Raw genomic sequence first — 56,581 nt, forward strand, 5'->3', positions numbered from 1 at the left:
ATCTTCATCGATTAAGCCGCGATAACGGTAATCTTAATGCCGGTTCTAATCGCGAACGGAAAGGACGAACCGGAGACAATTTTGCATCGGGGTTGTGCCGCCGCATTCGGCGTGCTTCCGTCACTGGTGAAGGCAACATAGATGTCTGCCAGTGCGTTCACGATGAGATACTTTCGTGAGGCTTTGACAAACTCGTATGTCTCACCGGTATTCAATTCGACTGAGTCAAAATCGCTGGTCAAGACGTCGGACTCGGAATCGATATTTCCGTAAAGCAGTTGGGCAATTGCCATTCTTAAGTAGCTCCTAAAATTCATCGGCTTTTAGGGTATTTATCAGCCGATGAAGCTTGGAAGCGGGGAAGCAGGATTTGGCGAATGCTAAATAGAAGCGTCAACACTCTTCTAATAGTCGTGCCTTGGCATGACAAAGCCGCCACGGGTTTTCCTGTTTCCCGTGGCGGCTTCTTTTTGTTTGGCGATATGCCGACTATTTCAGATGCTTTCTGTGTACCTTCACAATGATCCAGTCGTTAAAGCAGTCGTTCCGTCTCAGCACGTCATGTGCGAATTGCTCGTGAGCTTCCATAAACGAGGCTTCGCCCTTCGACTTACAAAGATGAAGGATTTCGCGGTTGAAGCGGTCCGGACCATGCTGCTCGACAAGCGCCTTCAATGCGTCATTGCTACCGTGGTATGTCTGCCAATCACTTTCTTTAACGACAGTTCTCTTCCGCTTCTGCCCTTTCAATGGCGGCAGCTTGCGAGTGCTGAAGAAAATCTTCTTACCGACGTAGAAGCGTCCGGTCTCTGTATCCGTGATCTTATAGACGAAGCTATGATTTTCGCCGATATCGTCGGACGTAAACGGCTTACCGCGATGGAACCACGTCATTTCGCAGCGAGGATAGCCGCATAGAACTGCTTAGCTTCGCCCGCGATTTTATCAGACTTATCCGTGCCGTTGATGATGCGACGGGCACCTTTCCAATCGGTGACGACAGGACCGAAATAATCCGACAGCTTCTTACCGGTAAATCTACCGGACGTCATACCGTCGAATAGCATTCCAACGGCAATATCAGGCTGAAGCGCTTTATCAGGATCATTCTCAATACCGTAGGTCCGGTAGTTGTCGCGACCTGTCACCTGAACAAGGCCCCTGCCTCTGAACGTCCAACCATCACCGGACGACTCCGGACCGTTGCCCATGCGATTGGCATAGGCGCGGTTTGCGATGGCTTGCGGCTTGCGCTGGTACTTCAGGGCATCATCAGCCGTAAAGTATTTGGGAAACGTGACGCGCAAGCCCTTAGCGCTGTAATTCAGGTTCTCGGATACCGGAACCATTTTGCCGCCCGTCTCGTGATAGGCGGTGGCGAGTGCGTAAGCCAACCAACGTGGATCAAGCTTTTCCATCTTGTTGAGGATGGAATCGATTCCCCGGACTTGTTCTTGCGTGAGCGATCCGGAGAAAAGAGCGGGTTTGATAGTGTCGAAAAAAATTTTGCGGTTCATCCCGATATTTAGGGGAAATGAACCGCTTTAACCTCTGGTGACGGGAGTAAGTGAAAACCCCAAATCAACCCATTTCATGCCGATTGCGGACGCGTCATGGTGGGTTTGAAGGTAACGCGATTTCGCGTAAGCAAGCTTGGTGATAATTTTGTCGGGGTTCCGGCAAATTCTCGATATAGAGCCTTTCGATAGAAGCCCTTCACAAGCAGATTCAGCCTGAAGAGAAGATGAATAAACACCGAATGGCGTGTGATAATATCCAATAAACCGACTGCTTAACTCTCCCTTACCGGCTTCAGAGATTTTCAATCTCGTCTCAGCGGAAAAGTACCTGCCTCTAAGGGCTTCCGAAATCCTCCTTTTCGTCTCAGCGGAAACAGCCTTACCGGTGTTTGCTGCCGACAGGCGAACCCGCGCCTCTATACTCAATGGGGATGCACGACCTTCAACCTTCATCGAAATGTTAAATCCGAACTCTTGCCTGTCCAGATATCGTTGTTCGACAACTTTTAGTTGTTCAGGTTCACAATATTCCAGTACGGAAAATTGGAATGCGCTGTTTCCGCTGCTGGCGTTGTAAGCAGTTTGTAATCTGTAGTTCCTATGACGGTTTTTAGACATTTCCCATAGGTGCTGGTACTTGCGTTTTTTTACGTTGGCGCTGCTTCCGACGTACGCCGTGTTAGATGCAATGTGGCGCAATTCGTATACGCCACTGCATGCCATTATTTCGATTTCCATTATTTCTACTGCCGATCAATTTGCTTACGATTGGCTTCGATAAGCTCTTTGATTTTGTCAGCGGCGTCCTTGATCCGATTAAGCTCGACGTGAATATCCGCGTTAAACTGTTCAATGATGATCATGCGTTCAGCCAAAGAAAGGTCTTCGAATTCGGCACTGTTCGGGAAATTGATGACGTTATTCATTTGCTTGTTCTCCTTGGTTCACTGATTGTTGGGTTGAAAAGAAAAACCGATGTCTCTCCATGTCATCTTCCCGACAATAGAGCGGTCGTAATGACTTTGAAGATAGATCGAGTGACCATAAGCGTTGCCACTGATCACTTTTTCTGCCTTGGTACAGCTTGTCCAAACGCTGGCTTGTGACATCATTCCTTCGCTTTGTTCGGCTGCTTGATAGGATGAAGGATAGCTTCCCCAAGGGGTAACAAACGTACCCAAATGTGCGTGATGACCTTCGCCAACACCACATCCCGCCACGGCATCGTTTGAACGGTTGTATCCGTATTCGCCACTACTGATGAACGCTTGTTCGCGCTCAATAAGCTGGTCGGGTTCGACGTATTCGAGAACCGCAAACAGGAACGCGCTGTTGCCTTCACGACTGGCATCGTAATCCCGTTGCATCGGCTTATTAGAGTGACGTCCGTACGCAAGCGCGCTGAAGTGCTGGCACCTACGCTTTTTGAGATTGACGGTTCGTCCGCAATAGGCGGTATTGCTCGCCAAGTGCCGGATTTCATAGATGCCGCTTGCGGCTTCAATTTTCAGTTCCATTTGTTGTTTCCTCTAAAATTTCTAATCAAAACAAAAAGTCCCCCAAATGCCCGCTCGGATGCGCACTTGGAGGACTAAGAAAACTCTTCGTTTTTGATCTTAGAGGAAGTGGACCGAACCGCTATTGAATGACTTGTGAGCAAGCCATTCCGAGCGGCTGATCACAGAACTATTTAGTTCCCCGATACGTGAAATTGGTCCATTTTCACGCGCAAATCTTGCGTTTTTCGGCGACTTTGCGCGATTTTCTTGCGTTCTGCTTCCGGTGTTCAAAACTTTGATTTTGGCTAAATACCCCTGTGAAAAAGCAGGAGAAATCACACATGATCAAAGTCATTACGCTTGGGCTTCAGTCGCCCAATTCCACCATGCAAATCATTCAGAGAGGCGGGAAGAGGTTCGTCCTTGCGCTCGCTATCAGTCTCGAAACCAACGCTGACAATCTCGCTGATGCGATGCCGAACACGCCGGTAACGTTCTCGACTGAGGAAGTGCCGTTCGCAGTCGTGAAGAAGGCATTCGCGGACACCGATCCGGATTCCGATATCGGCGCAATCATCGCTATGGAAGACGGGAAGGCCCTATCCGATGAAGCCTTAGAGGCAGTTCGGGGTTACGTGCGCCGAAGTGTGATGGCGCTGCCGGTGCGCGATTTCAAGCGAAACCTGTTGGGCGGGTAATTTAGTACCAGTTGCCGCTTTTTCGCGATTTCAGGGGCTTCGTGACCCATGAGCCGCCAATAAAGACTTTGACGGTAGATGGATGCCAAGCGCCCCCGATCCAGACCTTTGTGGTAGACGATCCGCTTGGCGGTGCGGCAGGTTCCTTGACTTCAAGAGCGAAGGCGATGGCATCCGCATTGTTCGACGTCCATGTGATGCTGGTAGGTGCCGTCAAATAGTCATCAAAAGCCAACAGGCAGCGGACGTTAGTGGCAATTGAGAAGTCGCGGGTTTCCGTCAATCCGGTCGGTGCGGGTTGGGCGGTTCCGGAGTTGATGACTTGGAAAGCCAACACCATGGACCCCGACGAAGCGGCATCAATGGTGACTGATCGGCTTGTGCCGAGCGAGGACACCGACTGGAAATTGGTGAAGCTGTTTCCCGCCCCGGTAAGACCTTGAATCGCCACTGCCGTCTGTGTCGCCCCGGTGGAAGTAACCGTAACGGTCATCGCGGAAGGTGTAGCGCCGATCTGGCGCGCGAATAGTCGGGCGGTGATGAAGCCCTGATCAATACCCGTGCCGATGGGTTCCCATGTGCCGCCTTGGCTGTCGGAAATCGTCGGTATAACCGCGCTGCCGCCACGTGCCATACAGAAGGCGATAAGCAGGATGTTTGCTTCAGGGGTGAAACTTGCCGAAGTGACCGTAGCCGCCGACGCACCCGCATCGACAACCGTGGTAGGGATGCCTACTGCCATTAGTTCGTATCAATCCAAATGTCGCCTTCAGCCGGGGAAGCTGGTGCTGTCGTCCCGACATGAATGTTTTTGAAAGCAGCCGTTCCCGGAGTTGACCAATCCGCATCACCAACGGTGTCAGATGTCTTAGTCAACACTTGCCCGACAGTTCCACCGGTCGGAAGCAGTAAAGGCTTCACGGCATCACGGATTTCATTCCCGATGCGCGTTGCCAAAGCGGATATTGAGGATGCGACGGACATTCAAATATTAGACCAAGGCTGCTTCGAAAACGGTCACGAAGTTGGTTGTCGTGTCGCCGACGTCGGCGGTAGCAACGGCACCGATGTTCTGGCGTGCCTGAAGCTGTTGAGCGGAATCGAGCGTCTGTGCGGCATCAAACCGGACGCGATTGGAAAGTGCCGTGGTGATCGTCGCAATATCGCTGTCGTTTGCGGACAGAGCGTCACCGAAGGCGGACTTCGTAAGGGCCTAAGAGAGTTTCAGTCTGTGCTTCGGAGAAGGCGACCTTGATCTTGCCTTCGTCGGGCACCGTGGTCACCGTGCCGGTAACGACGGTTGCGCCGTTTCTGACAATGATCGCGGTGAACGTGTATCCGGTCACATCGATTACCGGACCGGGAGTCTTCTTCGTGCCGGATTGCCAGACGAGATTTAGAATCAGGTCATCGCCGACATAGACGGTTTTTTTGGGTGCTGTAACGGTCATGCGTGTTCCCGAATACGATTAAGAGGTTGATCGTATTTAGGAGCGAATGCCTTTTGGGATTGTCCGCCCGACTGCTACATAACTGCTACATTCCGCCCTTGACAAAAGCCCTAGAAAGTAGCAATTTCAGTGTGTTGGCGACCCGGATCAGGTTCAAGGGTCCGGCTCAACGCCATCTCAGCACCGTCTGGTGCTCCCCTCGGAATGCGCTATCTATGCGGCTGCGGCAAAGCGATGTCAACGCGCCCGCGCAAAGGCTTGTAAGACCTGGCTTTTAGGCCGGCCGGCAAAAATATACCCGCAGCCCGGCCACCTATGATGCAGTCATTCCTTCTGCCGCCGTCAATCGCTCGTTTCCTCCTCGAAAACGGCGGCGATTGCGTTATTCTTAGCGTCGTACAGGAGGGAACACGCCATGAGTTTGCGCATCAACGATACCGCCCCTGATTTCACCGCCGAGACAACGCAGGGCACGATCAATTTCCATGAATGGATCGGCGACGGCTGGGCTGTCCTTTTCTCCCATCCGAAGAACTTTACTCCCGTCTGCACCACGGAACTCGGCGCCATGGCCGGCATCGAGCCGGAGTTCCGCAAGCGCGGCGTCAAGATCATCGGCATTTCGGTCGACCCGGTCGAAAGTCACACCAAGTGGAAGAACGACATCAAGGTCGCGACCGGCTTCGAGGTCGACTACCCGCTGATCGGCGACCGCGATCTGAAGGTGGCAAAGCTTTACGACATGCTGCCGGCCGGCGCCGGAGAGACGTCCGAGGGCCGGACGCCTGCGGATAACGCCACCGTGCGTTCGGTCTACGTCATCGGCCCCGACAAGAAGATCAAGCTGATCCTCACCTATCCGATGACCACCGGCCGCAACTTCAACGAGATCCTGCGCGCCATCGACTCGATCCAGCTCACCGCCAAGCATCAGGTGGCAACACCCGCGAACTGGCAGCAGGGCGAGGACGTCATCATCACGGCCGCCGTCTCCAACGAGGACGCCGTGCAGCGTTTCGGGTCGTTCGACACCGTGCTTCCCTATCTCCGGAAGACGAAGCAGCCAACGGCCTAAGCAAACCCGCTGCGAAGAGTCAGTCGATCGGGCGCGTCAATTCATCAAGGTCGACGCGCCCTTGGCGCTTTTTGCTAACATGGTTGTTTAACGCGCACAGAGCAGAACCATCTGCCTCAATCCGCTTTGGCGATGGAGATGATCTCCGCCAGAACCCCGTGCAGAGCGTCGCGATAGCCGTTGCGTGCCGAGGGGCCGCTTTCATCCGACGTCATGACCACGGTCAGGTCAAGGGACGGCACTATGTAGAGCATCTGGCCGCCATAGCCCCAAGCGTAATACACATCCTCGTCGCCGATCCGGCGCGTGAACCAGCCATATCCGTAGCCGTCGCCGGTAAAACGGGAGGCCGTGCGCGGCTGCCAGGAAAGCTCCACCCAATCGGCCGGGACGACCTGCCGTCCGTCTGCGGTGCGGCCGCGGTTGCGATAGAGCTCACCGAAGGCAAGCAGCGATCGCGCGCTCATCGCCATCTGGTTGCCCCCGAGATAGATGCCCTGGGGATCCCGCTCCCAGGCGCCGATCCGGAAACCCTCGACAGGACCGAGCCATTCGCGCGCAAGCGCCAGTGTCGACTTGCCGCCGATCTTGGTCAGTATTGCCGAGAGCAGATGGGTCGAGGCGGTCGAATAAAGCATCCGACCTCCGGGCTCGTCGTCGAAGGGCTGTGCCAGTGCGAAACGAACCCAGTTGCGGCTCGACACCCAGCGGCCGTAATTCGGTCCGGACATGCGCCCCAGTCCCGCTTGCATCGAAAGCAGGTTGCCGATGGTGATGTCGTTGATCCGGGGGTCGGCCTGCGACGGGAGGTCTTCCTTCAGGAGCGGCGCGATCTTCTGCTCCGGGCCGTCGAGCAGACCCTTGCCGATCGCGATGCCCACAAGTGCGGATACGATCGATTTCGACGCCGACTTGATGTTGGTCGACTCCGAGGGCGTGTGGCCGCGATAACCCTTCTCGGCAATCGTCTCCCCGTCCCTGGCAACGACCACGGTCTTCAGCGGGTTCAACTCTTCTCTGGTCGCCAGGGCCGTCAGCAAGGTGGTGACGGACTGATCCTGCGCGGCTGCCGCCGAGTGGAAACCGAAGAGCGCAAGGAACGTAACAACGAGCATGGTCATGCGTTCGACCTAGGGCGAATGGCACGACAAGTCATCAAGTGCAGTCCAAGCTCACGACGATGTGACCTTGCCTGAAGGTCGGCTACATCGATGCTCCGGGGTTCATTCCCTCCAGATCGCAACATCGACGGGTTTCAGCGTGCGGCCCCCCAGGTAGAACTCGGCCGAGGGCCCTGCGGGCACCTCCGCGGGGGTCCGGCCGAAATTGAAGGCGAAACGGAGATTGCCGCGGCGCGTCACGCGAAGATCGCCGAGGTCGGGCAGGCTTTCCAGTCCAGCCCAGCCGAGCGCGTCGCCGATCACCTTGTCGAGCAATGCGCCGTTGGCCGCAACGGCCAGATAGCGTGCCTTGTCGTTGCCCACGAGCGCCGGAGCGCCGTTACGATACTCCCCGTCGAAGCTTGCGAGAACGGTCTCGTTCGTCCTGACCGTCTCGCGCCAGCCGGCCGCCTGATAAGCCTCGTTGCCGTAGAGAACGGTCTCGCTATGAAACTCCGGCAACGATTCGACCCGCGAGACGCTGACATCGATGAGCTTCGCCAGCGGTCCAGGCGGCAGTCCCTCGGGGATGTGCATGTCCTTCGTCTTGCTGCCGCTGCGCGCGCCGAAGACCACCTTGGCGTCCGCTCGCGCGAGCCGCTCGACGAAAGCCTCCTCGGCAATGACGAGGTCCGGCGCAAGGATCAGCTTGTATCCGTCGAGGTCCGAGTGCTGGCCTATGAAATCCACATCGACCCCCAGACGCGCCGCCGTCGAATACCAATCGAGCGCAACCGCCGAAGCGGAATAGCTCCGCCCCTGCGGCAGGACGCGTGTCGCCCAGCGCGATTCGTAGTCGAGAAGGATCGCGACTTGCGCCTTGCCACGCACCTCTCCCTCGGGCAGGCGCTTCATTTCCGCGACGACTTCGGCGACTTCAAGATAGCCCTGATCCGCCTCGCTGTTTGGAAGAAGGAGGCCTGCGTGAAACTGTTCCTGCGCGAAAGGCGCCTGGCGCCAGCGGAAATAGGAGACCATGTCGACCCCATGGGCATAGGCGAGCCAGGTCCAGAGCCGAACCATGCCGTCGGCCGGCGACTGGTTGTGCGCCGCCCAATTCACGGGCCCCGGCTGCTGCTCCATGACCCAGACGCGGCCGCGGCCGACGGCGCGGTAGAGGTCGTGGTTGAAGGCCGGCTGGTCGGGATCCCCCACCCGGAGATAATGCTCCTTGTCCTTCGCTGCGAGCCGCCCGTTGAGCAGGCCGCCCATCGGGTAGACGTCCCAGGAGGCAATGTCGATGTCCTCGCCGACGGAGTAATGGTCGAAATCGGTATTCTGCGACATGAAGTTGTGCGTCACCGGACGGCCGGGGGAATGCGCCCGGATAATGTCGACCTGGGCCTTGTTGAAGCTCTTCACCTGATCGGAAGAGAAGCGGATGAAATCAACACCGTGGGTCGGGCTCGGCTCCTCCACCAGGCTGTTCGGCAGATCGATTTCCACAAAGCTGTTGTAGTTCATCGACCAGAACGAGGTGCCCCAGGCGCGGTTCAGTTCCTCGATCGAGCCGTAGCGTTCGGCCAGCCACAGGCGGAACGCCCTGACCGCTTCGGCGGAATAGCTGTAGATCGTGTCGTGGTCGCCATATTCATTGTCCGTCTGCCAGGCATGGACATAGATGTGTTCGCCATAGCGGCGCGCCATCGCCTCGGTGATGCGCGCCGCCTCGGAGCGGTAGCGCCGGCTCGAGAAGCAATAGTGGCGTCGCGCGCCGAATTTGCGGACCGCCCCCGTCGCGTCCACCGGCAGAATGTCGGGATAGCGGTCCACGAGCCATTTCGGCGGGGCCGCCGTCGGCGTGCCGAGGATGACCTTGAGGCCGGCCTTGCCCAGAACGTCGATCGCTTCGTCCAGCCATTCCCAATGAAATTCGCCCGACCGCGGCTCTATCTTCGCCCAGGCGAATTCGCCGATGCGAACCCAGGAGAGGCCGAGCTCGATCATCCGCCCGGCGTCTTCCGCCCATCGTTCGCGCGGCCATTGTTCGGGATAGTAGCACACGCCGAGTTCGAGCCTGTCAGGCGTCCGAAAGTCGGAGTTGAAGCGATTGGGGTTCGTCAGCGGCATGTGCAAGGTAAAGTCCTTTGTCGTTTTTCTGGATTGGCGGCGGACGCACGTGGCGAGCAGGCGCGACGGGGCCGGATCGAACTTAAACGTTTATATTAACCGGCGACCTCGATGGAGGATTGGTCGCTCATAGCTTCGGCCTCAGTCGGTCGTCCGAGCGCTCGATGAGATCCGGCATCAGGAGCGTCTGCAGGGCCTCGGGCGGCTCGCCCTCCATCCGCCGCAGGATGAATTTGCCGAGCAGCGCGCTCGGCTCGCCGATCGGCAGGTAGTAGCTCGTGATCGGCGGTGCGAAATACTGGCTGACGTTCAGGTCGTCGGTCGCATTGATGACCGCGTCACGCCCATGCACCAGCCCGCGCGCGTGGAAGCCGGAAAAGGCGCCGAGCGCAGTGGCTTCGTTGGCACAGATATAGGCGGTGGGCGGATCGGCGAGCGCAGACATGGCCACCACATTTTCCCTGCCGAATGCGGGCGTCAGCCGACCATGAGCGACGAGCGCGGCATCGTAGGACAGGCCTGCCTCTTCGAGCGCTTTGCGGTAGCTTTCCAGGCGAACGACACCGTAGGTGAACTGCTCTTTCGGATTGAGCAGCGCGATGCGCCTGTGGCCACGCTCGATCAGCCGCGCCATGGACAGGCGGATCATCTGTGCGTTGTCGGCGTCGACATAGGCGTGCGGCGCATTGTGGATGCTCATGCCGTAGGTCACGAAGGGGAACTCCGCTTCCTGCATCAACCGGATACGCGGATCGTCGGCCCGCGTGCCCGAAATGATGATGCCGTCGGCCTTCTTCATCGCAACGATCTGCCTGATCGTTTCCTGGCTTTCCTCGAAGTCGCGCACGGCGTAGAGCGAGACGCGATAGGGGCTTTCTTCCAGCGCCCAGGAAATACCGCTGAGGAGCTGCGCATATTCCACGCCCTCCCATTCGTTTTCCTTCGGGCCCGGCGCCGTCATGATGGCGGCAACCTGATAGGTCTTGCCGGTGCGCAGCTGCACGCCATGAAGATTGAGTTCGTAGCCCACGCGCTCGGCCGCATCGAGCACGATGGCCCTCGTCTCCGGGCGAACCTGCGGAGAATGCTTCAGAGCCTTGGAGACCGTCGCAATCGACAGTCCCGTCTCCCGCGCTATCGTCTTTATGGTCGGTCGCTGCATGACGGCTTCAACTCTTCACCGGTTTTCGTCGCGGAGGGATTGCGCCAGCAGCAGGTAGACTGCGGACGTCCAGGCGAATGCCCGATCCCGAAGGCCCCTGCCCGAGCGCGCGTCGAAGTTTTCGGCCATACCGTGTGCATTGGCAAGTGCACAGAACCTCTGCGCGATTTCCCGGGCCAATGCACGCTCCCCCTGGCGGCGCAGTCCGTCCCAGAGGAGATAGGTCGTCGGCGCCCAGATAGGCCCGCGCCAATAGCCATCGTCCTCGTAGTAGGAACTCCGGGGGCTCTCCGTCGCCGGGCCCCAATCGGTGATGAATGCGCCTTCCACCAGCCGGGCGACGAGCTGGCGGCACATCGCTGGCGGCAAGCGGGAGCCCAGCAGCAGCGGCATGAACTGGATCAGACTATCCCCAGGGAGAATTCGTTCTGGGTCGGCGGCAAGACGCGCGGCAAAAGTCTCGCCGGTCCAGAGCGTGCCGACGAGGAGCGCTTGAAGTTCGTCTGCGGTGCGAAGCCAGCGGGCTGCCTTTTCCGGATCGTCCTCCAGCAGGTTGGCAAGCGCCTCGCAGGCCAGGATGAGGAAGACCGGAAGGTCGGGTGACAGAACCGGGCCGCCTTCGGCAAAAAAACTCGCATTGTCCCAGCCGCTGTCATTGCCGTGGAAGTAGCTCGGCAGCACGCCGCCGCCGGCGCGGCCGTGGGTCAGCCAGTAGGAGACCTGCCTGCCGATCGCATCGCGCAGATAGGCCCGTCGCTCCGGTGTCAGGAAGGCGGGATTTTCGCGCGCCAGGCAGGACACGGCCCAGCCGTGAACGGGGGGCTTGGTGAAGGCGAAGAGCGCTTCGCGGTCGTTCACGTAGTCCGGCAGCAGGCCGGAAGCGTCCTGATGGTCGAAGATCGCTGCGAACTGGTCGAAGGCGAGCTCTTCGTCGAAGGCGGTCACGCCAAGTGCCGAGAAGGCATTGTCCCAGCTCCAGATATTGATCATGGCGTTTTTCGACATGTAGATCGCCGGCCGGGTCAGCACGCCTTCGGCCGGCACGGTATTCGCCCAGAGAAGATAGGCCGCGAGCCGTTGCGCTTCCTCCTGTCCGGGGACACCCGCCGGGATCGATCGATACCAGGCGCTGAACTCGGCTGCGACGGCTGCATGCGCCACCTCGAAGCTGCCGGGGCTTTTCGGCGGCGGGAGGGCGCGAAAGAAATCGACATTGCCCTCGAATGTCCCCTCGCCCGAGAGCGTGAAGGAAACGTCGGTGGACCGGTCCCTGTCCCATTTGCCGGAAACGGCCAGATCACCGAGACAGGCCCGCGGAATGAGTTTCACGTTCTCACTTGCTGCCACGAGACACCATTCGCCGCCGGGCGTGCGGTAGACATAATCGTAGCGCGATCCTTCGACATGGAAACGCACGCCTGCATTTTCGCCGCGAATGTGCAAGCGTTCGCCGGCTCCGATGACGAAGCGGACAATGCCCTCGCCGGTCCGCGCCACAAGCTGGTCCGGCGACAGTTCGAAGCGCGCCGCCGCCGGTCGGCCTTTCCCGTCCAGCAACTCGACCCGACACAGCCGTCCAAGCGAAGGACGCTCGTCGCCGCCACTGACGCATCTGAGATAAAGCGCACGCTCCCCGTCGCGCCCGGGAACACGCATCGTCGACAGCGTCAGGAAGCGCCCCTTTCGGCTGAAAGGAACATGGTCGATATCGAACAGCATCGCCTATCCCTTCACCGAAGAGCCGACGGCTCCATCCATGATATAGCGCTGCGCCAGGAAGAAGAGGGCGAGCGGCGGAAGGCAGAGGATGACGGTGATCGCCGCGATCGAGGTGACGTCGATCTCATGCAGGCCCTTGAACATCGAAAGCCCGAGGGTGAGCGTGTATTTCGACTGATCGTTGAGGAAGATCAGTGGTCCCAGATAGTCGTTCCACGCATTCATGAAATGGAAGGTACCGACCAGCACCAAAGCGGGCAGCATCAGAGGCAGATGGATGCGCCAGTAGATGTCGAAACTGTTGGCACCGTCCATGCGGGCAGCCTCGTCGATCTCCATCGGTATCGTCATGATGTATTGGCGGAGCAGGAAGACGAAGAAGGCGTCGGCGAAATAGGCCGGCACGATCAGTGGTTTGAGCGTGTTGATCCAGCCCAGCATGTTGAATTCCATGTAGAGCGGGATCATCTTCACATCCCAGGGGATCATCATGGTCGCGAGCAGCAGCACGAACAGGGCGTCGCGTCCGGGAAACCGGAAGCGGGCGAAGCCGAAGGCGACGAGCGAACTCGAGAGAAGCTGGCCGACCGTCGAAAGGACGACGACGATCAGCGAGTTCGAAAGATAGGTGCCGAAGGGCTGCTTGTTCCAGGCGGCTGCGAAATTCTCCCAGTGCCACTCGGACGGCCAGAGGACCGGTGGGAACTGATATAGCTCCGCCGTGCTTTTGACCGCCGTCATGAAGGTCCAGTAGAACGGCGCGATGAACAGGGCGGACAGCAGGATCAGCGTCGCATAGAGGACTGTCTTACGCATCGCGGTCTCCATCGGCCGGCCGGACCTCGCCCTCGTAATAGACCCATGCGGCGGACCAGCGCATGACGACCAGGCTGAGTGTCAGCACGATCGCGAACATCACCCAGGAGCCCGCGGCGGCATAGCCCATGTCGAAATATTTGAAGGCGTTGTCGTAGATGTACATGGCAAAGAAATAGGTGGAGCCGAGAGGGCCGCCCTTCGTCAGCAGAAGCGCTATCGTCAGCTGCTGGAATGCGGAGATGATCGAGGTGATGAAGGTGAAGATCAGCATCGGCCCGAGCATCGGCAGGGTGATGAACAGCATCTGCGCCCAGCCCGGAACGCCCGAGACGGTCGCGGCCTCATAGAGCTCTTTCGGAATGGCCTTGAGACCGGTCAGAAGGATCAGCATCGTACCGCCGAGGCCCCAGAGGCTTGCGACGATGATGGCGACGAGGGCCAGGCTGGGATCGCCGAGCCAGTTCGGTCCATCGATGCCGACGAGCGACAGCATGAAGTTCAGCAGCCCGTATTCCCTGCTGTAGATCCAGCTCCAGATCGTCACAAGCGCAACACCCGAGATCACGCTCGGCAGATAGAACACCGTGCGAAAGAAGCCGCTGGCGAAAGTCGCATGGTGCAGCAACAGCGCCAGCAGAAGCGACATGACGATGTTGAACGGCACGTAGATCGCCGCGAACTTCACCGTGATCCAGAGGCTCTCCCGGAATTGCGGGTCCTCCATGAACATGGAGCGGTAGTTGTCGAGTCCGACGAAGGTGCGCTCGCCGACGACGGGCCAGTCGAAAAAGCTCATCGTCAGCGAGAAGCAGAGCGGGCCGAGGGTGAAGAAGAGGAATCCGAGGATCCATGGGGAGATGAACAGGAAGGGCGCAAGATGCCTTCCGGCATTCGCTCGTCTGCGCCGAACGACATCCACCTTCGGTTCAGCATGGGCGGCCATGTCCATCCCCCGCACTCCTTACTTCAGCAGGCGCTTGGAGCGCTTGACCGCATCGTCGAGATGGGCCTTGGCATTGCCCTGCTCGATCATCGTCGCCTCGATGGCGCGCGCCAGATTGTCCTGGATCTTGCTCCAGTTGGCGTTCTTCAGATAGGCGTGCCTTTCGGTGTTGGAGGTGGCGAGAATATCGAAGAAAGGCTTGTAGACGGGGTCCTTCGTCATCCCTTTCGCCTCGGCCACGCTCTTGCGCACCGGCAGGTCGTTGACGCGCATCGCGACCGACTCGGGCGAGGAGAAGAATTTCACGAATTCCCAGGCGAGGTCGGGATGGGTGGCGTCCTTGGCGATGGAGATCGCCGAAACGCCGAGTGCCGAATGGGCTGGGCGGTCGCCGAATGTCGGCAGCGGTGCGACGCCATAGCTGAAGCCCGCGGCATCGATATCTGCCTTGTCCCACATGGCGCTCTGGAACATGGCGATCTTGCCGCCCTGGAACAGCGTGTCACCCCCCGTTTCGTCTCCGAGGTGCAGTGTCACGGCTTCCTCTTTCCTGGCCATGTCGGCGAACATGCCGAGCACCGCGGCAGCCGCGTCGCTGTTCATGTAGCCGTCGATCTCCTTGCCGTCGTCCGAGATGTATTTCGTGCCGTTCGACCAGAGGAACTGCTCGAAATCATAGGGGTCCGGCTTGGCGTCGACGGCGAACCCGTAGACCTTGCCGGCCTTGTCGCGGAACTTGGCTGCCTTGGCGCGCAGATCGTCCCAGGTCCAGCCCTCCTTCGGCTCTTCCACACCCGCCTTTGCGAACATCTCCTTGTTGTAGAAGACGACCTGGGTGGTGAAACCCGAGGGCATGCCGTAGGTCTTGCCTTCGATACGTGCCGTGTTCATCAGGCCTTCCGGAAAATCGTCCGGCTTGATCTCGGCCGAGTCGCGCGCGATCAGCTCATCGAGCGGCATCAGCGACGTGTAGTATTGCGGGAAGTTCCACATATACATGACATCGGGCGGATTGCCCGCGCCGAAGGCGGCGACGAGCTTCTGGTCGTAGCCCTCGGCATAGGGCTCGACCTGAACCTTCACACCCGGGTGCTTCTCCTCGAATTTTTTGGCGATCGCCTGCTGGATGGCAAGGCTCTCGCCGGTGTCCCAGGTCGCGAAGCGCAAGACCTCCTCTGCGCGCGCAGTCGCCGCGCCGGCAACCGACAGGGCCAGAAGCGATCCGATGATCGTCGTTTTCATATCAGGCATGTCTCTCCTCCAAAACCGGCGCACGCGCGCCCCTTGCCTTCTCGTTATCGATAAGTGCCTTCGTCTCCGGATCGAGCCGCCTTGCGATCGCCGTGCCTTCTGCATCGAACAGATGGCAGTGCTGGGGGGGAAGGCGGAGATGAACTTGATCTCGGCTCGCGACGGGATGGGTGCCGCGCACCACGGCGGTCAGATCACCACCGCCCTCGACACGGATGTGAACGTGACTTTCGGTGCCGAGCCGCTCGACGAGCCTCACCGTGCCGGCGAGATGCCCCTCCTCCGGCGAGGTCAGTTCGAGTTTGTCGGGGCGAATTCCCAGGGTGACCGGACGAACCCGGTCGATCGGTTCCGACGAACACATATCGAGCGTCACCGGCCTCGATAAGCCGCCTCCGGCAAGCGTCACGCCGGTTGCGCCCTGATCCGCGACACCCGCCGGCAGGAAATTCATCCGCGGCGAGCCGATGAAGCCGGCGACGAAGAGATTTGCCGGACGGTAGAACAGTTCGAGCGGGGTGCCGAACTGGCTGACGCGTCCCTTGTCGAGCACCACGACCCGGTCGGAGAGAGTCATGGCCTCGACCTGGTCATGCGTCACATAGATCATCGTCACGCCGAGGCGTTCGTGCAGCGACGCCAGTTCGACGCGCATCGTCACCCTTAAACCGGCATCGAGGTTGGAGAGCGGCTCATCGAGCAGGAAGAGCTTCGGCTCGCGCACGATCGCCCTGCCGATCGCCACACGCTGGCGCTGGCCGCCGGAAAGCTGGCGTGGCTTGCGGTCCAGGAGCTCCGTGATTCTCAGAATTTCGGCCGCATTGTTGACACGCCGCTCGATCTCGTTTCGCTTCATGCCGTTCAGCGCAAGGCCGAAGGAAAGATTCTTGCGCACGTTCATATGCGGATAGAGCGCGTAGTTCTGGAAGACCATGGCGATGTCGCGCCTGGCGGACGGAAGATCGGTGATGTCGCGCTCGCCGAGGCGGATCGATCCCCCGTTGAGATTTTCAAGTCCCGCGATCGAGCGCAGGAGCGTGCTCTTGCCGCAACCGGACGGCCCCAGGAAGCAGACGAACTCGCCGCCGGCGATCTCGAGATCGATGCCCTTCAGAATTTCATGCGAGCCGAAGGACTTGCGAAGATTGTCGATGCGAATAGCGGCCAAACTCTCCTCCCGCCAGGCGGCGGATCGACCGCCTGTTCGTCAGCCTGTTAAACGTTTTTATTAGAAATAAAAACGTTTAACTTAGTTGTAAAGGGAAAACTTTTGTCAGCCGGGCGTGACAACACGAAAGTGAATAATTGCCCGACTTTTGGAGGATCACGCGGCAAGCATCGAAGTTTCACGCCGCAAGGGCCCGAGTTCGAGGCCGCTGGTTGGGGTCCAGATGTAATCGCCGAAGAGGCTGATGCCTGTTGAGATTCGGGCCACCCGCGGCGGCTTGTTTGATCTCCTCATTCCTGTGCTCGTCACAGGAATCCAGCCAGACCAAGTCCTTGGGCTGAAAGAACGCTTCCCGCGCCGCAGACGCGGCGCTGCTGGATCCCTGTGACGAGCACAGGGATGAGGCGAGAAGAGAGTGCGGCCCCTCGGAAATTTCCTAAAGCGCCGCGCGTCTTATGAGACGCGCAAAGGTCGCCCTAGGACTTCGAGCTGCTGCATGCTTTTGTCCATTGATCGGCTACGATCAAAGGACAAAACACGTTCTGGTCGCACAAATTCTGGTATTGCTCCTGATGGACACGATCGCGGGAGCCAGGGCGTTCCGTGCTGCATCTTCGGCCCGGTACGTGTTGCGGTTTCGGAGATGGGTGCCGTGCAACAAACGGAAATTGTCCATTCCTTCAAAATTTGTTTCCAGGCGCGCGTGTTGGGATATTCCCATTCCTCGTCCTGTATTGACCCATCGGGCGGCCGGCGCATCACGTCATGGCTGGAGTTCTTCGACGATCCTCCGTTGGGTCTGCGTCAATACCGGCGGAAAAGCATGCTTAGAACCGACCTCGACGGGCATCCACTCGCCCTCGACGGTCGCGATAGCCACGGCAACAAATACAGCCTCACCAAGGCGGCGTTTCTGGATATGGAAATCGTCTTGGAGGCAAACATGATTGGTCAACTTGCCGAGGCCATCAGAATGCGATCCGGCCGTCTTGCGGCGGGATTCTTGACGATTCCATCCTTTCTTGCCGATGGCGGTCGTTGTTTCGACCTAAAGCTGAACAGGATGGGTGCCCAATGGCAGTCGAACCTCAAGGAAACGCTGATTCTGAGTGAGCACGGGCGCCTCGGTTGGCTGGAAACCTCGACACCCGGGATCTATTTCGAGAGGATTGAGGCACATCTTCCCGATTGGACGCCGGATATCGGCAGTCCAACCGGCTATCGCAGCCGTGACGGGATAAGGGTTGACGAAATCGAGATCGGACCGGCAGCCCTCAAGGGCACGGTCGTCGCACCGGAAGGGCCCGCTTTTGCCACCGCCGTCTTTCTCGGAGGATCCGGCCGCTATGATAGCCACGGGCTGAGCGGCGATCTGAATCTCGGCTATGGGGCGATCCTCGATGGTCTTGCACAGCGTGGCCTCCGCTCCCTCCGCTACGAGCGTTACAAGACGCAGGAAGAGCTACCGAACCTTCGAACGTTCATTGATGGGGCGAAGGATGCATGGTCCACGATGGAGCCGCGAAAGGGCGGAGCGCAGGCCAGGATTCTGCTCGGCCATAGTCTAGGGGGACTCATCGCGCTGATGGCTGCTCAAGAATTGCACGATGTGTCGGGAATAGTGCTGATCGCAGCTCCTGGAAGGCCGATCAACGCTATCATCGAGGACCAGATCGACTGGATGCTGACGAATGGCGGCTACACCGCCGAGCAGGCCGAGGCAGTCCGCAGCAAGCGAACGCTCTTGGAAGAGACGATCCGACAAGGGGGGCCACCGCCGGACGAGCTCTTCGGCCTGGAGGATCGTCTCGATTATCTTCGCGACCTCTCAAGGATAGAACCGGCGAAATTGGCCGCCTCCATCGACTGCCCTCTGCTGATTTTTCACTGCGAGAACGATGTCCAAGTCTCGCGCGTGGATGCCGAACTGCTCGCGCTCGGAGGCTCGAAGGACCGTCCGCGCAAACTCGTTACCCTCGAAGGTGTAAACCACATCTTGCAGACTGCGCCGCGCAATGAGCGCAATGCCATCTGGCACTATGGAGAACATCAGGTTGACGAGGGCACTCTCGATGCGATTGCCGATTATATCAAGCGCTTCATCACGAAAGCGTCGTGAAGGCAGGCTCTATCATGTTGCCTGACCCCGCTTACCTCTGCAACCGAGGCGGAGTCCGACGAACGATCACCTCATGTTCTAAAATGTCGGACAGATTCATAACTTTCGTATCGTGACGTCAGCCGGCCTTTACCCGCGCCAGCACCGCGTCGAGGGCATCGAGGAAACGGTCGCAATCGTCCGCGCTGAAGGGCGCGGGCGGCTTGATCTTCAGTACGTTGTGCTGCGGTCCCTCGCTCGACAGCAGGATGCGGTGCCTGTCCTTCATTTCGGCAATGACGAAGTCGAGCTCCGCTGCGGCCGGTTCGAGGGTGTCGCGATCGCGCACGAGCTCGATGCCGTTGAAGAGACCGTAGCCGCGCACGTCGCCGATGATCGCGTGGCGGCTGGCGAGTTCGCGCGCTCCATCCATCAGACGGTTTCCAACGACCGCGCAATGGTGCATCAGGCGCTCGTCGCGGATGACGTCGAGTACGGCGAGGCCGATCTCGGCCGATACCGGATTTCCGCCGAAGGTGTTGAAATATTCCATTCCGTTTGCAAAGGCCGCGGCAATCGCCTCGGTCGTCACCACAGCCGCCATCGGGTGGCCGTTGCCGATCGGCTTGCCCATGGTGACGATGTCGGGCACGACTCCTTGCGTCTCATGCGCCCACATGTGACTGCCGACGCGGCCGAACCCCACCTGAACCTCGTCCGCGAGGCACAGCCCGCCGGCCGCACGCACATGCGCATAGGCCTCTCTGAGATAACCTTCCGGCAGCACCAGTTGGCCGCCCGTGCCGAGAATACCCTCGCTGAAGAAGAGCGCGGGTTTGCGCCCTTCCGCCGCCAGCGCATCGATCTGCCGCTGCACGTCCCCGGCATATTTGCGCCCCGCGTCCGTATCGCCATAGCGATAGCGTCCCCGATAGAGGTCCGGCATCTCGGCAACCCGCACATGCGCCGGCCGCCCTTCCCCGCCCTTGCCCGCGAATTTATAGGGACTGACATCGATCAGGCTCGTCAGATGGCCGTGATAGGCGTGATCGACGGTGATGACGTCGCGGTTGCCGGTATAGGCGCGCGCCAGCCGGATCGCGAGATCGTTGGCTTCGCTGCCGGAATTGACGAAGAAGCAGACGTTCAGCGGATCAGGGAAGAGCGCCGCAAGCCGTCGGGAATATTCCACCAGGCTGTCATGCAGATAGCGCGAATTGGTATTGAGCCGCGCCATCTGCATCTGCGCCGCCTTCACGACGCGTGGATGGCAATGGCCGACGTGGCAGACATTGTTGACCATGTCGAGCCAGCGCCTACCCTCGTCATCGATCAGGTAGGCGCCCTCGCCGGCGACGATCTTGAGAGGCGCCGCGCCGTAGGCGATGCTTAAGGAACGACCGATGCGGCGCTGGCGTTCGCGCACCAGGAAGGCCTTGTCGCGCTCGACGATCACCGACGCCGGAACGGAAAGGCCGAGCACGACGCTCGGATCGGGGCTGATCTCCCGCCAGACCTGCCACTGCTCTCTGACGCCGACGCCGTGCATGCGGCCCTCGAGGCCGAGATGATCGGTGACTATCTGGAAATGCAGGTGCGGAACCCAGCCGCCGTTTTCGGCGCGATCCCCCAGGGTCGCGAAAGCTTCACCCCTGGCGACCGGCTGGCCGATCGAAAGCCGTGAGGCGCTTTCACGGGAGAGATGCCCGTAGAGCGTCCAGAACGTGTCGCCCTCGCCCGTCGTGTGTTCGAGCAGAATTGTCGGCCCGAAGCCGTAAGGGACCGCGTCGTCATGGTAGAAGGCGACCTTGCCGGCGAAGGGTGCATGCACCGGCTCGTTGGCGGGAGCGAAGAGATCGATGCCGAGGTGAATCGTGCGGCGCAGGCTTGCAGTCGCCTGGTAGGCGTCACCCTTGTAGACCGCTCTGTCCTCCCCGTAGAGGCCAAGGCCGAAATCCGCCCCCTCCGCATGGATATGCGCTTCGATGCGCGCTTGCGCCACGTCCTTCTCGAGACCTGCCCAGTTCTCCGGGCTATTCGCCGAGAAATCGAAGACGGCTGCCTTCGGTCTTGCAATGCCCGGCTTGATGACGCCCGAAAAATCATGCGCATTGCGCTCCAGCCACCGCACCACCCGTGCGGCCCTCGGGATGGGTGCAAAGCCGCAGGCGTCGCGAAGGCGGGCGATGGCGAACGAGCGGTTCTCTTGCTCGAGGCGTTTCAGTTCGCGCCAGACGTCCTCCTGGCTGACGAGCAGATAGGCGTTCTCGGGGTTGTCGCGGATCTGCCTTGCCGCCATGCATATGCTGACGGCGTAGCGGGTGCGCACGAGATCGAAGATCAGCTCGGCCTCCGTTTCGCCGAGCCGATTGACGCCCTGATAGGCGCCCGCCAGCCGCGCGATGGCGCCGATCGGATCCGGCGAGCCGATCAGCGCATAGGCTGAGGCGACGGCCACTTCCACCACCCGATAGCTCTCGACCATATCGCCGAAGTCGAGCAGTCCGCTGACGCGGCCGTCGGCGCCGACGAGCACGTTATAGTCATTGGCATCGTTGTGGATGACCTGCCGGGGGCACGCCGCAAGGCGCGGCAGCACGGTGGAGACGAAGTGATCGAGGATCGCGCGAACCGCGCTCCGCTTCTCCACATCCTCGATCAGATCGACGTTGGCGAGGTGCATTTCCGCCCGGGCGATATCCCAGGCGTACTCTCTCCTGGCGCCGGGATGAGAGAAACCGGCGAGGCTGCGGTCGAGCTTGCCGAGCAGCGCCCCAAGGGTCTCGACGCTGTTGCTCGAGCGGTTGGCGGCTCGTGCCCAGATCTCCCCGGGCAGCCACGTCAGCAGACGTGCGACACGCTCTCCTTTGAATTCGACGCGGGTGAACGAGGCGCCGGAGCGGCTCGGCAAAGCCTTCGAGACGGGCAGATCCGTCGCCTCGCGCGCGAGATGGTCGAGAACTGCAATCTGCATGTCGAGCTCCTCGGGCGCGCCGAGGGCATGCAGTTTCAGGAGGAACGCGCGACCGTCGCGCGCCTGAATACGGAAATTGAGATCGTGCTCGCCGGGCAGCGCCACGATTTCTCCCGCGACGCCGTATTCGCGGGCAAGCAGCGCTTCGATTGCTTCTATTTCCTGCACGTTCTTGAACTCGCTCGTCGTCATCGTCCCACTCGCTTCACCACGATACCGTTCTTCCGTCGAAGGCCCGGAAGCTGCCGCTCTCGGCGAGCCCGGCCCTGTCGATGATCGCCTTCAGGCCTGCGGCGCTTTCCGCAACCGGCACGCTCGCCTGATGGCCGCCCATATCGGTTCTGACCCAGCCGGGGTGGAGCGACAGCACGGTGACACGGTGGGGACGCAAATCCTGGGCGAGCTTGACCGTGGCCATGTTCAGCGCCGCTTTCGAGCAACGATAGGCATAGTCTCCTTCGTCGTCGTCGAGCGTGCCCTCGGCGAGCGATCCTGCGCGGCTGCTGATATTGGCGACGATGCGATCGCCGCCGGCGAGGAGATTTCGCAGCAGCGCCTGCACGACCAGGATCGGCGCAAGGGCATTGACGCGCATGACCTCCAGGAAATCCTCGGGCCTGACGGTCGACAGTCCGCCTGTGTCGCCGCGGACCCCGGCATTGTTGATGAGGACATCGATCGGCCGCTCGCCGAGGGTTTCGGCAAGCGCCGCCATCGACCTCGCGTCCGTGACGTCGAGCGTCCGACGTTCGATGCCGGTTTCCCCATTCCTCGCCGACGGTTGGCGGCTGCAGGCGATCACCCGCCAGCCGGCGGCGGCATATCGCTGTGCAAGTTCCTGACCCAGGCCCCGCGATGCACCGGTGATCAGCACCGTGCGCGGCCCCTCTTCCCCTCTCCTATCGATGCTTGATGTCATATTTCCGCTCGATCATGTTGATGAGGCTCGCCGCCGCGAGCGTCAGGAAGATGTAGAAGATGGCTGCCGAGTTATAGGGCGCAAAGGGCAGGAAACTCGCCGACTGGAACTCGCGCATGCGCTGGGTGATGTCGCGGATCGACAGAATCGACAGGAGCGACGTGTCCTTGAGGATCGCGATCAGCTCGTTGCCGAGCGGTGGAATGATGATCCGGAACGCCTGCGGCAGGACCACCAGCCGCGCCGTCTGCCACCGGTTGAGCCCGATGCTGCGCGCCGCTTCGATCTGGCCGACCGGGATGGCGTTGATGCCGGAGCGGAAGATTTCCGCCAGATAGGCGGAATAGGCAAGCGCCATGGCGACGATGCCGCGCATCAGATTCGGCGGGTCGAGCACGCCTTGCGTCGCATCCTTCAACGCCCCGCTCAAGGGCAGGCCGACATAGAGCACGATCACCAGCATCGGAATGCCGCGAATCGTATCGACGACGAATTCCGAGCCGATCGCCAAGGGATGACGACGGTGCAGATAGCCGCCGAAGGTGAGCAGACCGAGGATGATTGCCAGGACGGCGAAAGTGATGCCTGCGGCCCGGTCTCGATCGTTCAAAGCCGCCGTTTCCCAAAGGAGCGGCAAGCCCCCGGGCACGGCTTCGGCCGGCAGAAGCGCGGCCGTCACCTCGTCCTTTTCTATCGCCGCGACTGCCTCCGCCGGGCCAAGGAAGGTTCGTACCGCCGCCTCTTCAGCGGGCGCGCCCGGATATTGGCCGAAGCGCACCGCGCCTATGAGGCCGGACGGCGTGTTGCTGACGATCGCGACCCTGCCGTCGAGCCGCCCCGCAAGCACATAGGGCGTGCGAGGCTGCAACAGGAACCAGGCGGCGACGAGCACCAGGCCGAGGGTCGCGAGCGCGAAGAAGAGGCTGGTGCGCGCCTTATAATGCAACTGAAGCAATCCGACCCAGATGAGACCGATGATCGCGGCGAGAAGATAGGCGGCAATGGCCGCGCGGACCGTCGTCGCCACGCCGGCGGCAAAGGCCATATGCGCAAAGAAGAGGATGAACAGGAGCCCCGTACCGTTGACGAGGCCGATGCTCCACGCTCCTGCGCGATGCAGGATGCTCTCCCGCGCAGATGCCTTGCCGGCACCGAAGAAAAGCATGGAGCCGAACAGGGTCAGCGCAAAATAGGCCGGAAAAAGCACGGCTTCGATGCCGCGCAGGGTCATGTCCGCGGCGTCCGTCAATCGCCGGGGGCTAAGCCCTTTCACGACGAGATCGGACGTGAAGGGATCGACGGCATTGGCGACGACCGACGCAAGGTAGGGATGAACCGCGTCGCTCAGAAGCAAGATGGCCGCCGCAGCGAGATTGAGCACGGCGGCAGCGAGCGCCCGCCGCGGCCGCGGCGCCTTGGCTCGGGAAAAGACGAGAACGGCGATACCCGAGCCGAAGGCGACGAGCAGGGCAAGGAAGCCGGGTACGAAGGCGGACGAGCCGTTCTCGACTCCGAGAATGGCTCTCAGCGAACGTTGGTAGTCACCGGAGGAGGCGAAAAGATAGATGATGAACGGCAGCGCTGTCAGAATGATCAGATTGCTGGGCCGCACGCTTCTCAGGAACGACATTCATCCCTCCGGGGATTCTGCGCAGAAATTCGGCCCCGGAGCGCAGAACCGCTCCGGGGTGTTCGGATGAGGTTACTTCACGCCCCAGTATTTGTTGACGAGCTGATCCAGCGTGCCGTCGTCGCGGATCATCTTCAGTCCTTCGTTAAAGGCGGCGACGTTGGCATCGCCCTTGCGGAAGACGAGGCCGAGCGGATCGGATTCGAGGTCCCGGATCGCGACCACGAGTTCGCCGACGAACTCGCGTTCGTAAGCGGCAGCATTGGCTCCGTTGATGACGACGCCGTCGACATCTTTGTTCTTGAGCGCGATGATCGCGGCGCTGAAGCTGTCATAGGCGACGACGTTTTCTTTGCCGACCACCCCTTCGGCGACCTGCGCATCCGTGGTGTTGGCCTGGGCGGAAAGCTTCTTCCCCTTCGACTTGAAGTCTTCCAGTGACACGCCCTGGTCCTCGACCCGCATCAGCACCGCCTGGCTGTTGACGATGTAGGGATCGGAGAAATCCATGGCCTTCTTGCGTTCCTCGGTGATCGACACGCCCGAGGCGACGAGATCGAAGTTGCCCTGATCGAGCGCTGCGAAAATGCCGTCCCAACCGGTGGTCACGAATTCCGCCTGGCAGTTGATCTTTGCGCAGATCGCATTCACCACGTCGATATCGAAACCGACGATCTGTCCGGTCGCGGGATCGACGCTCTCCATCGGCGGCGAGGTCGTGTCCGAGCCGACCTTCAGCAGCTTCCCGCCGAGATCGGCGGCCGACGCGCCGCCTGAGACGAGGGCCGCCATCGCAAGTGCAATTACGAGTGTTTTCACCTTGGTTCTCCTCCGTTGTGAATTCTTTTCCTACGCCGGCTGCTCCAGGCGCCCGCCGAGATTGTCGGGCTGCCTCTCGATCAGCGTTGGCCTGAAAACCTGCTTCAACGTTTGCGCGTCCTCTCCCGCCATGCGCCGCAGCAGGAACTCCCCGAGGGTTCGCCCGAGTATCTCGATGGGCTGATAGAAGGTCGTGATCGGCGGCGTGAAATAGGCGCTGACATTGATGTCGTCATAGGCGACCACGTCGACATCGACGCCGATCCGCCGTCCACGCGAGCCCAGGCCCGAAAGCACTCCGAGCGTGGTCGACTCGTTGCTGCAGACGAAGGCCGTCGGCGGCCGCGCCGCGTCGAGAAGACCGAGCGCGCTCTCGCGGCCGAACTGGGTAGAGAGATCGCCTTCGGCGATCAGATCGTCGGACGGCGATAGCCCCGCCTCGCGAAAAGCCCGCATGAAGCCGTCCACCCTGTCCTCGGCGTAGGAGAGATGCCGGAGCGGATTGACGAGCGCGATCCGCCGGTGTCCGCCGGCAATCAGCCGGGCGGTCGCCGCATGGGCCGCCCATTCGTTGTCGATATCGACATGTGCGTAATCGAGGGGTTTCCGACAGCGACCGAGAGAGACGAAGGGAAACCGGCTCTCGACCAGAAGATCGATGCGCGGGTCGTCGGCGCGTATGCCTGAGAATATCAGTCCGTCCGCCAGACCCTCATCGATGACCCGGCGCGCCGCCTCGCAGCCGTCCTCCACATTGCGCACGACATGGACCGACATGCGATAGTCGCTGCCTTCCAGTGCCTGACTGATGCCGCTGAGTATCTGGGTATATTCGACGCCGTCCCATTCATAGTCGCGCGCAGCCGTTACCGGCATGAGCACGGCAGCCTGGCAGGTGCGGCCGGTCCTCAGCGCCATGCCGCGGGCGTTGGCACGATAGCCTATCTCCGCAGCGGCACGATGGATGAGCGCCTTCGTGGCCGGGGCAACCATGGGAGAACCGTTGAGCGCCTTCGACACGGTCGCAATGGAATAGCCCGTAGCCTCGGCCAGAGCCTTGATCCCCGGCCGTGCGCGCGGTGACTGCGTGTTTTCCATGATCGGCCTCCCGACGAAAGCCGTATCAGCTGATAAAAACGATTTCAATGAAAAATATAAACGTTTTTATTCCGTGTTCGCATGAGCACATGCGATCGATGGAATATGTCGGCGGATGGAATTTTGGAGAATGGCTGCGCTACGAGACCCGGCGGTGCAACAGAATGCCAGCGAAACGAGCTCATGCCGATTACGGCGACGCCGGCAAGCGAACGCTCGTTTTCTTCGGTTCTGTTTTCTACTTCTCGGTCTTGCCGGCAAAATCCGCCGGGTTCTTGTATTTCACCGTTTGCAGATGCTCGCAGTAGAGCACCAGTTCGCCCTCGTTCTTGAACACCTGGTAGCTGGCGCGAATGAGCCCGAGGTCTTTGTAACGGGGCGTTTTTTCCATGTTGGTCCGGATCGTGTAGATCGTGTCATCGATGAAGACCGGCTTGATGAACCGGAGCTTGTCGTAGCCATAGGAAAAGGCGTTGACGCAATTGGTGGCGACGAGGCCGAGACCGGCCGAGAACACGAAGGCGCCGGCAACGAGACGACGGCCGAAGATGCCTTCCCGCTCCGCAAACATCTGATCCTGGACATAAGGATGGATGTCGACGACCAGGGTGTTGAAGAGGTGGCTATCGCTCTCGCCAATCGTGCGGCGTAACGACCGAATGCGCTGACCGACGGGCCAATCCTCGTAAAACCAGTTTTCGGCGTTCCAGACCGGCAAGGCGGCATGGTCTTCCGGCATGTCGGCGGGACGTGTCGAAGAAACTCCGACGGTGGGCGTGAACTCATCCATGGTCAGTACCTGCGTAAGAAGTCGGGATTATCGGAGCCGTTTCCGGCCTATGCGCCACCATGGCGCAGAGGCTTATTCGTCGCGCTATTGGACCGCCGTCGTCCCATAGACCAGGTTCGGCAGCCAAAGCGACAGCTGGGGGAACATGCTCAGCATGACGAGAATGACCATCATCATCGCCAAGTATGGCAGCACCTCGCGGGCATAGGCCATCATCGGCACTTTCAGCACCATGGACGAAATGTACATCAATCCCCCGACTGGCGGCGTGATGCCGGCGATGGTCAGGTTCGTGATGAACACGACGCCGAAATGCACGCGATCGATGCCGACGCCATCGATGATCGGAATCAGCATCGGCGTCAGAATGATCAGTGCCGCCGACCCCTCGATCGCGGTGCCGATGACGATCAGCAGGACGTTGATGAGGAGCAGCATCAGGAGCGGATTGTCGGTGGCTTCGCCGAGCCAGCCGGACATGGCCTGCGGCACCTGCTCCCAGGCGAGATAGAAACCGAAGGCTGCCGCCGCGCAGATCATGATCATGACCACGGCCGAATCGCGCACGGCCTCGGCAAGCACCTCCGGGATCTGGCGGAAGGTGAATTCGCGGTAACCGAACACGGCGACGAAGAGCACATAGACGACGACCACCGCACCGGCTTCGGTGGTCGTGAAAAGACCGTATCGCGTACCGGCGAAGATCACCACCGGGATCGACAGCGCCCAGAGCCCGTCGATCAGCGCCCGGATGCCCTCCGCGCGGGTGGCACGCTCCTTGCGCAACGGCTTGTAACCGCGTTTGCGGGCGATGAAATAGGTGGTGACCATGAGCCCGGTCGCCAGCACGAGGCCAGGCACCACACCCGCTGCGAAGAGCCGGCCGATGGACGTCTCCGCGAGAAAACCATAGACGATAAGACCGATCGACGGCGGAATGAGGCTCGTGATGATGGCCGCCGACGATGTGATGACCGCGGCGAAGGCCCGGCTGTAGCCCCGTTGCGACATCTCGACGCCGAGCGTCTTGGCGAGCATCGCCGCATCGGCGTTGGCAGATGCGGTAAGTCCGCCGAGCAAGGTGCCGAGCACGGTGCACATCTGCGCCAGCGCGCCCGTCATGTGGCCGACAAGCACGTCCGCAAGCGCCAAAAGGCGCCGGGTGATGCCGGACGCGTTCATGATGCAGCCGGCAAGAACGAACAGCGGCAGCGCCAACAAGGACACGGACTGGCTGCCTTCCGCCATTTCCTGGGCGAAATTGGCGAGCGGGATCATGTCCATATTGATGAGGAAGAAAGCAAACGCTCCGATCGCCATGGCCCAGGTGATCGGCGTCGACAGCAAAAACAGGACGACGACGAGAAGCGAGGGACCGGCCAAATGGAACAGGGTCATATCAACGATTCCAAATTGCGGTGCTGACGGACGGTCCAGGGCCTCTCCACGATCAGATGCTGGACGAACATCCCGGCAGAGGCGAGCGCCAGAGGCGCATAGGACAGGCTGCGCGACAGATCGAGGGCGATCGTATGCACATTGCGTGAGATCCAGGCCTGCCACGCGAAGAGGATGGTCATGACGATGAAGAAGAGTGCCAGCAGCAGATAGTTGAACCAGGCGACGGCTTTTCGCCAGCTGTCCGGGAGAGCCGCGACAAGCACGTCGATCGCCGCGTGCGTGCCGAGACGGACGCCGGCGACGGCACCGAAGAAGACGAGATAGGCGAAGGCCATCATCGCCAGCTCATAGGTCCAGGCGGCCGGCTGGGGGAAGACATAACGGCTGACGACCCCCCAAAGGATCGAGAAGACGATGACGAGGAGCGCCACGACGCCGATTGCCTCATCGGCGCGGCGCAGGCTGATGAGAGGAATTATCTCCTCCGGCGGGCGTGAGCTTTCCATGATGCCTCGATTGTTGAGGGGCAATCCGAGCTGGCGTCGATGCAGGGCCCGATTGACGTTCGGAGCGCGATCCCGGCCGGCGAAGACGGCCCCCCGCGGCAGCAGCGTCCAAGAGCGGGATGACGTGTATACGGTCTCTCCGCCCGCATCCCGCTCGAAACGGCGTCGCCTACTCTGCCATCGCCTTTTGCACCTGATCGTAGATGCCGGGCGTGATGTTCGGCACCTTCTCATAGGCTGCACGCGAGGCCTCGATGAATGCCGGAATGTCGACATCGGTCACGATCTCGACGCCGGAGGCGGCGAGCTGCTTTGCATAGGCATCGTCCGTGTCCAGCGTCATCTGCGTAAGCTCTTTGGCAATTGTCTGCCCTTCCTCCAGAAGAATCTTCTGCAGGTCTTCGGGCAGGCTGTTGAAGAGCTGGCTGGAAGCCACCCAGGCCGTGAACATGATCTGGTGGCCGGTTTTCGAAATGACCTTGCGGGTCTCGTTCAGCTTCGCTCCGGCTATCGAGCCGAAGGGGCCTTCGGCCGCGTCGACGACTCCGGTCTGCAACGCATTGTAGACGTCTCCCCACGGCAATTCCGTCGGCCTTGCACCGTAATTGCCGAAAGTCGCCATCATGATCGGCGAGGAGGGCACGCGAATGGTGACGCCGGCCAGGTCCGCGGGTGAGCGAACCGGCTTGTTGGCGATGATGTGGCGGTAGCCGAACAGGCCGTTCGGCATGATGATCTTGATGCCCCGCGCCTCCAGCTTGCTGGAAAGGTCCCTATAGGGATCCGAAGCGAAGAGACGGTCCGTCGCCGCCAGATCCGGATAGACATAGGGTCCGGCAAGGATCGATAGATCCGGCACGAACTGGCCGAGCTGACCATAGTCGGTGGCGCTGAGCAGGCTTGCGCCGCTCATGACCATCTCGTTGACCTTTTTCTGCGCGCCGAGCTGATCGCCCGTCATGACGGTAATGGCGATGCGTCCGCCGGAGCGCTCACCGACACGCTCGGCATAGGTTTTCATGGCCTTGATGATCGGCTCGTCCGGATTCACCTGCGAGGTCGAAAATCGCAGGCTGTATTCCTGCGCGTTGGCAATGCCGCAGAACGACAATGCAGCCATTGCGGCCGCAGCGATCAAGGTCTTCATGCTGTCCTCCCTATTCCGGACTCCGCCTCCGGACTTTCACAAGTTTGAATAATATATTCACAAATGAACGAATGGCGTCAAGCCGTGAATCGTCGCTCAAAGGCCATGAGGACAAAGAAAACCTTCAGGCTTTTCACATCGCCAGGGTTCCAGATTGCGCGAACAATCCATTCCCAAATAAATTTTTCGGACCGTCGGGATCTGGAGCGCGTGCAGTCAACCCTTCCGCAGCCCGCGATCCTCCGGCTTCTCACAGCGTTATCCTTGACCAAGGTCAAGCCGAAGGATGACGGCGTTAGGCAAGAACGGGCGCGGCGAGACCCGTGCACAATCGGCTGATCAAGGCGAGCCGCACAAAATTTCATCACTGCACGCAAACGGCTTATTTTTAAATCAACGGGCTTACTTCGAAGACAAAGGGCGTTGTCCGCCTTTTGCAGATTTTTCAAGGAGATGGCCGGAAGGCGGATATCTGGCACGGCACTTGCATTTCTACACCTGCTTCGGTCAACGGCGATTGAAGCGAGCCAGGCGCCACATACGCCTGCCGAAGACACCGACGTCGCAAGGTCTTTGCCTCCGTAAGGGTTTCCTCCCGGTCCCGGAGCGCAAATTTCCGAGCGGCGTTTTTTTTTGCCGGTTTTCGGCCGGCCAAATCGAACCGACCTGAACTGCCGCGAAGCACTGCTCGAATTCTTCTATGAGCGGCCGCTTCGTAAAAGCTGCGGAGTGACCACATGACTGAAACTGCACTCGAAAAACTCGTCATCGTCGGCAACGGCATGGCTCCGGGCCGGATGCTGGAAGAGCTCTTCGAAAAGGCGCCCGGGCGTTATGCCGTGACGATCTTCAACGCCGAGCCGCGCGTCAATTACGACCGCATCATGCTTTCGCCGGTGCTATCCGGCGAGAAGGAGTATGAAGAAATCATCATCCATGGCGACGGATGGTACATCAAGCACGGCATCACCCTCTACAAGGGCCACAAAATCGTTGCGATCGATCGCGACGCCAAGACCGTCACCTCCGACCACGGCGTCACGGAAAGCTATGACAAGCTGGTGATCGCCACCGGTTCGGTGCCCTTCATCATCCCTGTGCCGGGCAAGGAACTGCGCGGCGTCATCACCTATCGCGACCTCGACGATGTGCAGGCGATGCTGCTCGCGGCGCAATCGCGCGAAAAGGCCGTCGTCATCGGTGGCGGCCTGCTCGGGCTGGAGGCGGCAGCTGGTCTTCAGGCGCGCGGCATGGACGTCACCGTTCTGCATGTCATGCCGACACTGATGGAACGCCAGCTCGATCCGGCCGCAGGCTACCTCCTGCAGAAGGCCGTCGAAGAACGCGGCATCAAGGTCGTCACCAAGGCGAACACGAAACGCATCCTCGGCGAGGAGAAGGTCCAGGGGATCGAGCTCGACGATGGCCGGATCATTCCGGCGACGCTGGTGGTGATGGCTGTCGGCATCCGGCCGAATGCCGGTCTTGCCAAGGAGGCCGGGCTGGCCGTCAATCGCGGCATCGTCGTCGACGCCGGAATGCAGACGTCCGACGGGGACATCATGGCGCTCGGCGAGTGTGCCGAAGTCGGCGGCATGGTCTACGGCCTCGTCGCGCCCCTTTACGAAATGGCGCGCGTCGCCGCCTCCCACCTCGCCGGCGACCGCCGCGCCGCCTTCGCGCATTCCGACACGCCGACCAAATTGAAGGTGACGGGCATCAACCTCTATTCGGTCGGCGACTTCGCCGATGCCGACGGACGCGAGGAGATCGTACTGCGCGATGCCACCGCGGGCATCTACAAGCGGCTCGTACTGAAAGACAACCGCATCATCGGTACCGTGCTCTACGGCGACACCGCCGACGGCGCCTGGTTCAACGATCTTTTGAAGCGCGGCACGGACATCTCCGAAATGCGCGACACCCTTATCTTCGGCCAGGCCTATCAGGGGGGATCTCCGCTGGACCCTACGGCGGCCGTTGCAGCCTTGCCGGATGATGCGGAAATCTGCGGCTGCAACGGCGTGTGCAAAGGCAAGATCGTCGGAGCGATCGTCTCCAAGGGCCTGACCTCGCTCGACGACGTCCGCGCCCATACCAAGGCTTCCGCCTCGTGCGGTTCCTGCACCGGCCTGGTCGAGCAGATCATGTCGCTGACGCTCGGCGACACCTACAATCCGGCTGCGGTGCAGCCGATGTGCACCTGCACGGATCTCGGCCATGACGACGTGCGGCGCCTGATCAAGGCGAAGAAGCTGAAATCCATTCCCGCCGTCATGCAGGAACTGGAATGGAAGACCTCCTGCGGCTGCGCAAAGTGTCGCCCGGCGCTCAACTACTATCTCGTCTGCGATTGGCCGGACGAATATGCCGACGATTACCAGTCGCGCTTCATCAACGAGCGTGTCCACGCCAATATCCAGAAGGACGGCACCTATTCCGTCGTACCCCGCATGTGGGGCGGCGTCACCAATGCGAAGGAGCTTCGCGCCATCGCCGATGTCGTCGACAAGTTCAACGTGCCGCTGGTGAAGGTGACCGGCGGTCAGCGCATCGATCTGCTCGGCATCGAGAAGGAGGATCTGCCCGCCGTCTGGGCCGATCTCGGTCAGGCGGGCTTCGTTTCGGGTCAGGCCTACGCCAAGGGGCTCAGAACGGTGAAGACCTGCGTCGGCTCCGATTGGTGCCGCTTCGGCACACAGGATTCGACCGGCCTCGGTATCCGCATCGAGAAATTCATGTGGGGCTCCTGGACGCCGGCCAAGCTGAAGATGGCCGTCTCCGGCTGCCCGCGCAACTGCGCGGAGGCGACCTGCAAGGACGTCGGGGTCATCTGCGTCGACTCCGGCTTCGAGATCCATTTCGCAGGGGCGGCCGGCCTCGACATCAAGGGCACCGAGGTTCTGGGTCTGGTCAGGACCGAGGACGAGGCGCTCGAACATATCGTCGCGCTGACGCAGATGTATCGCGAGCAGGCCCGCTATCTCGAGCGCATCTACAAATGGGCAAAGCGCATCGGTCTGGACGAGATCCGCCGGCAGATCATGGAGGATGCGGAAAAGCGCAGGGCCTATTTCGACCGCTTCGTCTTCAGCCAGAAATTCGCCCAGGTCGATCCCTGGTCGGAGCGCGTCTCCGGCAAGGACAAGCACGAGTTCCGGCCGATGGCGACGGTCGGCTTCAATCAGGCAGCGGAGTGACCGATGAACATGAACTGGATTGCAATCGGCGACATCAACGACATCCCGCTGCGGGGGGCCCGCTGTGTCAGGACGCCCAACGGCAAGATCGCCGTCTTCCGGACTGCCGAGAACGAGGTCTTCGCGATCGAGGACCATTGCCCGCATAAAGGGGGCCCTCTTTCCCAGGGCATCGTACACGGCACGGCCGTCACCTGCCCGCTGCACAACTGGGTGATCTCGCTCGAGACCGGCAAGGCGCTCGGCGCCGACGAGGGCGAGGTGCGCACGATCCCCATCCGCAACGACAATGGCGCGCTGTTCGTCGCTCTTGAGAGCCTCTCGCTGGCAGCGGCGGAATAAGCATGGCGCAAGAGGTCAAGACCACCTGTCCCTATTGCGGTGTCGGCTGCGGTGTCATTGCCCGCGTGGATGATGACGGTGCAGTGAGCGTCAAGGGCGATCCGGAACATCCGGCCAATTTCGGCAGGCTCTGTTCGAAAGGGTCGGCACTCGCCGAGACCCTCGATCTCGACGGCCGCCTCCTTCACCCGGAAATCGGCGGCCGTCGCGCAGGCTGGAGCGAGGCGCTCGATCTCGTTGCCGAACGCTTTTCGCACAGTATCGCCAATCACGGTCCCGATTCGGTTGCCTTCTACGTCTCGGGACAATTGCTGACGGAGGACTATTACATCGCCAACAAGTTGATGAAGGGTTTCATCGGCTCGGCGAATATCGATACCAACTCCCGGCTCTGCATGTCCTCCTCCGTCGCGGGCCACCGCCGGGCCTTCGGTTCCGACACCGTGCCGGGCGTTTACGAGGACCTGGAACTCGCCGATCTCGTGGTGCTGACGGGCTCCAATCTCGCCTGGTGCCACCCGGTGCTCTATCAACGCCTCTCCGCAGCCAAGGCAAACCGCCCGGAGATGAAGATCGTCGTCATCGACCCCCGCCGCACGATGACGGCGGACATCGCCGACATGCATCTGGCGATCGCATCCGACGGAGACGTCGCCCTCTTCAGCGGGCTGCTTGCCCATCTCGCCGCAAGCGGTGCGGTCGACCGGAACTACGTTTCGAATTACACGGGCGGCTTCGACGAGGCCGTCGCGGCCGCATCGAGGCTCGATCCCCCGTCGCTTCCCAAGGCGACCGGGCTGACGCCGACGCAGCTTCGCGCATTCTTCCGACTTTTCGAGACGACCGAAAAGGTCGTGACCTGCTATAGCCAGGGAGTCAACCAGTCCGCTACCGGGACCGACAAGGTCAACGCCATCATCAACTGCCATCTTGCGACCGGCCGCATCGGCCGGCCGGGCATGGGGCCCTTCTCGCTGACCGGGCAGCCAAATGCGATGGGCGGGCGCGAGGTCGGGGGGCTGGCAAATATGCTTGCCGCCCATATGGACATCGAAAAATCACTCCACCGGGACAAGGTACGGCGCTTCTGGGGCGCGCCGGCAGTCGCGAACGGGCCCGGCCTCAAGGCGGTCGATATGTTCCGCGCCGTCGCCGACGGGCGCATCAAGGCGCTGTGGATCATGGCGACCAACCCGGTCGTCTCGATGCCCGACGCCGATGCCGTCGAAGCGGCGATCAAAGCCTGTCCCTTCGTGGTCGTCTCCGACATCGTGAGAGACACCGACACCGCCCGGCACGCCCACGTGCTCCTGCCCTCGCTCGGCTGGGGCGAGAAGGACGGTACGGTCACCAATTCCGAGCGCCGCATCTCGCGTCAGCGCGCCTTTCTCGCAGCTCCCGGCGAAGCGCGGCCCGACTGGTGGCAACTCGCCGCAGTCGGCAGGCGCATGGGCTTCGCCGCGGCCTTCGCCCATGTTTCACCAGCCGAGATCTTCGCCGAGCATGCCTCGCTTTCGGGCTTCGAAAACGACGGACGCCGCGACTTCGACATCAGCGCCCACGCGGAGATCGAAGGCCCCGCCTATGACGGCCTGAAGCCGTTTCAGTGGCCGCAGCCCAAGGGCAGCGCGCCGCACGAGAGGCGGTTCTTTGCCGAGGGCGAATTCTATCATCCGGATGGCCGCGCGCGCTTCGTCGCCGTCGAGGTGCCACGGCCAAGAAGCGCCGACGATGCCTTCCCCTTCACGCTCAACACCGGCCGGGTGCGCGACCACTGGCATACCATGACGCGCACGGGCAAGAGCGCCAGGCTGTCGGGTCATCTCGCCGAGCCCTTCGTCGAGATTCATCCGCGTGACGCACAGGCGCTCGGCATCAGCGACGCCGACCTCGTCACCCTGGAAAGTCCGCACGGCGCGGCGATCGTCCGGGCGCTGGTCACCGATCGGCAGGCGGAGGGCAATCTCTTCGTGCCCATGCATTGGAACGACCAGTTCGCCTCCAGGGCGCGGATCGATGCGCTGGTTGCGCCGGTAACCGACCCGGTCTCCGGCCAGCCGGCGTCGAAGAACATGCCGGTCCGCGCGAGCCGCTTTGCGGCTGCCGCCTATGGCTTCGCGGTTTCGGCGCGTAAACCAAGGGAACTCGACGCCGCCTATTGGGCGCTCGCGAGAGCCGAGGGCGGGTGGCGGGTGGAACTCGCCTTCGCCGAAACGAATGTCGACTGGCTCGACTGGTGCCGGAAGACTTTTGCGATCGCCGCAGAGATCGAACCGATCGGCTATACGGACCGCACCTCCGGCGAGCTTCGCCTGGCCTTTTTCGAAGGGGACCGGCTGCTCGCCAGCCTGTTCCTTTCTCCGCGGCCGGTCGCCGTGGCGCGCAGCTGGGCGGTATCGCAGCTCGGCGCTTCGCACCACAATCTCGCCAAGCGCATTGCGGTAACCGCCGGCCGCCCGGGCGCCGATACGCCCGATCCGGGCGCGACCGTCTGCTCGTGCTTCAGCGTCGGAGTCAACCAGATCACTGCGGCCGTCCGCGACGGTTGCCATAGCGTCGAAGCGGTGGGCGAGAGGCTCAGCGCCGGCACCAATTGCGGCTCCTGCCGCGCCGAGATCAGGGGGATCATAAATGGCTGCCTCACCCTCGCTGCTGAGTGATCCGGCCCAAAAGCCTCAGCGCGTGACCGCTCTCGCGACGCTGCCGCTCTTCTGGCCCCTGAACGGCAAACGGGCCGTTGTCGCCGGCGGCAGCGATGCGGCCGCCTGGAAGGCCGAACTGCTGGCGGCCTGCGGCGCGGAAGTTCATGTCTACGCGCCGCGGACGTCGCTGAGCGATCTCTTCCTCGACCTCCTCGCCCGTGGGCCCGCGCATGAACACGGCTTGCTCGTTCACCACGACCAGGCGTGGCATGAGGGTGTTTTTCGCGATGCGGCAATCGCCATTGCCGATTGCGACGACCAGGCCGACGCAGAAGCATTCTTCCGAGCCGGTCGGAGCGCCGGCGTGCCCGTCAACGTCATCGACAAGCCGGCTTTCTGCGCGTTTCAGTTCGGATCGATCGTGAACCGCTCGCCCGTGGTCGTTGCGATCTCGACGGATGGCGCGGCACCGATCCTGGCACAGGCGATCCGCCGGCGGATCGAGGCCCTGCTGCCGCCGGCACTCAAACGGTGGGCGACGGTGGCGCAGGCGATCCGCGACCGTGTGAACGCGCGCCTGAAACCCGGTGCCGCGCGCCGCGCCTTCTGGGAGCGCTTCGTCGACAGGGTCTTTCTGGATACACCGGAGGAGGGTGTAGAGACGCGGCTGATGGCGGAGGTGGATCGTCTGGTCACGCGCCCCTCCGCCATCGGCCGCGTCACCATCGTCGGCGCCGGCCCCGGCGACGCGGAACTCCTCACCTTGAAGGCAGTTCGCGCCCTGCAAGCCGCCGACGTGATCCTCTTTGACGAATGGATCCCTGACGACGTCCTGGAACTGGCGCGCCGGGAGGCAAGGCGCGTCCCCGTCGCACCGAGCGCCACGGATAGCAGAGACATCGCGGCCCTCGTCGGGGAAGGGAAACGCGTGGTGCGCCTTCGGTCCGGGAACCCGATGGCGCTTGCCGGTGCCGTCGAGGAGATCGCAGCGCTTGAGAGCCTTGGAATTCCTGTCGAGATCGTGCCGGGTGTCGAGGCGGCACCTTGCCGTTCCGACGTAATCCAGGTGGCCTTCCGCAGGAGGGAAGTCTCGCAGCCGGGCCTGCGCGCTGCCCATTGATGCAGATCGGGCGTACGCAACCGCTCAGGAGGCGGAACCCGCGGAGCGGCTGGCGTTCCGCGAAGCCTCCAGCCGATCGATGAACGGGCGTTGGGAAACATTTATCTTGCCGCGCGCCTCTTCGAGCGTGAACCATCCGGCGCGGTCGACCTCCGGGAAGACCTGCATCCTGCCGCTCCGTGGCGGCCACTCTGTCTCGAACACGTTGCTGCGCAGGCTGGCGACGTCGAATTCGCTCTCATGCGCATAGGCGGTGACGAGCTTGCCGCCCTTTTGGCGCTCCTCGCCGAGAAACTCCAAGGGGCCCGTTATCGAGATGCCGGTCTCCTCGAGGAACTCCCGGCGCGCAGCGGCTTCCGGCTCTTCATCGGCATCATACTCACCCTTCGGGATCGACCAGGCGCCGAGATCCCGGTTCATCCAGAATGGCCCGCCCGGATGGACGAGCAGAACCAGGAGGTCGCTCGCCTCGTACCGATAAAGCAGAACGCCCGCACTTCTCTTCGGCATTTTCGACCTCTGTCTGAAGCGGCACCGAGCGCCAATCCATGTGTCCATTGATTGTAGCCGATCAATGGACAAAAGCATGCAGCAGCTCAAAGTGCTACAGCGACCTGCAATCTCTCCTCGCCTCATCCTCCGAGCTTGTCACAGGGATGAGAGCAGCGCCGCGTCTGCGGCGCGGAAAGAGTTCTTTCAGCCCAAGGACTTGGTCTGGCTGGATTCCTGTGACGAGCACAGGACCGAGGAAATCAAACAAGCGGCGGCGGCTCTGATCTCAACCGGCCTCAGGAGGAACCGTCCTTCTTCGTCGCCAGCATGTCGGCGATCTCCATCGGGAACGGGAAGATTATCGTCGAGTTCTTTTCGCCGGCGATGACATTCAACGTGCTGAGATAGCGCAGCTGCATGGCCTGGGGTTTCCGGGCGAGAATTTCTGCCGCTTCCAGCAGTTTCGCAGCGGCCTGCTGCTCGCCCTCGGCATTGATCACCTTGGCGCGCCTTTCGCGTTCGGCCTCGGCCTGGCGGGCGATCGCCCGGATCATCGATTCGTTGATGTCGACATGCTTGATCTCGACGGTAGCGACCTTGATGCCCCATGCGTCCGTCTGCACGTCGAGGATCTTCTGAATGTCCTCGTTCAGACGATCGCGCTCCGCCAGCATCTCGTCCAGATCGTGTTTGCCGAGCACGGATCTCAGCGTCGTCTGGGCGAGCTGGCTCGTCGCGGCCATGAAATCCTCGACCTGGATCGTCGATTTCTCTGCGTCGATGACGCGGAAATAGATCACAGCGCTGACCCGCACCGAAACATTGTCGCGCGAGATCACGTCCTGGCTGGGCACATCGAGAACACGGGTCCTGAGATCGACGCGCACCATCTGCTGCACATAGGGGAGGAGCAGGATCAGCCCCGGTCCCTTGACGCCGGTGAAACGGCCGAGCGTGAAGATCACGCCGCGTTCATATTCCCGGAGGATCCTGATCGCAAAGGCGATGACGATCAGCAGGAACAGGAGCGCGGCGACAAACGGCGCAAGATTTCCAAGCCAGGTCATGAGCGGTCTCCTTTTCCCCCGTGGTCGATTGGGGAGTTGGTGCGGGACGCGGGCGGAAAACCGCGCATGCTTTTCATCATCCCGCTCCAGCCGGTTTGCGCGCCACCTTGAGCGTGAGGCCATCCCGGCCGACGACCATGACGTCCTCGCCCGGTCCAAGCGGTTCGCTGCTGACGGCTCTCCACCGCTCGCCGTGGGCGATCACGTAGCCGTCCGCTCCCGCCCAACTGTCGACCTTGCCGGAAATGCCGATCATCTCTTCCGCGCCGGTGGCGACCCTGTGCCGGCGCGAAACAAGGGCGAGACGCGCAACCAGCAGGCTGAACGCCAGACTGGCTATCGCAATACCGCTCAGTGCAGGCCAGGACACCTGCAGTCCGGGCATGTCCGTGTCGAAGAGAATGGCAGCGCCCAGCACCAGGGCCACGGTGCCGCCGAGGCCGAGCACGCCGAATGACGGCGCATGCGCCTCCGCCACCAGCAGTCCCGCCCCAAGGAGGATAAGGCCCACGCCGGCATAGCTCACCGGCAGCACCGCAAGCGCGTAGAGACCGAGCAGGAGGCTGATGCCGCCGATTGTACCCGGCACCACTGTGCCGGGCGCGAGAAACTCGAAGATGAGCCCGTAGATTCCGACCATCATCAGGAGGAGGGCGACGTTCGGGTTGGTGATCACCGACAGCAGCCGCGTCCGCCAATCCGGCGGAAGATCCTCTATGGCGAGCCCGGACGTATCGAGCCGAACGTCGGATTGGCCGATGCGGACGGGGCGGCCGTGGGCCTGCTTCAAAAGGTCGTCGACGCTAACGGCGGTGAAGTCGATGACCTGCTCGCGCGCGGCTGCGGCGGAGGAAAGGCTCGCAGCCTCGCGCACGGCCCGCTCCGCCCAATCGACGTTTCGGTTGCGCAATTCCGCCAGGCCGCGGATATAGGCGACCGCATCGTTGATGAGTTTCGCTTCACCGGCATTGGCCGGTTTGCGCGGTTCGGGCTCGTCGGGCTTGCCCGTCTTTTCCTCGCCTTCCTGCTCGTCATTGCCAAACAGTCCTCCGCCGATGGCGATCGGCGTCGCCGCGCCCAGATTCGTCCCCGGGGCCATGGCCGCAATATGGCTCGCATAAAGGATATAGGTGCCGGCGCTTGCTGCCCGCGCTCCGCTGGGCGCGACGAAACTCGCGACCGGCACGGGCGAATCGAGGATGGCGCGTATGATGTCGCGCATCGACGTATCCAGTCCGCCGGGCGTGTCCATCTGCAGGACCACCAGCGCGGCACCGCGATCCCTGGCCTGTTGAAGACCGCGCGTCACATATTCTGCCGCGGCGGGACTGATGGCTCCGTTGACGTGCAGGACGATTGCCGTGCGCTCGGCTCCGGGCACCGGCGTGACAGGAAATGCGAAGGCCGACAGGAGACTGAACAACAGGATGAGGATGCGGGCCATTCGCCGTCGATACCTCACGGCTTCTCGTCTGCGGGCGCAGGCGGATAGCTGCAAACCACCTCGCCCGCTCCACCTTTCGTCGAAATCAACACATCCTAATATAGTGCAGAATCGCGGAAAGCGTAAGCGATGCCGCAGGCATGCTGCCGCAGAAGTTGCATCGGCGTCGCCGCTCGGTCAGCGGGCCGGTGCCGCGGCCGAGCGCGGACGCGCGCGCCGGTGCACTCGGCGCGCCTGCGCCAGCGCAGATATCTGCGCCGCCACGAAAATGGCGTGGTCGTTGACCTGCGGCAGGCCCATAAGTTCGCCAAAGGTGCCGCGGGCGAGAGGACCGGCGACGAAGAGGTCGTCCACCTCCCTGTTTTCGCTGTCGAGCGCCCTGCTCGTTTCGCTGCAGGCGAGGCCCAGCCCAACCGTATCGGGGCGCAGATAACCTGCGGCTCCGAGCGAATCCAGCCAGGATTGGCTTTGCAGGATCGACCGGTGCGCCGGGCCGGTGGTGATCACCACGGCGTCGAATTCCCCTTCTTCCGTTCCGCCAGCCCGCCGCCTCCGGAAAGTGACCGCGACATTCTCGCCGACGCGCGCCATATGAGCGACCGAACCGGCGAGGACGCGTATATCGCCGTCCCTCAGCCCCGCGCTCACGACCGCATCGATTTGCGGAGCTACACGAAAGCGGTGCACATCCCAGAAAGGCCGCACGTGACGGACAAGCCGCCGCCGCTCGCTCATCGGCAGATTGCGCCAGATCTCACCGCCTTGTGCTCTGAGGGCATCGAGGACCGCATGCCATGTAAAGCCTTCCGCTTCCGCATCGCGGATCGTCCGGCGTACCTGGGAGAGCAACTCCGCGGCCGATCTCCAAGGCCGTGAGATGAAGTCGCCATAGGGGTCCTGCGCCCGGTCGGCATGTCCACGAGAACGCAGACCGCGCCGGGAAAAGGCGGTGATCGGCCCCTTATGCCCGCCTCTGCGCAGGGTGGCGATCACATCGGCCGAAGTCAGCCCGGTCCCGATGATCAGCACGCGGTCACCGGCCCGGATTCTGTCGAGCGTGCCGGGCTCGGTCGAATCCGGCACGTAGCGGGGGTGCCCCGTGAGGATGGCGCCTACGCCTGCGGGAGCCTCCGGAGCCGGGTGCGTCGTCGCCACCACCAGCACGTCGGCGCGGCTTAGCGTCCCGCCGTCGCCGCGAACCGCCCAGGCCGCTCCCTGACGCTCGACGGCGATCACTCTCTCCCGATGGTGTGCGATGCGCCCGTGTTCCAGGAACGGCGCGATCGTTTCGGCGACATAGCGGCCGAAGAGCTGCCGGGCGGGATAAAGATGGCCGTCGCAGGCAAGCGCCTCGGGATCGTCGCGCGGTTCGCCCCGAAGCTCGAGCCAGCGCATGAAATGGTCGGGATCGCCCGGATCGATGCTCATGCGTGCGGCCGGGACATTGACGCGATGCGCGGGCTCCGCGGTATCATAGGCAAGGCCGCATCCCAGCCGCTCCCGCGGCTCGAAGACGGAAATCTGCCAGCCATCCATGGCGCGAGATCGCGCCAGGTGCGTCGCGACCACGGCACCGGTGAAGCCGCCGCCGATGATTGCGACGGTGGGGCGCGTGTGGTAATGGCCGACGGCATCCGTCATATCGAAGACCTGCTGCGCAGCGACGACCCTGTCGTCGTTGAGTCTACCGTTTGCATTTGCCTGACCGCTACTGCCTGCAGCGGGCCGGATGACCGGCATTCGTCGGCCGCCATTCCGGCCGCCGCGGTCGTATCTATCCGGCCTTCAGCGCCAGCCGCTTGCCTGTCGCGATAAGCCGTGCTGCCGCATAGGTCTGGGTAACGATCTCAGGGACCAGGTCGATGTCGGGCAGGCTTCCCAATCCGAGCGGACCGATCGCGAAGAGGTTCGGCGTGCGTCCAGACGGGCTCAAGACTTCTCCCGTCGGACTGACCGCGACGCCGAGCTCGAGTTCATCGGGTTCGGCAAGCCCACCCGCAAAAAGACTCCGGAGCAAGGGCGTATCAAGCTCCGGGGCGGAACAGCGGCACTCGATCACCTGATCTGCCCTGAGCAGTTCCTCGGCATGCCGACCCGCCCAGCGCACCATGATGCCTTCCGGCAGGCGCCGCCCTGCCCGTCCGCGGCGAAGCACGGTCCGCCCCTCGGCAAGTTCCTGCTGCAGCCGCGCGTGGACAGCCGCCGGGAGGCGATTTCTGTGGCTGTCGTAGATGGCCCGCAGGTGGCGGTTGAACTGCCGCTTTTCCTGCGCCGAGAGCGATTGCCAGAGCGAGCGCGCCCGCCGGCGCAGGCCGTTCATGGCCGACTGCCAGCTTTGCCCCTTCGCTTCGGCTTCGGCGCAGGCCTGACGCACGAACCGGACGATCCGGCGCAGCCCTTGCGGCATCGGATCGACCGGGAAACTCGGGGCTGCTGCGAGCTGCGTATGCGCCTGTGGCAGGAAGCCGTGGCGCGAAACGAGCGTGATTTCTCCCGCATAACCGTTATCGCGCATCTGGAAAAGCTGGTCGACCACGCGAATGCCGCTGCCGAGCAGGACCGCGTGGCGCGGGTCGACGAGGCGGCGCGTCCGCACAAGCGGTCGCTCCTCGTCAGAAACCTCGAGGTCGCGCGGATGCACGCCGAAGCCCGTTGCAAGAATGACGATGTCGCATGCGTCATGTCCGCCGTCACGCACAAGACTGAAGCGACCGCTTGCGAGTTTGCGCAAGCCTGTGACCTGTTCGTGGGAAAACCTCACCGTGATGTCGGAACGTCGGGCAAGCGCCTCGGAAAAGCGTTGATGCACGTAGTCGCTGAAGATGCCTTTCGGCACGAAAATCTGCCGAAAGCCGGGAATAGCCGCCGGAACGGCTGTTCGGAACTCATCATTGGCGCAAAGCCAGTCGTTGAAATCGTCGGGCTGGCCGGCCGCGACCGACAGGTCGCGCACCCGGCTGTTGAGTATCTCGCAGCGCTGCGCCGCGGAAAAGGCCTGGCCGCCGCTGATAGATGGATGCGGGTCGTACATGGTGAGGTGAAAAGTTCCCCGCATCGACTTCATCAGCGCGATCGCCATCATGATGCCGGAAAATCCACGGCCGACGATCGCAATTTCCGGCTGCGAGGACGAGGCGGCCGCCGCTGACCTGCCGGCAAACAATCCACGAACGGTCATGTGAGCTCCTTTCGCGAGCTGGCTGTCGCTCCGTGGTCGGGGCAACTCTTAAGCAGGACTTCGAGACACACAAAAGCTCTGGTGAATTTCACGGGCTCGTGTACCGCTCGCCCGTCGGGATTTTCCGGAACGACGCGCCAGCCAAAGAACGCCTTGCGCCGCCTCCCTCCCGCTTCAAGCGAAATAAAACTCCGGTCGAATACCGCCTAATGCGCGCAATGACCGCTGCAGGACTTCCAGTTCTTGGATGTTGTACCCTCAAATCGGCTCCGACGTAAGAAACATGCAGCAGCGTTTCGGCCTGACGGTCATCCTTTTCGGAAGTAGTCTATAATTTTTGTATTCTATTGCAAATGCACCCAACGGCAAGCTATTTTTCTGAAGGTAACGGCAAAGGCGCGCCGTCGTCACGCACAACTCATTGATTCTACCTGAGAAATTTTCATTTTCCAAAGCGATTCCCCTACCGGGCGTCCACCTGCGCGACCGCCTCCGGGAGGGACTGGAAGAAAATAGCGCCTGCTCCATACTAAAGGGCGGCGGCAATGCTCCACGGAGGGACAAGGATGGGGAACATCTCGCAATTCGCCGGAAAGACCAAGCCGACGCCGCACCGCATCGAGAGCGAGGAAGAGGCCCTGGCGATTGCAAGGGAGCTGGCGCTCCGGTTCTCCGACCGCGCCATCGAGCGCGACCTGGAGCGCGTCCTTCCTCACGACGAACTCGACCAGTTGGCCCAATCGGGACTGCTGGCGATCAGCATTCCATCGGAATACGAGGGCATCGACGTCTCCAACGTCGTGCTTGCCGAGATAACCGCGATTCTGGCGGAGGCCGACAGCTCCATTGGTCAGATCCCGCAAGGCCACTTTTACGTCCTCGAGGCGCTGCGTCAGCATGCCACCGAAGAACAGAAGCGGTTCTTCTTCGGGCGCGCCATGGCAGGCGACCGCTTCGGGAGCGCACTTTCGGAAAGCGGCGACGACAAAGCCCGGATCACTGGGAATGGCGCCGGGTACCGGATCAACGGCCGGAAGCAAAATTCCACGGGCGCTCTCTTCGCCGACTGGCTCGCGATCTCCGCGCTCGATCCCGCCGACCGCATGACCATCTCGTTCGTTCCGCGCGCGACGGACGGCGTCCGGATCATCGACGACTGGGACAGTTTCGGGCAGCGCGTCACCGGCAGCGGCACCGTGGTCCTTGAGGACGTTCATGTGGATCTCGGTTCTGTCGTGCCGCATCACCGCGGCTTCGAGCGACCGAATACGATCGGTTCCGTCGGCGAGATCATCCATGCCGGCGTCGATCTCGGTATCGCGCGGGCGGCGTTCCGAGAGACCCTCGATCTCGTCCGAAACGCGGCAGCAGCCAAGAGCGATGTGCTGGAGCGGGCATCGGAGGATGCTTTGACGATCGCAAGGGTCGGCGAAGTCGCAATACGCATCGAGGCCGCCACCGCGCTCATCGAGCATGCCGGTCGCAAGGTCGATACCGCTCAGGTCGATCCGACCGAGGAACACGCGGTCGAAGCCAGCCTCTCGGTTACCGCCGCCAAGGTCCTTGCCGCCGCGGCCGCGCTGGAGGCAGCCAATGCGCTTTTCGATCTCGCCGGCTCCGCCTCTGCGAAAGTTGCGCTCAATCTCGACCGCTATTGGCGCAACGCCCGCGCTCACACGCTGCAGGACCCGGTGCGCTGGAAACATCACCTTGTCGGCAACTACCACCTCAAGGGCGTAAAGCCGCGCAGCGGGTCACTGTGAGGATGAACGCTCGCATTGATGAGGAACGGACGTACACCTAAGTCTGCCGCGGGGGGACCGCACCCTCCGCGCTCAGCCCGCTTCGCTGAGAAGCGGCGCTACGGCGGCCTCTCTCTCGCTTGCTGCGAATTGCGCGAGCGTCATGTTGTCGAGAATGTCGGCCACGGCATCGCGCACGACGATCATCGAACGGCGCACGTGACAGGTTTCCGGATCCGAACAGTCATCGCAGACTTCATAGGCGGTGCGGCTCGCACAACGGATCGGCGCCAGCGGCCCGTCAAGCGTGCGGATCACCTGACCGACGCGGATCTCGGATGCGGGCCGCGCCAGCGCGTAGCCGCCGCCGGGGCCTTTCTTCGAGCGAAGAAAGCCGGCATTCCTGAGTTCGAGCATGATCGTGTCGAGAAATTTCTTCGGCAAGTTGTTGCGAACGGCGATTTCCGTGATGAAAGCCGTTTCGCCCGGCTGAAGCTGGGCAAGATCGACCATCGCCTTCAAACCGTACTTTCCTTTTTTTGTCAGCATGAGAACATCGCTTTCGAGACGGATCGCGGCAAACGAGAAAAGCACGCGATCTTCATCCGCGACCGCGCCGCAGAAACATCGATCCCGACGACGCGGATCGTCCAATTCTCGCAGAGCCAAGTGCCGTTTCCCAGCCTGCCGAGCCAATCTGCAACGGCTCGCCAACTTCGGCACCCTAGGATTCAGTTATAGATCAAGCCTAATTTGGCGGCAAGGAAATCAATTCACCTGCTACATAGATTTACTCTATTAGAGCGGTAGATGGCATCAAAAAGCGCCGCAGTGCGAAACGAATCGTGAGTTCGTTTGCTGCCGCCGGAGCTCTCAGCGCCTTTTGCGCGCCTTCGACTCGAAAGGATTCTCCGACGCGCGGAAATGCACGCGGATCGGCACGCCCGGCAGGTCGAAGTCGTTTCGCAAGCCGTTGATGAGGTAGCGGGTGTAGGACTCCGGCACCGCCTCGGGACGTGTACAGGAAATCATGAAACCCGGTGGCCGCGCCTTGACCTGCGTCATGTATTTGAGCTTGAGGCGGCGGCCCGAGACGGCCGGCGGGGGATGCTGCACCTGCTGCGTTTCCAGCCACCGGTTGAGGCGCGCCGTGGAGATGCGCCGGTTCCAGACCTTGTCCGTTTCGATGATGGCCTGCATCAGCCGGTCAAGGCCGTAGCCGGTGTGCCCGGAAATCGGCACTGCACGGATGCCGCGCGCCTGCGGCAACAGCCGCTCGGTCTTTTCGCGCAAATCTACAAGCAGTGCCTGCCAGTTCTCGACCAGATCCCATTTGTTGAAGGCAAGCACGGCTGCACGCCCCTCGCGCAGCACCAGATCGACGATCTGCAGGTCCTGCTTCTCGAAAGGGATCGTGGCGTCGAAGACGATGACGACGGTCTCGGCGAAGCGGATCGCCCGCAGCGCATCCGCAACCGAAAGCTTTTCGAGCTTCTCCTGAACCTTCGCCTTGCGGCGCATGCCGGCCGTATCGAACATCTTTATGGTGCGGCCGCGCCAGTCCCATTCGACAGAAATGGAGTCGCGGGTAATGCCCGCCTCCGGCCCCGTCAGCAGCCGGTCTTCGCCAAGGAACCGGTTGATCAGAGTCGATTTTCCGGCATTCGGCCGGCCCACGATCGCCACCCTAAGCGGCTTGGTCTCGTCATAGGCGGGCTCGACCTCCTCGTCCTCGGTACCTTCACCGGCAACGGGGCGGATATCCACATTCGTCTCGGCAACGTCTTCCGCCGGCGGGAACGCCCTCTCCTCGCCGAGTGCGGCGACGATCGCGTCACGCAGGTCGAGCATGCCCTGGCCGTGTTCGGCCGAGATCGGGCAGGGTTCACCGAGGCCGAGCGTGAAGGCGTCGTAGAAACCGCCTTCGGAGCCGCGGGCCTCGGACTTGTTGGCGACGACGACGACGGGCTTGCCCCGGCGGCGCAGCATCTCGCCGAGCGTTTGATCTGCCGGCGTCAGGCCGGCCTTGGCATCGACGACGAAGAGCGAGAGATCCGCCTCGTCGATAGCCGCCTCCGTCTGCGCCCACATCCGCCCCTGGAGGCTGTCTGGTGACGATTCCTCGAGACCGGCCGTATCGATGATGCGGAACTTGAGGTCGACCAGCTTCGCGTCGCCCGGACGCCGGTCGCGGGTAACCCCCGGCGTATCGTCGACGAGCGCCAGCTTCTTGCCAACCAGGCGGTTGAACAAGGTGGACTTGCCGACATTGGGGCGCCCGATAATGGCGACGGTGAAGGTCATCTTGACATCCGTGCTAAAGCGCCTCGCGTTCAGTGGTTACGCGACGCGCTTTAAGTTTCTGTTTTTGTGCATGTCGTTATCCCAAAACCGCTGCGCACTTTTGGGCGACATGCCTGCGTCAGGCCTTGCCTGTCGACGCGATCACATCCAGCAGCATCTGCGCCCGATTCATGATGCCGCGCGGGCTTTGCGCATCGTCGACGATCTGCTGGAACCAGCTCTTCGCCTTGGTATAGTCACCGGCCTTGTAGGCCGAAAGGCCGAGCGCCTCGCGCGCCGAATGACGCATGGCGTTCTGCGGAACGGCCAGTTGCTCGACCTCGGAGGACACCTGCTCGTAGGATCCTGCGTCGATAAGCAGATAGGCCGCACGCAGCCGCGCCGCATCGCGAAGCGCGGCCGGAATACGCGTATCCCTGCCGATTTCGGAGAACGCCGCGACTGCCGCATCCGTTTCACCCTTTTGCGCCTGCAGCGTCGCAACGCGCAACTGCGCCAGAACCGGATAGGATCCGTAACCGTCCTTTTCGAGTTCGGTCAGAGCGGCGAGCGCCTCGTCCGACTTGTTCTCCCGGGCAAGGTTGAGCGCCGCGAGGAAGGTGTCGCCCGATTGCGACGAGGAGGCCTCCTGCCAATAATCGTATCCGACCTTGCCGACGGTGCCGAGCACGATCAGAACGGCAATCCCGATGATGATACCGCCGAAGCGCGTCCAGACGGCCTTCATCTGGTCCGAACGGAGTTCGTCATTGACCTCGCGGATAAAGCTGTCGTCCTGGTTTACCATGTCCCGTCCCGGCCGCCCGGCCCTGATCTGAAGAAGTTGGCGCGTTCTACCCGATTTTACGCCTGATGTAAGGGGGAGATCGACATTTAGAGAACGACCGGCTGAACGCCTATCAGAAGTTCATGCAGCTTCCAGACGAAGAGCACAAAGGCGACGAGGCCGATAAGAACCGCCAATACGTCGTTGCGCGTCGATTTAAACACGGGAAGCACCTTCTCACCGGCGCGCTCGCGCCGTTTCAACGAGATGCGCAGGATCACCGCCCAGGCGAGAAAGGAACCGAAAAGCAGTACCGAGGACGTCTCGCCATTCGCAAGGAGGTGCGCCAGCGCCCATATCTTGATCGAGAGAACCTGCGGATGCTTGAGCGCGACGGCGATGCGGCCAGCCGGCAGGAATCCGGCGGCAAGCACGATGAAGGCGACGAGCATCAACAGAAGGGCGATATGGCGCAGGAATATCGGCGGATCGTAGAGCATGCCCGTTTCGCCGCGCGCCTGACCAAAACCGTAGATGATCAGACAGAGGCCGACGAGGCTGACGATCGTATAGAGCCCCATCCAAGTGCCCTTGCCGCGGCTTTCGATAATGCCGGCACGAAAGCCGGGCGCAACCACGCGGACGAGGTGCATGCCGAGAAATATGATGATGCCGAGAACGAGTATGGCCATGGGTCACCGCTTGTTCGAGAATGTCGGACCGCTACAGCGCCGCGCCTTGCCGATCCACCTGACTACGCACTACCTTCGATAGCGCCTGTTTTCCAGCCCAATCAAAGGATTGCCGCAATTTCCGGACAACTGCGACGAAACCAAACGTCACAGTTGAAACATGATTCGTATTTTCCTGGCTTTATCACTCGCTCTTTTTCCCGCTCTCGCCCTCGCCGATCCGCCGCCGGCACCCCCCTCGCCGGACGGCAAACAGCTCGTCGTCATCTCCTTCGACGGCGCGCACGACAATGCGCTTTGGGAGAAAAGCCTTGCCATGGCAAGGCGAACGGGAGCGCATTTCACCTATTTCCTCTCCTGCACCTTCCTGATGACGAAGGCCGACGGGAAGCAGATCTACCGGGCGCCCGGACAGAAGCAGGGACGTTCGAATGTCGGCTTCGCACAGAGCCGCGAAGAAATCGCGATCCGCGTCGGCCATATCTGGCAGGCGCATCGCGATGGTCACGACCTCGGCAGCCACGCCTGCGGCCATTTCGACGGCAAAGGCTGGAGCAAGGCCGATTGGGAGCGGGAGTTTTCAGCGTTCCGCGCGGCGCTCGCCGAAGCCTGGAAGAGGGCCGGCAAGCCGGAAGCCGAGCCGGAAGGCTGGGCCGATTTCGCGAAGAACGGCATAAAGGGCTTTCGCGCCCCCTACCTGTCACTCAGCGACGGCCTGGTGCCTGCACTCGAAGCGTTCGGTTTCAGCTATGATGCGAGCCTCGTCACCAAAGGGCCCGGCTGGCCCAGCTTCGCCGACGGTCTGCCGCGCTTCGGCCTGCCGCTCATTCCCGAAGGCCCTTCCCACCGGCCGGTTATCGGCATGGACTACAATCTCTTCGTCCGCCATTCGATGGGAGTCGAAAACAGAAAGGACAGCGTCCGCTTCGAGGAGCGGACGCTTGCGGCGTTCCGCAATGCCTTCTGGAAGGAATATGAAGGCGAGCGGATCCCTCTTCAGCTCGGCTTCCACTTCGTCGAGATGAACGGCGGCGCCTATTGGCGGGCGCTCGATCGCTTTCTCTCGGAGACCTGCAACAAGCCGGACGTCGCCTGCGTCAGCTATGCCGAGGCGTTGCCGATTATCGAGGCTGCAAGAAAGAAGGCGGATCGCTCCGCCTTCTGATGCCCGCTGTTACAGAGCCAGCTCTTCCTTACCGCCAGCGTCGATGAACTGCCGGTCGATCTCCGGCAGCGGCTCGTCGACCAGCACCGACTCGAAGGCTTTGAGGCGTTTGTAGATCGACAGCAGCTCGACGATGGTCGTCCAGGAATTGACGAGATACTGGAATGACTCCCGCACCTGCCCGAACACATTCAGCACCTGGTTCATGACGCCGAGTGTGAGCTTTCCCGCCACGATTGCCGGGACCAGCACGAAAGTGCCGAAGAGATTGTCGGCCTGCAGGTAGAAAATGCGGGCGATATTGAAGTACATGTAATGGAAATACAGGCGAAAATAGTTACGCCTGACGTTGTCGAAGAGCTGCGCGAGCGTTATCGGATCGGCACGGTCTTCATGGTCCTCGCCATAGACCAGTTCCTTCCGGTATGCGGCTTCGACGCGCTGATTGCGAAATTCCAGTCCCGGAAGCTTGATGCCGACTGCGGCCAGGAAAACCGTACCAAAGACCGACCAGAATACGGCCGCCCAGACAAGGGCGTGCGGTATCTCGCCGACAATGGGCAAGACGTTCACCTGTTCGGAAAACTTGAAGAGAACCGGGAGAAAGGCGATCAGCGTCATGATAGAACTGACAAGACCGACACCCAGCCTCTCGACTGTGCTGGAGAAGCGCATTGTGTCCTCTTGCACACGCTGCGATGCGCCTTCGACGTGGCGCAGTCTGGGCCAATGCGCGACATAAAATTCATTCATCGCCGTACGCCAGCGAAAGATGTAGTGGCTGACGAAAAAGAGGTTGAGCACACCGACCGTCACCGCCACGAAGGCAATGCCCGAAAATCCGACCATTCCCGAATAGAGCTGTCCTGCGGTGACCGGCGCCGTACGCGCCAGCGCCTGCTGGATCAAATCATAGAACGGGCCGTACCACGCGTTGATCGCGACGCTGACCTGAACCGAAAAATAGGTATTGAAAATGATCAGCGCCGTGCCGAGTACCGACCAATACTGCCACCGATGCGGGCTGTAGGCGAACCAGAACACGGAGAATAATCCCGAGACCACCGCATAATAGATGTAAAACCAGAGAAAGGGGGTCGACCAGAAAACGGACACGCCGATGACGGGTTCCTGTCCTGGAGGAAGCGGCGGCAAGCCCACGTAGGCGCCAATGTCCCGCCCCCCGGCATACCAGGCAAGGACGGCGAGCAGGCTCCAGACGGCGGAAGATATGAAAAACAGCTTCGGCTTGGGAAAGAAGGATTGGAACAAGGGACGGCACTCTCGTTTCGGGGAGGTCAAGGACTTGCCTCCTGATGCGCCGAAACTAGGGCAAATCACATTGCGCAACAATTACGGAATGCGAATGTTACTGTTATTTCATGTGGCTGCCGACGCGGCCTGCCCGGATCAGTGAGGACCCGTCATCGTGCCAGAGCTTCACTTATCCGGCGCAATTCGGCGAGGACGACGATCCCGCAGATCATGAGAACGACGGCCGCGACGAGGGTCGGCAAAGCGTAGCTTCCGGTGCGCTCGGCGAGCCAGCCGGCGACCAGCGGCCCGACGATCTGGCCGACCCCGAAGGCAGCGGTCATGAAGGCGAGGGCCCGGCGCGGACTTTCGGGGGCGAGTTGTCGTCCGATCTGCAGTCCATAGGCCGTGACCATCATGAAGGTGGCGCCCAGCATCAGCCCGCCGACGAGCGGCGCAAAGGGGGAAGGCAACGAAACCGTCAGAATGAGGCCGGCCGCCTCGACCAGCAATCCGGCCGCATAGACCCCGGCCAATCCGAGACGCGGCACGGCGAAGCGCCAGAGATAGACCGACAGGGCGGCGCTCACTCCGGTGATCAGCCAGGAAAGAAACTCGATGCTGTGGCCGCCGCTCGCGTCGCGGGCCATGGCGACGAGGAACGTGGCAGTGATCACGTAGCCGAACCCGAAAAGGCCGTAGGTCAGCGTCATCGTCATGAGCGGCCGAGATCGGACGAGCCGCGCCTCCGGTGGACCGCCAATGGCGGCGTGACGGCCCGCCGGCAGCAACGCGGCCACCAGAACCGTACCCGCCAGCGCGACCAGACCGCCCGCGAACCAGTCGGCCTGCGACTTCGAAAGATCCGCGACGCCTGCGAGCGGCGCGATCCAGACCACGACGGAGGAAAGCGCGATGCCGAAACCGACGCCGCCGAAATGCACCGAAGGCACGTGCTCGGATCTGGCGGCGAGCCCCTGCCCCAGCACTATCCCCGAGATGAAGATCATCGCAAAGGCGCTCGCCAGACCCGCAAGAAAGCGGATAATGGAATAGGCGAGCACCGAGGATGTAAGTCCCATGGCGGCAAGCAGCACGGTCGTCGCGACGAGAGCCGCGAGACCGACCCCGCGCTCGCGGCCGTGCGCCCAGCCATAGCCGGCAAGCACCGCGCCTGCGAGATATCCGATGAAATTCGCCGAGGCGACCACGCCTGCATCAGCAGGAGAAAGGCCGGTGTCGATCATCATCGCCGGCAGGATGGGCGTATAGGAGAACCGGCCGAAGCCCATGGCCACCGCCATGGCGACCGCACCGGCGATCGCGGTCGCTGCGAGACTTCCGCTCGAGCCGCTGCCGGCGGACTCGAAGCCGCTCGGCTCTGTCGAGTGCCTGGGCGCCGGTTCGCTACGGTCCTGCCGTCTCTGGAGAGTGCTCATGCCCTCTTATTGCATCGCAGCAAGAGAGCGGCAAATCATTATAATTGAACGGTTCATTGATGAAATCGAATGATCTGCGCTGAGAAAACCGGGAGCGGGTGTGATACGCCCCTCTGCCCGGCCGGGCAGAGGAGGGTGAGCCTTCCGTCGCACACTTCTCCTAAGTTGCCTAACCCGGCAGCGTCACGACCAGCGGCCCACTGCGGGTGACGACCACCGTGTGCTCATATTGGACAGTCGGTGCGCGCGGTTCGCTGTAGAGGGTCCAGTCGTCGTTGCCTCCTTCAGCCCATTGCGCGCCCATCGACAGGAAGGGTTCGACCGTGAAGACCATGCCCTCGGTCATCCGCCGCCGCTCGGACGGGTCCGGCCAGGTTGCAATTTCGCTCGGTTCCTCGTGCAGCGACCGGCCGATGCCGTGGCTCGCCAGATTGGCGACGAGGGAGTAGCGGTTCTTGCGCGCGAACTCGCCGATCGAATTGCCGATCGCGGCAAGCGACTGGCCTGGCTTGACCTGTTTCAAACCCACCCACATCGCCCGCTTGCCGTCGCGGCACAGCCGGTCGATCTCGGTCTTGACCGGCGGCACGGGAAAGGACGCCCCCGTATCGGCGAAGAGCCCGCCCTTTTCGGCAGAAACGTCGATATTGACGAGATCGCCCGGCTGGATCACCCGGCGGCCCGGTATGCCGTGGGCGATCTCCTCGTTGACGCTGATGCAGGTCGCGCCGGGGAAATCGTAGCAAAGCTCAGGTGCCGAACGGGCGCCAGCCCCTTCCAGCACCTTGCGGCCGATCGCGTCGAGCTCGGCCGTGGTAATGCCGGGTTCCAGCGCCTCGCCCATCGCCTGTAGCGCATTGGCGCAAATCCGGCCGATTTCCTTCAGCCTTTCGAGGTCTTCGTCGTTGTTGAGGGTCATGGATGTCTCGCTTTCGCGGCCACATTTAGCGCTACGCCGCCGCATATGCCAGTGCCGACGGAAGCGGCCGGCTTAGGAAGCGCGCTCCTCCGCCAGCATCTCGCGTACCAGAGGCGCGACCTTGGTGCCGTAAAGTTCGATGCCGTGCAGGATCCGGTCATGCGGCATCGGGCCGATCGCCATCTGCAGCAGGAAGCGGTCGTTTCCGAAGAGCTTCCGATGCGCAACGATCTTCCTGGCAACGGTTTCCGGATCGCCGAGGAAGAGATTGCCCGTCGGGCTGATCGCCTGATCGAAATGGGCTCGGCTGGTCGGCCCCCAGCCGCGTTCGCGTCCGATGCGGTTCATCACCTCGGCCTGCGGCCCATAGAACTGATCTGCAGCTTCTTGCGTCCTATCGGCGATGAAGCCGTGGACGTTGATGCTCGTCTTCAGCTTCGACGGATCCTGCCCCGAACGGCGCGCAGCTTCGCGGTAGAGCTGGAAGAGCGGCGCAAACCGTGCCGGTTCGCCGCCGATGATCGCAAGCGCCATCGGCACGCCGAGCGCACCGGCACGCGCAACCGACTGCGGCGTGCCGCCGACCGCAATCCAGAGCGGCAGCGGGTCCTGCAGCGGGCGCGGATAAACGCCCCGATCGTTGATCGGAGATCTCAGCGCACCCGACCAGGTGACCCTTTCACGATCGCGCAGCGCCAAAAGGAGATCGAGCTTTTCGGCGAAAAGCTGGTCGTAATCGTCCAGCGACTGGCCGAAGAGCGGGAATGATTCGATGAAGGAGCCACGTCCGGCCATGATCTCGGCGCGTCCGTTCGATAGGAGGTCGAGGGTGGCGAATTGCTGGAAGACGCGGACGGGATCGTCGGAGCTCAACACCGTGACCGCGCTCGTCAGCCGGATGCGGCTGGTGCGTGCGGCAGCCGCCGCGAGGATCACCGCCGGTGCCGACGCCGCATAGTCGGGCCGGTGATGCTCGCCGAGGCCGAAAACGTCGAGGCCCACCTGATCGGCAAGCTCGATCTCCTCCAGGAGATCGGCCAGACGCCGGCGCCCCTCGGCTCCCTTGTCGGCTGCATTCGGATCGACGTCGGCGAATGTATAGAGTCCGAGTTCCATGACTGACTTCCTGCGAGGTCTGCGCGCGATGAGGAAAAGTACGTGAGGCTCCCCGCCCGCATTCCGCGCCTCAACTTATTGGATCTAGCGTGAGGCTAGAGATAATCGGCGCAGGACCAGGTCGCAAATGCGCCTTTGGGAAACGCACTGTTTCCCGCTGATGTCCGCTGGAGTCAGGCGCTCTTCGGCTTCTTCTGCAAACGGGCGCCTGTGCGTACTGATGTGTTCAGCGCCACCGCGGCACGAACGAGCGCGATGAACGCCTCTTCATCGATCTTCTCGCCCTCACGGAAATCGATGGCACGCCGCGTATTGCCTTCCAGGCTGGAGTTGAAAAGGCCCGAAGGGTCTTCCAGCGAGGCACCTTTGGCAAAGGTCGTCTTCACGACCGCCTTGTAGACTTCGCCGGTGCAGATTATCCCGGCGTGTTCCCACACGGGGACCCCTCTCCACTTCACTTCCTCGATCACTTCCGGGTCGGCCTGCTGGATGAGTTTCCGGATCCTGGCGAGCGTCTCGCCGCGCCAATCGTCAAGAGCATCGATTTTCGCATCTATCAGTTTGGAGGGAGACGCTTCGTTCGAACCGCTCGTCCTGTTCTCCATGGCCGTCACTTTCCTGATGGTTGTGGCTTACATACGTTCGCCGGCCTGATGGTCGTTGTCGCTTACATACGTTCGCCGGGCAATCGGCTGGCTTGCCTTACCCAGGCGGAGAATTGAGCTTCGTCGAGTTGCCCCTCGTAAACATCGAGGTAGCGTACTTCCGGATATTTGGACTTGCCGGGCGGCACAGGATCGAGCGCAGCGCCGCGGAAGAACGTCACCTTGATGTATTTGGTGAAGCAGTGGAAGCTGAGAAACCAGACATTATCCTCGACACCGTAGAAAGGCGAGTTCCACTTGACCGCCTTGTGCACGCCGGGAACGGCCTCAACAATCAGAGCATCGAGGCGCCGCCCGACATCGCTCTTCCAGCCCGGCATCGCCGTGATGTAGGCCTGCACCGGAGCATCGCCATAGCCCTTCGCGATCTGGGGGTTGCCGCCCGAGAGCAGGGTCGGCCGTCCCGAGGCCGGCTCGGCGGCGGCCTTCTTCGCAACATTCGTGCTCTTTCCGGGCGTCTTGCCGACCATCGTCTTCACCTCATTGCGCCGCGGGCCGGCCGCTGCGCCTCCTCGCGGCATAGGGTAACATGAACATATAGAGGCCGGTGAAAAGCAGCAGAAAGAGCGGCAGCAGCGGGGAATAGACCACCCATGCGGGAGGTTCTCCCAATCCCATGGCCGCGAAGTTGGCGATGACGGTTACCGTGAAGACGATGGACAACCACCGGTGGATCTGACGAATCCAGGCGTTCCATTCCATTGAAGATCTCCCATTGACATGAAGCGAGCGAGCCCCGACCGGCCCGGCGGTCGGGTTTCAGTTCATACCCGCGAGAACGCGCTCCAGATTTTCGAAGAACTGCTGCCATCCGGCCCTGGCGCCGCCATAGGCCTGTCGCTGATCCGGCCGGAATCCAACCTGCTCCATGCGCAGCTGGGTTCCCGTGCTTGTCGGGACGAGGGTGAAGGTCACCACGCTCTTCAAGTCGTAGGCCGGATCCTCATGGGCGAAATTCCAGGCGTAGCTCAGTCTTTTGTTCGGCTCCACGACGAGGACCTCGCAGTCCAGCACGCCACCCCACTCGCCGCGCAGGTTGAAACGGTGCCCGACGACAGGACTGAAGTCGTTCTTCATCAGCCACTCCTCCATCAGGTGTGGTTGGGTGAGCGCGCGC

General features: G+C 61.7%; 52 protein-coding genes (2 of these 52 running past the window's edge). 9 read left to right on the forward strand and 43 right to left on the reverse strand.

Going from position 1 to position 56,581, the window contains the following annotated elements; all coding sequences use genetic code 11:
• From BHD07_RS15630 to BHD07_RS15660, 7 genes are all read right to left on the reverse strand, one after another.
• On the reverse strand, positions 1–8 hold the 5' end (the start) of the coding sequence (locus BHD07_RS15630) for a hypothetical protein (protein ID WP_338281455.1). It extends 1,606 nt beyond the left edge of the window; only the first 8 of its 1,614 coding nucleotides appear in the window; its start codon is at positions 6–8; its stop codon lies off the left edge, out of view.
• Positions 9–11: 3 nt separating this feature from the next.
• Entirely contained in the window at positions 12–293 is a 282-nt protein-coding gene (locus BHD07_RS15635; RefSeq protein ID WP_127670527.1) for a hypothetical protein, read from the reverse strand.
• Positions 294–489: 196 nt separating this feature from the next.
• Positions 490–894: a hypothetical protein gene (locus BHD07_RS15640; RefSeq protein ID WP_338281458.1), complete on the reverse strand. Its 405-nt coding sequence runs from the start codon at positions 892–894 to the stop codon at positions 490–492.
• Entirely contained in the window at positions 891–1,517 is a 627-nt protein-coding gene (locus BHD07_RS15645; RefSeq protein WP_338281460.1) for a hypothetical protein, read from the reverse strand. The genes BHD07_RS15640 and BHD07_RS15645 overlap by 4 nt, the downstream gene beginning before the upstream one ends.
• Before the next feature lie 27 nt (positions 1,518–1,544).
• Positions 1,545–2,258 carry a GIY-YIG nuclease family protein gene (locus BHD07_RS15650; RefSeq protein WP_338281461.1) on the reverse strand — a complete coding sequence of 238 codons (714 nt, stop codon included), beginning with the start codon at positions 2,256–2,258 and terminating at the stop codon, positions 1,545–1,547.
• Positions 2,259–2,263: 5 nt separating this feature from the next.
• Positions 2,264–2,446: a hypothetical protein gene (locus tag BHD07_RS15655; protein ID WP_338281462.1), complete on the reverse strand. Its 183-nt coding sequence runs from the start codon at positions 2,444–2,446 to the stop codon at positions 2,264–2,266.
• A gap of 18 nt (positions 2,447–2,464) precedes the next feature.
• Complete coding sequence (locus BHD07_RS15660; protein ID WP_338281463.1) at positions 2,465–3,037, reverse strand: GIY-YIG nuclease family protein; 573 nt, start codon at positions 3,035–3,037, stop codon at positions 2,465–2,467.
• A 299-nt stretch (positions 3,038–3,336) separates the two neighbouring features.
• Between BHD07_RS15660 and BHD07_RS15665 the strand changes: the two genes are divergently transcribed.
• Entirely contained in the window at positions 3,337–3,717 is a 381-nt protein-coding gene (locus BHD07_RS15665) for a hypothetical protein (protein WP_338281465.1), read from the forward strand.
• 1 nt (position 3,718) lies between these two features.
• Here BHD07_RS15665 and BHD07_RS15670 read toward each other — a convergent pair whose 3' ends face one another.
• The gene (locus BHD07_RS15670) at positions 3,719–4,459 is read right to left on the reverse strand and encodes a hypothetical protein (protein WP_338281466.1); all 741 of its coding nucleotides are present in this window, start codon (positions 4,457–4,459) and stop codon (positions 3,719–3,721) included.
• A gap of 445 nt (positions 4,460–4,904) precedes the next feature.
• Positions 4,905–5,168, reverse strand: coding sequence for a hypothetical protein (locus BHD07_RS15675; protein ID WP_338281468.1), 264 nt, complete (start codon positions 5,166–5,168; stop codon positions 4,905–4,907).
• 415 nt (positions 5,169–5,583) lie between these two features.
• Between BHD07_RS15675 and BHD07_RS15680 the strand changes: the two genes are divergently transcribed.
• Positions 5,584–6,243: a peroxiredoxin gene (locus tag BHD07_RS15680; RefSeq protein WP_018098374.1), complete on the forward strand. Its 660-nt coding sequence runs from the start codon at positions 5,584–5,586 to the stop codon at positions 6,241–6,243.
• A gap of 116 nt (positions 6,244–6,359) precedes the next feature.
• On the opposite strand, the gene BHD07_RS15685 is transcribed toward BHD07_RS15680, so the two are convergent.
• From BHD07_RS15685 to BHD07_RS15720, 8 genes are all read right to left on the reverse strand, one after another.
• Complete coding sequence (locus BHD07_RS15685) at positions 6,360–7,364, reverse strand: serine hydrolase domain-containing protein (protein WP_338281471.1); 1,005 nt, start codon at positions 7,362–7,364, stop codon at positions 6,360–6,362.
• A gap of 102 nt (positions 7,365–7,466) precedes the next feature.
• Positions 7,467–9,479: a beta-galactosidase gene (locus tag BHD07_RS15690; protein ID WP_338281473.1), complete on the reverse strand. Its 2,013-nt coding sequence runs from the start codon at positions 9,477–9,479 to the stop codon at positions 7,467–7,469.
• Positions 9,480–9,600: 121 nt separating this feature from the next.
• Positions 9,601–10,635 carry a LacI family DNA-binding transcriptional regulator gene (locus BHD07_RS15695; RefSeq protein WP_018098371.1) on the reverse strand — a complete coding sequence of 345 codons (1,035 nt, stop codon included), beginning with the start codon at positions 10,633–10,635 and terminating at the stop codon, positions 9,601–9,603.
• Between the two features lie 15 nt (positions 10,636–10,650).
• On the reverse strand, positions 10,651–12,354 hold the full coding sequence (locus BHD07_RS15700) for an amylo-alpha-1,6-glucosidase (protein ID WP_338281476.1): 1,704 nt from the start codon (positions 12,352–12,354) through the stop codon (positions 10,651–10,653).
• Positions 12,355–12,357: 3 nt separating this feature from the next.
• Positions 12,358–13,170 (reverse strand): carbohydrate ABC transporter permease, encoded by an 813-nt coding sequence (locus tag BHD07_RS15705; protein ID WP_018098369.1) that lies wholly within the window; start codon positions 13,168–13,170, stop codon positions 12,358–12,360.
• Positions 13,163–14,122, reverse strand: a complete 960-nt coding sequence (locus tag BHD07_RS15710) for a carbohydrate ABC transporter permease (RefSeq protein ID WP_018098368.1) — start codon at positions 14,120–14,122, stop codon at positions 13,163–13,165. Before BHD07_RS15710 ends, BHD07_RS15705 begins: the two co-directional genes overlap by 8 nt.
• A 12-nt stretch (positions 14,123–14,134) precedes the next feature.
• A complete protein-coding gene (locus BHD07_RS15715) occupies positions 14,135–15,367 on the reverse strand; it encodes an ABC transporter substrate-binding protein (protein WP_338281480.1) in 1,233 nt (410 codons plus the stop codon).
• Entirely contained in the window at positions 15,360–16,535 is a 1,176-nt protein-coding gene (locus tag BHD07_RS15720) for an ABC transporter ATP-binding protein (protein ID WP_338281482.1), read from the reverse strand. Before BHD07_RS15720 ends, BHD07_RS15715 begins: the two co-directional genes overlap by 8 nt.
• A gap of 643 nt (positions 16,536–17,178) precedes the next feature.
• Here BHD07_RS15720 and BHD07_RS15725 point away from each other — a divergent pair.
• A complete protein-coding gene (locus BHD07_RS15725; RefSeq protein WP_338281484.1) occupies positions 17,179–18,654 on the forward strand; it encodes an alpha/beta fold hydrolase in 1,476 nt (491 codons plus the stop codon).
• A 118-nt stretch (positions 18,655–18,772) separates the two neighbouring features.
• Here BHD07_RS15725 and BHD07_RS15730 read toward each other — a convergent pair whose 3' ends face one another.
• The 9 genes from BHD07_RS15730 to BHD07_RS15770 form a co-directional block, all read right to left on the reverse strand.
• Positions 18,773–21,799 (reverse strand): aminotransferase class III-fold pyridoxal phosphate-dependent enzyme, encoded by a 3,027-nt coding sequence (locus tag BHD07_RS15730; protein ID WP_338281486.1) that lies wholly within the window; start codon positions 21,797–21,799, stop codon positions 18,773–18,775.
• A gap of 13 nt (positions 21,800–21,812) precedes the next feature.
• Positions 21,813–22,481 (reverse strand): SDR family oxidoreductase, encoded by a 669-nt coding sequence (locus tag BHD07_RS15735; RefSeq protein WP_338282295.1) that lies wholly within the window; start codon positions 22,479–22,481, stop codon positions 21,813–21,815.
• 25 nt (positions 22,482–22,506) lie between these two features.
• Complete coding sequence (locus BHD07_RS15740) at positions 22,507–24,156, reverse strand: amino acid ABC transporter permease (protein ID WP_338281488.1); 1,650 nt, start codon at positions 24,154–24,156, stop codon at positions 22,507–22,509.
• 72 nt (positions 24,157–24,228) lie between these two features.
• Complete coding sequence (locus tag BHD07_RS15745; RefSeq protein WP_275599235.1) at positions 24,229–24,975, reverse strand: transporter substrate-binding domain-containing protein; 747 nt, start codon at positions 24,973–24,975, stop codon at positions 24,229–24,231.
• A 30-nt stretch (positions 24,976–25,005) separates the two neighbouring features.
• On the reverse strand, positions 25,006–26,073 hold the full coding sequence (locus BHD07_RS15750) for a LacI family DNA-binding transcriptional regulator (RefSeq protein WP_338281491.1): 1,068 nt from the start codon (positions 26,071–26,073) through the stop codon (positions 25,006–25,008).
• 238 nt (positions 26,074–26,311) lie between these two features.
• A complete protein-coding gene (locus tag BHD07_RS15755; protein ID WP_018098360.1) occupies positions 26,312–26,863 on the reverse strand; it encodes a MaoC family dehydratase in 552 nt (183 codons plus the stop codon).
• An 84-nt stretch (positions 26,864–26,947) separates the two neighbouring features.
• Positions 26,948–28,261, reverse strand: coding sequence for a TRAP transporter large permease (locus tag BHD07_RS15760; RefSeq protein WP_018098359.1), 1,314 nt, complete (start codon positions 28,259–28,261; stop codon positions 26,948–26,950).
• Entirely contained in the window at positions 28,258–28,770 is a 513-nt protein-coding gene (locus BHD07_RS15765; RefSeq protein WP_026168964.1) for a TRAP transporter small permease, read from the reverse strand. Before BHD07_RS15765 ends, BHD07_RS15760 begins: the two co-directional genes overlap by 4 nt.
• Before the next feature lie 169 nt (positions 28,771–28,939).
• A complete protein-coding gene (locus BHD07_RS15770; RefSeq protein ID WP_338281496.1) occupies positions 28,940–29,917 on the reverse strand; it encodes a C4-dicarboxylate TRAP transporter substrate-binding protein in 978 nt (325 codons plus the stop codon).
• A 737-nt stretch (positions 29,918–30,654) separates the two neighbouring features.
• On the opposite strand from BHD07_RS15770, the gene nirB reads away from it, so the two are divergent.
• From nirB to BHD07_RS15790, 4 genes are read left to right on the forward strand one after another with little or no spacing between them, the layout of a single operon-like run.
• Entirely contained in the window at positions 30,655–33,117 is a 2,463-nt protein-coding gene (nirB, locus tag BHD07_RS15775) for a nitrite reductase large subunit NirB (RefSeq protein WP_018098356.1), read from the forward strand.
• A 3-nt stretch (positions 33,118–33,120) separates the two neighbouring features.
• A complete protein-coding gene (gene nirD, locus BHD07_RS15780) occupies positions 33,121–33,459 on the forward strand; it encodes a nitrite reductase small subunit NirD (RefSeq protein WP_338281498.1) in 339 nt (112 codons plus the stop codon).
• 2 nt (positions 33,460–33,461) lie between these two features.
• Positions 33,462–36,119, forward strand: coding sequence for a nitrate reductase (locus BHD07_RS15785; RefSeq protein WP_338281500.1), 2,658 nt, complete (start codon positions 33,462–33,464; stop codon positions 36,117–36,119).
• Positions 36,091–37,221, forward strand: a complete 1,131-nt coding sequence (locus BHD07_RS15790) for a siroheme synthase family protein (protein ID WP_338281503.1) — start codon at positions 36,091–36,093, stop codon at positions 37,219–37,221. Before BHD07_RS15785 ends, BHD07_RS15790 begins: the two co-directional genes overlap by 29 nt.
• Positions 37,222–37,245: 24 nt before the next feature.
• Here the strand turns inward: BHD07_RS15790 and BHD07_RS15795 are convergent, their stop codons facing one another.
• The 5 genes from BHD07_RS15795 to BHD07_RS15815 all read right to left on the reverse strand — a co-directional run bounded on the left by BHD07_RS15795 (position 37,246) and on the right by BHD07_RS15815 (position 43,402).
• Entirely contained in the window at positions 37,246–37,731 is a 486-nt protein-coding gene (locus BHD07_RS15795) for an NUDIX domain-containing protein (RefSeq protein ID WP_100670123.1), read from the reverse strand.
• Between the two features lie 278 nt (positions 37,732–38,009).
• Entirely contained in the window at positions 38,010–38,780 is a 771-nt protein-coding gene (locus BHD07_RS15800; RefSeq protein WP_338281506.1) for a slipin family protein, read from the reverse strand.
• Positions 38,781–38,856: 76 nt separating this feature from the next.
• On the reverse strand, positions 38,857–40,224 hold the full coding sequence (locus tag BHD07_RS15805; RefSeq protein ID WP_338281508.1) for an NfeD family protein: 1,368 nt from the start codon (positions 40,222–40,224) through the stop codon (positions 38,857–38,859).
• A 177-nt stretch (positions 40,225–40,401) separates the two neighbouring features.
• Positions 40,402–41,865: an FAD/NAD(P)-binding protein gene (locus tag BHD07_RS15810; RefSeq protein ID WP_338282297.1), complete on the reverse strand. Its 1,464-nt coding sequence runs from the start codon at positions 41,863–41,865 to the stop codon at positions 40,402–40,404.
• Positions 41,866–41,998: 133 nt separating this feature from the next.
• The gene (locus BHD07_RS15815; RefSeq protein ID WP_338281510.1) at positions 41,999–43,402 is read right to left on the reverse strand and encodes an FAD/NAD(P)-binding protein; all 1,404 of its coding nucleotides are present in this window, start codon (positions 43,400–43,402) and stop codon (positions 41,999–42,001) included.
• A 566-nt stretch (positions 43,403–43,968) separates the two neighbouring features.
• Between BHD07_RS15815 and BHD07_RS15820 the strand changes: the two genes are divergently transcribed.
• Complete coding sequence (locus tag BHD07_RS15820) at positions 43,969–45,165, forward strand: SfnB family sulfur acquisition oxidoreductase (RefSeq protein WP_338281512.1); 1,197 nt, start codon at positions 43,969–43,971, stop codon at positions 45,163–45,165.
• A gap of 72 nt (positions 45,166–45,237) precedes the next feature.
• On the opposite strand, the gene BHD07_RS15825 is transcribed toward BHD07_RS15820, so the two are convergent.
• From BHD07_RS15825 to BHD07_RS15840, 4 genes are all read right to left on the reverse strand, one after another.
• On the reverse strand, positions 45,238–45,693 hold the full coding sequence (locus BHD07_RS15825; RefSeq protein ID WP_033047739.1) for an RrF2 family transcriptional regulator: 456 nt from the start codon (positions 45,691–45,693) through the stop codon (positions 45,238–45,240).
• A 324-nt stretch (positions 45,694–46,017) separates the two neighbouring features.
• Entirely contained in the window at positions 46,018–47,448 is a 1,431-nt protein-coding gene (der, locus tag BHD07_RS15830) for a ribosome biogenesis GTPase Der (protein ID WP_275599247.1), read from the reverse strand.
• 118 nt (positions 47,449–47,566) lie between these two features.
• Positions 47,567–48,235 (reverse strand): tetratricopeptide repeat protein, encoded by a 669-nt coding sequence (locus tag BHD07_RS15835; protein ID WP_324763586.1) that lies wholly within the window; start codon positions 48,233–48,235, stop codon positions 47,567–47,569.
• A gap of 86 nt (positions 48,236–48,321) precedes the next feature.
• Positions 48,322–48,906 carry an NnrU family protein gene (locus tag BHD07_RS15840; RefSeq protein ID WP_018098343.1) on the reverse strand — a complete coding sequence of 195 codons (585 nt, stop codon included), beginning with the start codon at positions 48,904–48,906 and terminating at the stop codon, positions 48,322–48,324.
• Between the two features lie 160 nt (positions 48,907–49,066).
• Here BHD07_RS15840 and BHD07_RS15845 point away from each other — a divergent pair, with 160 nt between their 5' ends.
• The gene (locus BHD07_RS15845; protein WP_275599251.1) at positions 49,067–50,071 is read left to right on the forward strand and encodes a polysaccharide deacetylase family protein; all 1,005 of its coding nucleotides are present in this window, start codon (positions 49,067–49,069) and stop codon (positions 50,069–50,071) included.
• Between the two features lie 9 nt (positions 50,072–50,080).
• Here the strand turns inward: BHD07_RS15845 and bacA are convergent, their stop codons facing one another.
• From bacA to BHD07_RS15885, 8 genes are all read right to left on the reverse strand, one after another.
• Positions 50,081–51,343 carry a bacteroid development protein BacA gene (bacA, locus tag BHD07_RS15850; protein WP_338282299.1) on the reverse strand — a complete coding sequence of 421 codons (1,263 nt, stop codon included), beginning with the start codon at positions 51,341–51,343 and terminating at the stop codon, positions 50,081–50,083.
• A 152-nt stretch (positions 51,344–51,495) separates the two neighbouring features.
• On the reverse strand, positions 51,496–52,764 hold the full coding sequence (locus BHD07_RS15855; protein WP_338281519.1) for an MFS transporter: 1,269 nt from the start codon (positions 52,762–52,764) through the stop codon (positions 51,496–51,498).
• A gap of 169 nt (positions 52,765–52,933) precedes the next feature.
• Entirely contained in the window at positions 52,934–53,683 is a 750-nt protein-coding gene (gene map / locus BHD07_RS15860; RefSeq protein WP_324763583.1) for a type I methionyl aminopeptidase, read from the reverse strand.
• A gap of 72 nt (positions 53,684–53,755) precedes the next feature.
• Complete coding sequence (locus BHD07_RS15865; RefSeq protein WP_338281522.1) at positions 53,756–54,799, reverse strand: LLM class flavin-dependent oxidoreductase; 1,044 nt, start codon at positions 54,797–54,799, stop codon at positions 53,756–53,758.
• 173 nt (positions 54,800–54,972) lie between these two features.
• A complete protein-coding gene (locus BHD07_RS15870) occupies positions 54,973–55,404 on the reverse strand; it encodes a DUF1801 domain-containing protein (protein WP_338281524.1) in 432 nt (143 codons plus the stop codon).
• A 62-nt stretch (positions 55,405–55,466) separates the two neighbouring features.
• Positions 55,467–55,934, reverse strand: a complete 468-nt coding sequence (locus BHD07_RS15875) for a DUF1801 domain-containing protein (RefSeq protein ID WP_324763580.1) — start codon at positions 55,932–55,934, stop codon at positions 55,467–55,469.
• 10 nt (positions 55,935–55,944) lie between these two features.
• Positions 55,945–56,166, reverse strand: coding sequence for a hypothetical protein (locus BHD07_RS15880; protein WP_338281526.1), 222 nt, complete (start codon positions 56,164–56,166; stop codon positions 55,945–55,947).
• A 57-nt stretch (positions 56,167–56,223) separates the two neighbouring features.
• On the reverse strand, positions 56,224–56,581 hold the 3' portion of the coding sequence (locus BHD07_RS15885) for an SRPBCC family protein (RefSeq protein WP_338281528.1). Its footprint extends 74 nt past the window's final position; the window shows 358 of its 432 coding nt (coding positions 75–432); its start codon lies off the right edge, out of view — the gene reads right to left on this strand; the stop codon is at positions 56,224–56,226.

It is taken from the genome of Sinorhizobium sp. KGO-5 (assembly GCF_036245905.1).
Taxonomy (GTDB): Bacteria; Pseudomonadota; Alphaproteobacteria; order Rhizobiales; family Rhizobiaceae; genus Sinorhizobium; species Sinorhizobium meliloti_A.

What these genes read in the sequence shown, in the direction of transcription:
- BHD07_RS15715 (WP_338281480.1), bottom strand. Translation starts at nt 15,367, where the DNA reads ATGCCTGATATGAAAACGACGATCATCGGATCGCTTCTGGCCCTGTCG.
- BHD07_RS15755 (WP_018098360.1), bottom strand. Translation starts at nt 26,863, where the DNA reads ATGGATGAGTTCACGCCCACCGTCGGAGTTTCTTCGACACGTCCCGCC.
- BHD07_RS15870 (WP_338281524.1), bottom strand. Translation starts at nt 55,404, where the DNA reads ATGGAGAACAGGACGAGCGGTTCGAACGAAGCGTCTCCCTCCAAACTG.
- map (WP_324763583.1), bottom strand. Translation starts at nt 53,683, where the DNA reads ATGACCCTCAACAACGACGAAGACCTCGAAAGGCTGAAGGAAATCGGC.
- BHD07_RS15815 (WP_338281510.1), bottom strand. Translation starts at nt 43,402, where the DNA reads ATGACCGTTCGTGGATTGTTTGCCGGCAGGTCAGCGGCGGCCGCCTCG.
- BHD07_RS15660 (WP_338281463.1), bottom strand. Translation starts at nt 3,037, where the DNA reads ATGGAACTGAAAATTGAAGCCGCAAGCGGCATCTATGAAATCCGGCAC.
- BHD07_RS15700 (WP_338281476.1), bottom strand. Translation starts at nt 12,354, where the DNA reads ATGCTGTTCGATATCGACCATGTTCCTTTCAGCCGAAAGGGGCGCTTC.
- BHD07_RS15750 (WP_338281491.1), bottom strand. Translation starts at nt 26,073, where the DNA reads ATGGAAAACACGCAGTCACCGCGCGCACGGCCGGGGATCAAGGCTCTG.
- BHD07_RS15855 (WP_338281519.1), bottom strand. Translation starts at nt 52,764, where the DNA reads ATGAGCACTCTCCAGAGACGGCAGGACCGTAGCGAACCGGCGCCCAGG.
- BHD07_RS15880 (WP_338281526.1), bottom strand. Translation starts at nt 56,166, where the DNA reads ATGGAATGGAACGCCTGGATTCGTCAGATCCACCGGTGGTTGTCCATC.
- BHD07_RS15670 (WP_338281466.1), bottom strand. Translation starts at nt 4,459, where the DNA reads ATGGCAGTAGGCATCCCTACCACGGTTGTCGATGCGGGTGCGTCGGCG.
- BHD07_RS15765 (WP_026168964.1), bottom strand. Translation starts at nt 28,770, where the DNA reads ATGGAAAGCTCACGCCCGCCGGAGGAGATAATTCCTCTCATCAGCCTG.
- BHD07_RS15760 (WP_018098359.1), bottom strand. Translation starts at nt 28,261, where the DNA reads ATGACCCTGTTCCATTTGGCCGGTCCCTCGCTTCTCGTCGTCGTCCTG.
- nirD (WP_338281498.1), top strand. Translation starts at nt 33,121, where the DNA reads ATGAACATGAACTGGATTGCAATCGGCGACATCAACGACATCCCGCTG.
- der (WP_275599247.1), bottom strand. Translation starts at nt 47,448, where the DNA reads ATGACCTTCACCGTCGCCATTATCGGGCGCCCCAATGTCGGCAAGTCC.
- BHD07_RS15650 (WP_338281461.1), bottom strand. Translation starts at nt 2,258, where the DNA reads ATGGAAATCGAAATAATGGCATGCAGTGGCGTATACGAATTGCGCCAC.
- BHD07_RS15680 (WP_018098374.1), top strand. Translation starts at nt 5,584, where the DNA reads ATGAGTTTGCGCATCAACGATACCGCCCCTGATTTCACCGCCGAGACA.
- BHD07_RS15635 (WP_127670527.1), bottom strand. Translation starts at nt 293, where the DNA reads ATGGCAATTGCCCAACTGCTTTACGGAAATATCGATTCCGAGTCCGAC.
- BHD07_RS15725 (WP_338281484.1), top strand. Translation starts at nt 17,179, where the DNA reads ATGGGTGCCGTGCAACAAACGGAAATTGTCCATTCCTTCAAAATTTGT.
- BHD07_RS15685 (WP_338281471.1), bottom strand. Translation starts at nt 7,364, where the DNA reads ATGACCATGCTCGTTGTTACGTTCCTTGCGCTCTTCGGTTTCCACTCG.
- BHD07_RS15655 (WP_338281462.1), bottom strand. Translation starts at nt 2,446, where the DNA reads ATGAATAACGTCATCAATTTCCCGAACAGTGCCGAATTCGAAGACCTT.
- BHD07_RS15865 (WP_338281522.1), bottom strand. Translation starts at nt 54,799, where the DNA reads ATGGAACTCGGACTCTATACATTCGCCGACGTCGATCCGAATGCAGCC.
- BHD07_RS15825 (WP_033047739.1), bottom strand. Translation starts at nt 45,693, where the DNA reads ATGCTGACAAAAAAAGGAAAGTACGGTTTGAAGGCGATGGTCGATCTT.
- BHD07_RS15840 (WP_018098343.1), bottom strand. Translation starts at nt 48,906, where the DNA reads ATGGCCATACTCGTTCTCGGCATCATCATATTTCTCGGCATGCACCTC.
- BHD07_RS15740 (WP_338281488.1), bottom strand. Translation starts at nt 24,156, where the DNA reads ATGTCGTTCCTGAGAAGCGTGCGGCCCAGCAATCTGATCATTCTGACA.
- BHD07_RS15675 (WP_338281468.1), bottom strand. Translation starts at nt 5,168, where the DNA reads ATGACCGTTACAGCACCCAAAAAAACCGTCTATGTCGGCGATGACCTG.
- BHD07_RS15820 (WP_338281512.1), top strand. Translation starts at nt 43,969, where the DNA reads ATGGGGAACATCTCGCAATTCGCCGGAAAGACCAAGCCGACGCCGCAC.
- BHD07_RS15805 (WP_338281508.1), bottom strand. Translation starts at nt 40,224, where the DNA reads ATGGCCCGCATCCTCATCCTGTTGTTCAGTCTCCTGTCGGCCTTCGCA.
- BHD07_RS15730 (WP_338281486.1), bottom strand. Translation starts at nt 21,799, where the DNA reads ATGACGACGAGCGAGTTCAAGAACGTGCAGGAAATAGAAGCAATCGAA.
- BHD07_RS15810 (WP_338282297.1), bottom strand. Translation starts at nt 41,865, where the DNA reads ATGACGGATGCCGTCGGCCATTACCACACGCGCCCCACCGTCGCAATC.
- BHD07_RS15875 (WP_324763580.1), bottom strand. Translation starts at nt 55,934, where the DNA reads ATGGTCGGCAAGACGCCCGGAAAGAGCACGAATGTTGCGAAGAAGGCC.
- BHD07_RS15770 (WP_338281496.1), bottom strand. Translation starts at nt 29,917, where the DNA reads ATGAAGACCTTGATCGCTGCGGCCGCAATGGCTGCATTGTCGTTCTGC.
- BHD07_RS15800 (WP_338281506.1), bottom strand. Translation starts at nt 38,780, where the DNA reads ATGACCTGGCTTGGAAATCTTGCGCCGTTTGTCGCCGCGCTCCTGTTC.
- BHD07_RS15785 (WP_338281500.1), top strand. Translation starts at nt 33,462, where the DNA reads ATGGCGCAAGAGGTCAAGACCACCTGTCCCTATTGCGGTGTCGGCTGC.
- BHD07_RS15845 (WP_275599251.1), top strand. Translation starts at nt 49,067, where the DNA reads ATGATTCGTATTTTCCTGGCTTTATCACTCGCTCTTTTTCCCGCTCTC.
- BHD07_RS15710 (WP_018098368.1), bottom strand. Translation starts at nt 14,122, where the DNA reads ATGGACATGGCCGCCCATGCTGAACCGAAGGTGGATGTCGTTCGGCGC.
- BHD07_RS15695 (WP_018098371.1), bottom strand. Translation starts at nt 10,635, where the DNA reads ATGCAGCGACCGACCATAAAGACGATAGCGCGGGAGACGGGACTGTCG.
- BHD07_RS15640 (WP_338281458.1), bottom strand. Translation starts at nt 894, where the DNA reads ATGACGTGGTTCCATCGCGGTAAGCCGTTTACGTCCGACGATATCGGC.
- BHD07_RS15835 (WP_324763586.1), bottom strand. Translation starts at nt 48,235, where the DNA reads ATGGTAAACCAGGACGACAGCTTTATCCGCGAGGTCAATGACGAACTC.
- nirB (WP_018098356.1), top strand. Translation starts at nt 30,655, where the DNA reads ATGACTGAAACTGCACTCGAAAAACTCGTCATCGTCGGCAACGGCATG.
- BHD07_RS15795 (WP_100670123.1), bottom strand. Translation starts at nt 37,731, where the DNA reads ATGCCGAAGAGAAGTGCGGGCGTTCTGCTTTATCGGTACGAGGCGAGC.
- BHD07_RS15705 (WP_018098369.1), bottom strand. Translation starts at nt 13,170, where the DNA reads ATGCGTAAGACAGTCCTCTATGCGACGCTGATCCTGCTGTCCGCCCTG.
- BHD07_RS15645 (WP_338281460.1), bottom strand. Translation starts at nt 1,517, where the DNA reads ATGAACCGCAAAATTTTTTTCGACACTATCAAACCCGCTCTTTTCTCC.
- BHD07_RS15790 (WP_338281503.1), top strand. Translation starts at nt 36,091, where the DNA reads ATGGCTGCCTCACCCTCGCTGCTGAGTGATCCGGCCCAAAAGCCTCAG.